Consider the following 57,671-nt stretch of genomic DNA (forward strand, 5'->3'; position numbering starts at 1 on the left):
GCCGGGTAACTCTCGACCTCGAGTTCGCGCGCTGTTACTTCGAGCCTGCGTCGACCCAGCTCGCTGCGCGCGCTGTTAAGTGCGGTGTCGGCGCTCAGGTTCTGTTTTTTAAGCTTGACCAGGCGCTCGACCTCGTCATCCGCCAGGGCTAACAGTTCGCGTTCGGTTGCCAGCGATGACCGGTTGGACTGGTGGCGGATTTTGAGTTCTGCGATCTGGTTATCGATATCGCGCAGATCCGCTTCAGCCTGGAGCAGGGACGCCTCAAAATCCCGTCTATCCATGCGCAGCAGGGATTGCCCCTCGATCACCCGAGCGCCATTGCGCACCGAAACGCTCTCGACGATACCACCACCCGGTGCGGCTGCTTTTAACTGTTCGGGTGACTCGATGCGACCGTATAACGTAACGCTGGGCGAGAGCGTCTGCTGCTCGGCCCTGATTACGTCGATCTGCCAGACTTTTTCGGTAAGCGCGGGTTTGTCACGCTCGGTCTTGCTGGAGACCAGTGAATAGTAAAGGCCGCCGGAGAGAAGGAGTACCAGCAGGGGCAGGATAAACTTGGCCGAAGTCCTAGCTTTCATGGTGGATCCAGAAACCGAAACTGTAAAGCATGTGCAGTATATACCCTTGGTGTGGGATTGTTACGCTAGGAATTAGCTTGCTCGAAGCGATTCAGACTGCGATTCTTGGATACCCTGCGCGGGTCAAATACCTGTCCGTTCATTACCAGGTGTACGCCCAACGGCAATAGCTGAACCGCAGCACTGGCGAATCCCAGGTTAAAGGTTGCATCGCTGTCCCGCATGCGTGCCGGCTGCATTGCACCGAGCAGGACAATGGTTTTATCCCTGATTTCCAGCAGGGCCCGTGCGGTTTCTACCATCGTGTCGGTGCCGTGGGTGATTAAAATTCTTTTCTCTTTTACACTGCTGACCGCATTGCAGATTATTTCTCGATCAGCGTCGTTGATATCGAGACTGTCTTTTTTGAGTAGCGACGTAATCTCGTAATCAAAGCTGACATTAGCTTCCTCGAGCAACTCACCGATGATCGGATCACCAATATGAAATTCGCTTTTGACGTCGAAATAGATCTTGTCAAAAGTGCCGCCAGTGGTGAATATCTTGATCTTCAAGTTCTACTCCTGATTGTGCATGCCAAAGTAAGGCAAATAGCCAATCTGATATTGTAAACTGGACATGACGACTACACTAACCTGTTTAATTTGAATGAGCACCGAACCATTAGTTCAGCATAAAGTCCCTGTTATCGCGCTAGCCTGCGCCTGTTTGATTGCTTTACTGGCGTTCGGCCCGCGTTCCGCAATGGGTTTTTTCCAGCTGCCGATTTTGCAGGACACCGGCTGGGATCGCAGCACGTTCGGCCTGGCGATGGCCCTGCAGAATTTATTCTGGGGTATGGGACAACCCCTGTTTGGTGTGATTGCCGATAAATTCGGCGCCTGGCGAGTTCTCGCGATCGGCGCGGTACTCTATTTTGCTGGCCTCGTGGTGATGGCGATCGCACCAAGCCCGGTGTGGTTGCACATCGGCGGTGGAGTTCTCATTGGTCTAGGCGTTGCGGCCTGTTCCTTCGGCGTCGTGCTGGCCTCGATTGCGCGCATGGTCAGCCCGGAAAAACGTTCGTTTGCGTTCGGTTTGGGCACCGCCTCGGGTTCGGCCGGCATGTTTGTATTTGCGCCGATTTCTCAGGGGCTGATCGATGCGCTGGGTTGGTCTGACAGCCTGGTTGCGATTGCTCTGGTGATGTTGCTGATCCCATTACTGGCAATTCCGTTGCGCGGTAATTCGAGTACCTCGAAATTTGCCGCGGTCGAATTCGAGCAAACTGCCAGGGCTGCCTTACGCGAGGCCTTTGCCACCCGCGGGTACTTGCTGCTGACGTCCGGTTTTTTCGTTTGCGGTTTCCAGGTCGCTTTCATTACCGCCCATTTCCCGGCCTATATCAGTGACCTGGGTATTGCGTCACGCTGGGCGGTGGTTGCCATCAGTTTGATCGGGTTTTTCAATATCATCGGTTCGCTGGCGTCCGGTATTATTGGTCAGCATTACTCGAAACCGATTTTACTGAGCCTGATTTATATTGCCCGGTCTATCGCATTTACCGTGTTTTTATTGACGCCAGCCACCCCGGTTACCGTGGTCGTGTTTGCCGTCGTGATTGGTTTGTTATGGTTGTCGACCGTGGCCCCGACCAACGCGCTGGTCGCGGTCATGTTTGGTACCCGCTACCTGGGAATGCTCGGGGGCATAGTTTTCTTTTCGCACCAGGTAGGATCTTTCCTCGGGGTCTGGATGGGTGGCGTACTTTATGATGCGACCGGGTCCTACGACGTGGTTTGGTGGCTCGGGGTAGCGCTTGGAATTTTCGCCGCGATCGTGCACTGGCCAATCCGCGAAGAACCAGTCCAGCGGCCTGTCCCACAAACCGTCTAATCCTTTAAACTTACTGCTTTTTGACCATCAGGCTTCTAGGTCAAAAGTGCCTCTATCGGTCACCTATCAGAGTTCCAGCTCTCTCGGATTGAAGGCTGCAAAAGGCGCTCCCAACTGGCGCAAGCGCCAGTTGATCCATCCATGGAATCGCTTGGAGCGCGGCGTCCATGCCGCGCTACACTTTTGCAGCCTTCAATCCGAGAGAGCCTGAATAAACATCAGTATAGAATGCTACGGTCGAGAGTCCGGAATGCGCAGTTTAAACCAGCGGTGGTTCGTCGCTTAGCAGTTCGTCAGTATTCGGATCCAGTTCTTCGTGATAGGCATCGATGTTCTCCGCTATTCGATCAACGGCTTCGTAGCTGGCAATATTAAAAAGAGCCTCGCCCGCGAATACCAGCGGCAAATTGGTTTTACCAATAATGATTCCCGAAACTGGACTAACCAGCTCCTCGGTGTTTTCCCCAAGGGGATTATTAATGTAGGCCAGCAGGTCACCGATTTCGACCTTGGCTCCGGTCGCGACCAGGGAGCGCAGGATTCCACTTTGCGCGGCTCGTACCCAGCGAGTGGTATTTGCGACCAAGGCCGCTGATTTACGCTGCTTCTTGCTTTTGGCGCGCATGCCGAGTTCCCGCATCACCTGTAGCACACCCTTGACACCGGCCCTGATCGCGACTTCGTCGAAACGCAGCGCTTCACCTGCTTCGTAAAGTAATACATTGATGCCATGGCCGTGTGCGGCATCGCGGAAGGTTCCTTCTAGCAGCTTAGCATTGAGGATGACCGGAACTCCAAACGCCTGAGCCAGGACTTCCAGGTCCGGGTTGCCACGCAGGTTCGCGCGAATCTGTGGCAGGTTTTCGCGATTGACCGCACCAGTGTGTAAATCGATGATGTGGGTACAGTGAGGAATGATTTGCGTCATTAGCACGTGGGCGAGACGTGCCGCCATCGATCCATTCTCGGAACCGGGAAATGACCGATTTAAATCGCGGCGGTCAGGCAGATAGCGCGATTTGGAAACGAAACCGTAGACATTAACCACGGGGATCGCAATCAATGTACCCTTGATGCGATCGATGAACTTGTGCGACAGCAGGCGCCGAATAATTTCAACGCCATTGATTTCATCGCCATGCAGCGCGGCGCTGACCAGCAATACCGGCCCGGGATTGCGACCGTGTACTACATGTACCGGCATGTTAACGCTACTGTGCGTGTAGAAACTGGGTAACGGAATATCGATTGACTGGCGGCTGCCGGATTTAATGGTAACCCCGGCGATTTCAATGGCAGACTGCATATTATTGTTGACTCTTAGCCCTTGCCACGCGTCCTGGTTTTACCGGGTTTTAACTTTTCCAGGTTGCTGATGATCAAACCGGCGACATCCTTGCCGGTAGCACCTTCGATACCCTCCAGCCCGGGGCTTGAATTGACTTCCATGACTACCGGGCCATGATTGGAGCGCAGCAGATCAACACCGGCAACATTTAAACCCATGATGCGTGCCGCCCTGACTGCAGTTGAACGCTCCTCCGGTGTGATTTTAATCAGGCTCGACGCACCGCCTCGATGCAGGTTGGAGCGGAACTCGCCTTTTGGTGCCTGGCGTTTCATCGCCGCGACTACTTTGCCGTCGATGACAAAGCAGCGGATATCGGAGCCTCCGGCTTCCTTGATGAATTCCTGTACCAGTATATCGGCCTTGATGCCCATGAATCCCTCGATGACGCTTTCGGCCGCTTTTTGCGTTTCCGCGAGAACCACCCCGATGCCCTGGGTTCCCTGGAGTAACTTGACCACCAGGGGGGCACCACCCACCATTTCGATGACGTCCTTGATATCGTCGGGCTTGTTGGCGTATCCGGTCAACGGCATACCGATACCCCTGCGGGATAACAGTTGCAATGAGCGCAGTTTATCCCGCGAGCGGCCGATAGCTACCGATTCGTTCAACGCGACCACGCCCATCATTTCGAACTGTCGTAAAACAGCCAGGCCGTAGGCCGTTACCGATGCACCAATCCGCGGGATAACGGAATCGAAGCCTTCGAGTACCTCGCCACGGTAGTGGATCGAGGGTTTGTGTGCCGCGATATTCATGTAGGCGCGCAGCACGTCAATGACGACTATTTCGTGACCGCGCTCTTCGGCGGCCTCGATAATGCGTCGCGAGGAATACAATTTTCGATTTCTCGAAAGAAGTGCAATTTTCATCTGGATGTTCGCCTATAACCCGTATAGTTTGCGCGGCCTTAGTTTGCCATTAATGTAGGACGCGCCAGGATCAACCACAAATCGATTCTCCATAGCCCGGCGTCCCAGCAGCATACGAAAGCGCATAGTATCACGGTTAGTCAGGGTCATCTCAATAGGCTGTTCGATATTTCCGATCACGAGTCGGCTTTGAATGACGTAACGCATTTCACGGTGACCGCCGGAATCGGTGACCTCGCGAAAATCGAAAACCGGGGCGTGGCACTCGACTTCGAGCCCGTCATTGCGCTGGATCGGATGGATCATAAACCGCAGCATATCAACGCCGTCTTTCTGGTAGGGTTCGATCAAAAATGCATGCAGCGCCGAGGTGCGGGCACCGGTGTCAACCTTGGCCTTGAGTGCAGGCAGATTCAAATCGGGTAACGCGACCCATTCCCGCCACCCGATCGTAGCCTGCGTCGATGTTGAAATCGGAATGGTCATGGCATTCCCCTGTCTATGCCAGCGCTGATGTCTCGCGGCAGCGATGTACCAGGTTTTCGATCATCTGGTCACAGTACTGCAGTTGCTCGCGACCGACAAATTCGTCAGGTTTATGGGCCTGGTCGATACTGCCCGGTCCACATACCAGGCAATTGATGCCGAGGCTATCGAACAATCCGGCCTCGGTACCGAAGCTGACATTGGCGCCGATATTGTCAATCGGGTTGATGGCGCGGGTGTAAGCGATGACCGTTGACGCCGGGTCGGTATGCAAACCCGGGTAGAAAGAAGTTTCGTCGAAGCGGATATCGCTATCGGGATGGCGAGTTTTCATGTCGACGAGCAATACATCGTTGGCGTAATGCCTGATCTCGTGCATCAGTGCGTCGAGATCTTCCTGCGGCAAGTTGCGAATCTCGAACTCGAACTCGCACTGCCGGGGCACGATGTTGAGTGCAGTACCGCCGCTGACTGTGCCAACGTGAAAGGTCGAATGGGGAACCGTGTAACTCTGGTCGGTCAACTGCTGCTGCACGCGGGTGTTCATATTGCGGATAAACGCAATCAGCTCGGCTGCATACTCGACCGCGTTAACGCCGCTGGCAATATAGGCGGAATGACAGGACAGTCCACTGACGGTAACCCGGTAGGAAAGCTTGCCCTTGTGGCCGAGGACCATGCTCATGTCAGTTGGCTCTCCGATCAGGCCGATACGTGGTTTGACTTCGAATCCTGCCATCGCATCCACCAGTTTTTTCGCACCGAGACAACCGATTTCCTCGTCGTAGGAAAACGCCAGGTGTAGCGGCATTTTTAATGACCGGGCAGTCATCTGGGGTAGTCCGGCAAGCACGCAGGCGATAAAGCCTTTCATGTCGCAGGAACCGCGGCCCACCAGCAACTTGTCCTCGGTTTTTAACTGATAGGGATCACTATGCCAGTCCTGGCCGGTGGTCGGCACAACATCGGTGTGTCCGGAAAGCATCACACCACCAATGTCATCAGGACCGATCGTCGCGTAGAGATTGGCACAACTGCGGTCATCTTTGTGTACCAGTTGTGAGACGATGCCGTGGTCGTCGAGCAGGTTGCGCACGAAGTCGATCAGTTCGAGATTCGATTGGTTGCTGGTGGTATTGAAAGCGACCAGGCGGGCAAGAATTTCCTCGCTGTTCACCTATGGATCTCCAGGAACGCCGTAGGATGGGGCGTCGTCCGGATTGTAGGCGCGCGTTATGTAATCGTCGATTTGCGGCTCGTAAACCTCCCAGCCAGCCAGCATTTTGGCGATCGGGTCATCGTCCCAGTCGATGCGTAATTCGGCCAGCGGCCAGGATGGCTCGCCACCGATTAACAGTCCGGCGGAATGTAGCTGCCCGGCTTCGCCGCCAGCCTCGACCCCCGCGACCAGCGAACCCAGGACACGCGCGCCGAAATTTCCGCTTGAGTTTTCGAAAGCATTCACCATCGCCTCGGGCACACCCTCGTTAGCCAGCAGGTTGCCGGCCGCGACGCAGTGCTTGCCCTCGGTCGAGGCAAAACATCCAAGCATTGCATCACCGCTGAACGATCCAGTTCTGCCGTGGTTGTCAATCAGAGCGAGTTGGCGGTATTTGATATAGGGCGTGCTCGTTACCGCGGCATCAATTACCGCGTCAACCTCGACACCATCGTCTAGCAGGGCGAGCATCTGCGGGCCCAGGCGCGGGTCAGTGATATTTTGACTCAGCGCTATACCCACCCCCGATCGCCAATGCAGACAGCGGCTGCTGACACTGATGCTGGACGATGAAATTGCGGCGCCAAGCTGACCCGTAGTTTCGTCCCAGGCGGCGATCGATAGTGTCATTATCTTTCTCATCGTAAAAGTTAGCGAAGCGGTCCCCGGCTATATCGTCGGCTAATGCCGAGGCTGGATTCGGGTCACTGCCATAGTATAGGGGTTTGATCCGATCGATGAAATTTGTCTTTTGTCTATTTGTGTATCGAGATGCGCTGGTTGCCTAAAGCCGTCTCGAATGCGTCGTCATTCGTCGATTACCGCGGTGGCATCGATTTCAACCAGCCATTCCGGCCGCGCAAGGGCGACCACGACCAGGCCGGTACAGGCGGGATGAATTCCTCTGATATATTCGCCCATGGTTCGATAAACAGCTTCCCGGTGCCGAATATCGGTGAGATAAACCACCAGTTTGGTCAGGTGCTCCATCTTGCCGCCGGCCTCTTCGATGAGCAGTTGAATGTTCTGCATGACGCGATGAGTTTGTCCGACAGGGTCACCGATGGCTACGTTTTCCGTTGTGTCCAGGTCCTGGGCCACTTGCCCGCGCAGGAAAATGATATTGGCCGCGACAACGCCTTGCGATAAATCGTTGTCCAGGTTTTGCTCGGGGTAGGTCTCGCGGGTATTAAAAGGCCTGAGCCGTTTATGTGCCATAAATGATTCTCCCAATGTAATGTAAGGCAGCGAACAGATTTCTGCGGTGCACCGCAAGACATTTTGTCCATGGCAGATGACCGGCTGCCGTTATCCGTAGGTTATGCGCTTTCAGACTCACGTTGCTCGGAAGTATTGTATGCCAGATACTTGCGTTGCGTGGCAATATGGTCCGCCACGAACTTGGCGTCGTGCCAGACACCCCAGATGAAGGAAGACGCTCGTCGTGACTGCCACGGCAATCCCAGGAAATAGACGCCGGGCTCAGTCGAAATACCGCGCTGGTGCTTCGGCCTGCCTGCTTCGTCGACCGCGTCAACCTTTAACCAGCTGTAATCGACAGTGAAGCCGGTGGCCCAGAGGATCGAGGTTATTCCAGCCTCCGCCAGGTTCAACTCCAGTATCGGATCGGTCACGCACTGCGGGTCCGATCCGAATTCGCGAGCTTCAGGCTCCTGCGGAAGATCGAGGCCGTTGCGGGCAACATAGGCGTCGGCTTCGTCTAGCACCGACAGGGTGTTCGCATCCCCTTGCGCAAGATTGTCCGCAAGATCCGTTGCGAAGTGCATCACACCGTCTCGGAAAGATTCCGTCCGCCCAACGAGCGTCATCCCTTGCTCGGCAAAACGCCGGAAGTCGACCGTTTGACCGCCATGAGCACCGCTTACCGCGATCGTGACATGTTCCATTCCTGGCTCGAGGGCTGCGGCATCCCACTTGCCGAGCACCCCCAGCCACCAGACGAAGTCGCGCCCACGATAGCTTCGTGGAGGACGGTCATGCGGGCCGACCGAGAGGTAAACACGTTTTCCTGTACCCAGGAGCTCATCTGCAATCTGTGCCCCCGAAGAGCCTGCCCCAACCACCAGCACCGCACCCTCAGGTAACTGGTCGGGATTGCGGTAGGCGTTGGAATGGATCTGCATGATGCCTGAGTCTTCAGGTACCACGGCCGGTATGACAGGGTGTTGGAATGGTCCGGTGGCGGCTACCACGCTGCTAGCTTCGATCACGCCATTCGACGTTTCGATATGGAAGCCGGGTCGTCCAACATTCCTTTGCACTTCCTTGACCTCCACACCACAGCGGATGGGGGCAGCGATTTTTTCAGCGTAAGCAACAAAATAGTCCGCAACCCGCTCCTTGGGGGCAAAGGCATCGGGATCGACATCGGAGAACTCCATGCCCGGGAACCGATCGTGCCAGGCCGGACCATTGGCAACCAGCGAGTCCCATCTTTCCGAGCGCCAGCGTTCCGCAATTCGGTACCGCTCCAGCACGAGGTGAGGCACGCCGCAGTTGCTCAGATGCTCGCTCATGGCCAAACCGGCCTGGCCGCCGCCAACAACGAGCGTGTCTATTTTCTCAGTTGACATATCTGGGTCCTTTTATGGTGATGATCGACACCGCGCAGGCAGTCTGGCTCTTAGCTTCGAGAAATTGATGCTGATCCATCACACCCCCCTGCGTCTAAATCGGCCCAATATTATGAATGCTTGACGTCAAATAAAGTATTCTTTTTTCAACAATTGATTTTATAAAATCAATCCAAATCCAATCAATCATCGGAATTTAATTCAAAATTAATTAAGTCAGATATACGCAAATAATAATTTACATGCACCAGAAATCACCTCACACTTGTTCTCTATCGCTGATACATGTGCGCACGAAAGAAGCAGCGAATTAACCGAAGATTATCATGCCAATCCACAAGCAAACCATTGTCTTCGAAAGTTTTCTGCAATGCCGCAACCAACAAAATTACAACAACAAAATTCTGGGTAGGGGTAATTTGTAGCCACGCCACAGGGGAGGGGGCCAATGAGTAGAGACCCACGTTACGATATTTTGTTTGAGCCGGTCGCCATCGGACCGGTGACTGCCAAGAACCGTTTTTACCAGGTACCGCACTGCAATGGTGGCGGCTACCGGGATCCATCGTCGGCAGCGGCGATGCGCGGGATCAAGGCCGAGGGCGGTTGGGCCGTTATATTTACCGAGCAGACCGAAATGCACCATACCTCGGAAATCGCGCCCTATATCGAGCTACGCCTGTGGGACGATGATGATATACCGGTACTCGCCAGAATGGCCGATGCGATTCACGAACACAATGCCCTGGCCGGCACCCAGTTGACCTATGCGGGTGTCAACGGTCCCAATCTCTATACCAAGGAGATCCCGCTGGCGCCGAGCGCGATGCCGATCCGGACTTACACCGCGGACCCGGTGAGCGCGCGTGCGATGACGAAAAAAGATATTCGCGATCTGCGCCGCTGGCACCGCAACGCCTGCCTGCGTGCAAAAACGGCGGGTATCGATCTGATTTGCCTCTACGCCGCGCACGGGCATGGCGTGTTTCAGCATTTCTTATCGACCGCCACCAATCAGCGCAGCGACGAGTATGGTGGCAGCCTGGAAAATCGAGCACGGCTGATGCGCGAGTTAATCGAGGAATGCAAGGACGCGGTCGGCGACAGTTGTGGTATTACGCTGCGACTGTCGCTCGATGAAACCCTCGGCGAACTCGGCTTTGCCAACAATGAGGTGCGCGAATTGATCGAAATGCACGCCGAGCTACCAGACCTGTGGGATCTCGCGCATGGCACCTGGGCGGATTGTTCCGGACCATCACGTTTCAAGGAAGAAGCGGCACAGCAGTCACTGGTCGAAGGTATCAAGGCTTTGACGCCAAAGCCCGTGGTCGGTGTCGGCCGCTTCACATCACCCGATGTGATGCTCAAGCAGGTCAAGTCCGGAATTCTCGATTTCATTGGCTGTGCACGACCCTCGATCGCCGATCCCTATATTCCGCGTAAAATCGATGAAGGTCGTATCGAAGATATTCGCGAATGCATCGGCTGCAATATCTGCATCGCCGGCGACATGACCATGTCGATTTCACGCTGTACGCAAAACCCGACCTTCATGGAGGAATGGCGCAAGGGCTGGCACCCGGAACGTATCGACGGCAAGGGTGCCAGCGAAACAGTGCTCATTGTCGGCGCAGGGCCCGCGGGTCTCGAAGCTGCGCGCGCCCTCGGCATGCGCGGTTACCAAGTAGTGCTGGCTGAAGCCAAAACTGAATTAGGTGGACGAGTTGCGCGTGAGCGCCATTTGCCCGGCCTGTCGGCCTGGGGGCGAGTTGCCGACTACCGCGAATATCAATTGGGCCAAATGCCCAACGTTGATATTTACCTCGACAATGAACTCGCTGCCGATGACATTCTCGAGTTTGGATTCGAGCACGTGGTGCTGGCAACCGGGTCTCACTGGCGCACCGATGGCGTATCAAGACACCATGTATTGCCGTTGCCAAACGACGGCTCGCTGGCCGTGCATACCCCGGATGATTTAATGGATGGCGAGGTTCTGACCGGAGAGGTGGTTATATTCGACGACGATCACTATTACATGGGGGGTGTGATCGCCGAATTGCTAGTCGAGCAAGGTGCCAGGGTCACGCTGATTTCGCCGGCCGCCTATGTCTCGGCCTGGACCAACAATACGCTGGAACAGGGCGCGATTCATACTCGTCTGGTCGAACTCGGGGTCGATATCATTCTAAATCGGGCAGTCAGCAAGATCGAAGGTGGCCAGGTGTTTAGTGAGTGCGTATATTCGCGAAAAATCGAATCGCATTCGGCGGATCACGTCGCCATGGTCGCGTCGCGCCAGGGAAACGATGTGTTATGGCGGAAACTCAGCAAGCGCGAAGCGGAATGGGAATCGCATGGCATTAAATCGATCAAGTTGATCGGCGATGCCGAATCGCCGGCGCCAATCGCCTGGGCGACTTATGCCGGGCACCGCTATGCGCGTGAACTGGATATGCCCGATATCGGTGATGACCTGCCATTTCGACGCGAAGTTACACAACTGAAAGAATGAAACCTGAGGAGATTTACATGAAACCGGTCAAGCCAGGTGGAGGATAGTAAGTAGAAACGCTATGCCTGGCACGGGGTAGCCGTGACCGTTGCAGGCCTCGCAACGCGAGGCTCGTTTGCGATTGATGAAATGTCGGGGGTATCGAGACCGATCGTCGAATATGGATGCCCCGCCCTCATCGCGACATCATTTCGGGTTTGGCCGATTCACATAAAATCATTAGTCGAATCCGGATCGTAGAAGTTAATCCACTTGATCTGACTGATGAAACCAGGTTCGTTTTTTATAAATTTAATCCCCTGCGTGAATAAGAAAATCCGAATCAAGCGATCGTTAATCAATGCTTTCCATTACTTTTAATCTGCGGTTTAATACCATGCAAACGGTGTGATCACAAACATCGAATATAACCGAAGGTCGAGAGGAGCGTGTCTGAAGTCTGCAAAACCAGCGCCGTCAGAGGGTGCAATATCGCAGTACTATTCAATAGTGCCGGTGACGCGATCGCTGCACCTGGCATAGCTTTAAGCAAATTCGCGGATCGCGAACTCGTGGAATCGGTGACACTATGTCCGCAAGTCATCGGCACCAACGAGGACATGAAGGTATAAAATGACTTCTGCAATTGATATTCACGGCGTTACCAAGATTTATAATCCCGCTTCGAACCAGCCGGTCAAGGCCCTCGACGATGTTTCTCTGACCATCAACGATAACGAGTTTTTCACGCTGCTCGGTCCCTCCGGCTGTGGCAAAACCACCCTGTTACGCCTGATCGCCGGCTTTGAACAGGTATCCGGTGGTGAAATCATGCTGTTCGATGACGAGATCGAAAATCTCGAACCGAATCGTCGACCGGTCAATACGGTTTTCCAGCATTACGCCCTGTTCCCGCACATGACGGTCGCCGAAAATGTCGCTTTCGGTCTCGAGCGCCTGAAGAAACCCAAATCGGAAATCGAGGCCACGGTCGAGCAGGTGTTAACCCTGGTCAAGATGAAGCACCTGAAAGACCGCCGACCCAACCAGCTTTCCGGCGGTCAGCAACAGCGGGTTGCCCTGGCTCGCGCACTGGCGCCAAGCCCGCAAGTATTGCTACTGGACGAGCCGCTCTCGGCCCTCGACCTGAAGCTTCGTCAGGCGATGCGCGAAGAGCTCAAACAGCTACAGAAAGAGACCGGCATAACCTTCGTCTTTGTCACCCACGACCAGGAAGAAGCCCTCGCAATGAGTGACCGGATCGCGGTCATGTCCGATGGTGAGGTTCAGCAGATCGGAGGACCGACCGATATCTACGAGCATCCGGTCAACCGCTTCGTCGCGGATTTCATCGGCGATACTAACTTTCTGGATGGTGTGATTGAGAGTCTTAACGATGATCTGGTGACCTGCAGAATTGGATCGAACAGCATGTTCGAGGCCGAAAACAGCGGTGGTCACAAGGTCGGTGACCAGGTTACGCTATTTCTGCGACCCGAGAAAATCAGCCTGTCGGCACTGGACGATTCCAACGGCTCCAGTACTCGGCCCGGCAAGGTAGCGAACATGGTCTACCTGGGTAACCAGGCAGCCTACACCGTGGACATGGGCGACGGCATCGAACTGACCGCCCAGGCGCGCCCGCGAGAGGACGGTAACCTGCCTTTCGCGATCGGCGACCCGCTCGCCGTTGGATTCTCGGCACGGGCATTGCGGGTATTGGCCCAGTGAGTAACTGGTTACCCAAAAGTGCCGCCGGTAAGCGCTGGCTGGGTCTCGCACCGAGTTATTTCGTGATCGGCATATTTATGCTGGTACCGATGATCATCATGGGCGTGTTTTCCTTTCTGGAACCCAATCCCTATGGCGGCGTCAAGCCGGTAGGGTCGCTGGCCGCCTACATCAAACTCTTTTTCGAATACGACCTGGAAGACCAGCTGGTCTTCAATCCCGGTTATATCAACATCATATTACGCTCCTTCCAGTTATCCTTCGGTGCGACGCTGCTGTGCCTGATTTTCGGTTTCCCGGTGGCTTATTTCATCACGCTGCAGCCCGAAAACCGACGCAATTTTTACATTTACCTCGTCACTATCCCGTTCTGGACCAACCTGCTGATCCGCACCTTTGCCTGGATCATTATCCTCGGCCGCGGCGGCGTGATCGAGACACCCCTGCTCGCGACTGGCATCATCGAGGATTCATTGCGCATGATGTATACGGACGGCGCCATCGCCATCGGCCTGACCTACAGTTACCTGCCGCTAATGGTATTACCCATCTATGCCAGCCTGGAAAAACTCGATTTCCGATTGCTGGAAGCCGCCAGCGATCTGTACGCCAACCGCCTCGAAGTCATGACCAAGGTCGTTATTCCGTTGTGCAAGCCCGGTATTATTGCCGGTTGTATCCTGGTGTTCATCCCTTGTCTCGGCGCGTTCATTGCGCCGAACCTGCTGGGCGGGGGCAAGAAGCTGATGCTCGGCAGCCTGGTCCAGTTTCAGTTTGCATCGGCGCGCAACTGGCCTTTTGGTGCGGCCTTGTCCATGTTGTTGCTGTCCGCCGTGGTTGTCATGCTGATTTTCTACGCCAGGTCGGCCAAAAAAAGAGCAGCCATGGAAGGGGCATGATCATGAGTGAACAAATGCAGCAGTCATCAACCCCACGTGCGCGCAAGAAGATGCTGCCCGTAGGCCACTATCGCGGGCTCGGTGGCTGGACAATTTTTTTCTTCATCTTTCTTTACCTGCCCATCGTCGTACTGATCTTCTATTCGTTCAACGCCAACCGCATGGTGATGAACTGGGGCGGATTTGGACTCGACTGGTACGTGAAGGCGTTTCACAACGCGGATATTCAAAAAGCGGTATGGAACTCCCTTATCGTCGCCACGGTGTCGACGATTTTTGCAACGGCGATCGCTACCATCGGCGCGCTGGTGCTGGCCAGGGGTGGAAATTTCCGCGGCAAGACAGTTTCGCTCGGACTGATTACGCTACCACTGATGGTGCCGGAAATCGTGACCGCCGTGGCGGTACTGATATTCTTTTCTGCGATTGGCCTGAACTGGGGATTGGGCAATGTCATCATTGCCCATGTCACCTTCTGTATTCCATTTGCCTTCATGCCGATTCGAGCGCGACTCGAAGGTATGGATACGTCGCTGGAGCAGGCCGCGCGTGATCTTTACGCTTCGGAATGGGAAACATTCCGTTACGTCACCGTGCCGTTGCTGATGCCGGGCATCGTCGCTGGTGCCATGCTGGCTTTCGTGATTTCCATGGATGACTTTATTATCACGCTGATGGTGGGCGGTGCCGGTTCGACCACCTTGCCGGTCTATATCTATTCGATGATCCGCCGTGGCCTGACCCCGGAGATCAATGCGGTCTCGACTGTATTGCTACTTGTCTCGATCGCCATCGTTACGGCATACTGGGTCGTTTCGAAAAAGACACAGACGAATACTGTGCACTAATCCTGGTTTTATCGCCATAACCAAATGTACCAACTGGAGGAAACTCAAATGAAACGTGTAGTAACCCTTTTCGCCGCGGCCGCTGCGATGCTGATCTCGGGATTGGCACAGGCTTCGGGCGAGCTATTTATCTATAACTGGACGGAATACACCCCGCCCGAACTCATCGCCAAGTTCGAGAAGGAAACCGGTATCAAGGTTTCCGTGGACACTTACGATTCCAACGAAACCCTGCTGGCTAAACTTCAGGCCGGTGCCACCGGATACGACATCGTCGTACCCAGCCAGAACTTTGTTCCGATCATGATCAACGAAGGCCTGATCCAGAAGGTAGGCGTTCATTCGCTACCGAACTATAAAAATTTGGAGGATCGGTGGAAAAAACCGGAATGGGATCCGGAGCAGGAGTATACAGGGCCCTGGCAGTGGGGTACGACGTCGTTCTCGTACAACAGCGAACTGTATTCCGGTAAGGGTGAGTCGCTGAAAGAATTCTTTGAGCCGTCCGGCGAACTCAATGGACGCCTGAGCGTTTTTCAGACTCCGGACGAAGTCATTAGCCTCGCCAACATCTATCTCGGCATACCGTTTTGTTCCGAAGACGCGAAGCAAATGAAAATGGTCCAGGATATGCTGGTCAAGCAGAAGGAATCCGTCGTCGCCTATAACTCTGAAACCATGAGCGACCTGCTCACCAGCGGCGAAGCCATGATGACCAACCACTGGAGCGGTTTCTCGCGGCTGGGTCGCCTGACCGGTGCGCCGATCGTCTATGCCTACCCGAAAGAAGGCGTTGTCGGCTGGTATGACAGCATGGTGGTGCCGACGAGTGCCAAGAACGTCGAAAACGCCAAGAAGTTCATGAATTTCATGATGGATCCGGTCAACATGGCTATGCTGACCGAAAACCAGGGTTATGGTGACGCCGTCAAGGGCACCGCCGCCTACTATTCGGATGAACTGAAATCTGCGCCGGAGATTAACCCGCCGTCCGATTTGAAAGTGTTTTTTGCGCCGACCTGCTCACCCAAGGCCCAGTCACTGATCGACAAGGTTTGGACCAAGGTCATGCAGTAAGCAGTCTCGATACTGTTGATTACACGCCTGGAGCGGCGCTTTTACAAGCGCCGCTCTTTTTTTTCATCGATTTCTCGTAAAGGGCTGCAGCTAGCAATCTATTGCCGATCCGAGATTATTCGATACGATGCACCGGGGAATGTGCAAGTGGCGCAAGGGTGCTTTCCCGATGTCGACCGGAATCGTGGTTGCCGGACCTGGATAACCCGAATCGTTGATGGAGATTGATATTATTGCCGTGATCCCTGAAGATTAAATCCCGTTGTGCAATGAAAAAATAATTAAACGGAGGGATCAATGAAACCGGTAACCGAAGGTGAACGCATCGTTGTCAATCTTGACAAGATGGAATTCGAGCCTTTTATCAATAGTAGTGGTGAGGCCGATGGGCTTGCCTTTCAGCTCGATCGAAGCAAGCGACTCGGTACCGGTTTCCATATCTATAAAATGGAACCGGGTTACACCACGATTCCACACCAACACCGCGGTAATGAAGAATTTTTTATCATCAGCGGCGATTTGACCGATAACGATGGCACGGTCTACCGTGCAGGTGATCTGGTGTTAATGAAAGACGGTACGCAACATTGCTCTCACACCGAGAATGGGTGCGTAATCGTGGTTTATATCGAAGCTCCGGAAGCTAGCGTTTAAGCCTCCTTGATCATGCGATACAGTTCGTCTTTTAAATATAGACGGACCTTCTTGCGCCCCTCGAGATAATCATCGGAGGTGTTTTCTATCCCGGTTTCAATGCGATGGACCTCGTGGTCGACTTCATGATACTCGTCAAATAGCTTGGCAAAATGCTGATTTGTCATTTTCAGATCGTGAATCGTGTCACGGTGCTCGGGTAGCTCATGTACCAGGTCGTGTTTTTCGGTCAACATGGATCTGTTCCCGGTTACCGTTCAATCTTTTCGGCGCAGTTCACGCAGTGCGCGGTAAAAGGCAGCAATTCGAGCCTCGCGGTTGGAATCTCTTCACCGCATTCGTCGCATTGAAAATAGGTGCCGTTTTCAATGCGCAGCAATGCAAACTTGATCATCGCCAGTTCCTGTTCGGAGCTGTTGCCGAGTGATTCCAGCACCTCGTCATTTTCTCGTTCGCTCGCCTGTTCACTCCAGTCGGCCGACATGCCTTCGTGCCGGATGTCCCTGTCGATCGCGTTGATGCGATGGGTCACTTCCTGTTTCAATTCGATTAGTTTTTTCTTGAAGTCTTTCTCGTCCAAGGCAATGCACTCCTGATGTCAGTCTCGAATAACTGTGGAAGTTGTTTTTTACTGATATTTCAAGTATCGATAGATTACCGCTAAAATCCTTGATATGGAACAGGTTAGTAGTCGATCTGGACGTGCTCGGGTGATTTTCGATGTGCGCGGTTTTCGAGTAAAAACACCACCAAACCACTGCAGATTATCAACCCGCTGCCGGTAAAGGATATCCAGTCCGGCCAGTCCCCCCACAGGTAAAAGCCAACCAGCAGCGCAAATGGTAGCGACGCATATTCAAAGGGTGCGACCGCCGGGGCTTCGCCCAGTCGATAAGCCTGTGACATCAGGTAGCCACCGAATGCGACCAGCACACCGCATAACAGCAGTAATTGAAACTGTGGCAGGCTGGGCCAACTCCAGGCGCGCAACAGAAAAGCAGTAGCACCGCCACTGGCGGTGTCGAAGCGGCCGTCACCGATCGCCAGGCCGATAATCGAGCTGATGGCGATGAAGGCGAGCTGGATGTAAAAGGTTAGCGTGCTCGCTTTATCCTGCATGCCGAGCTTGCGCGTCATCATCGTCATCATCGCATAGCACAGGGCTGCCATTACTGGTAACAGGCTGATGAAGCGGAACACTTCGCTGCCCGGACGCAGCATGATAATGACGCCGATCATACCGGCAATGATGACCAGCCAACGCGACAGCCCGACTTTCTCCCCGAGCACGGGTTGGGACAGGATACAAATAAACAGCGGGGCGGTATAAAACAGCGATACGGTTTCGGCAAGCGGCATGGCCGACAACCCGAGGAAGAAGAACATGTTGGCCAGCACCAGCATCGAGCCGCGGATAAAATGCAGTACCGGTCGACGCGTTCTTAAGGTCTTGAGACCACCCTCGAGACGAATAAAAACGCAGACCAGTACCATCGCGAATAGCCCGCGAATCAGCATGATCTGATGTAGAGCAAGGTCTGGACTCAGCCATTTAATAATCGAGTCGCTCAGGGTGAGAAGGGCGATCGCGGCAACCAGGCATAAAATTCCCTGGGTATTTCGATTCAGTGATTCCAGGTAGTTCAATGATGGAAGCTCCGAGGTCCCGGTAGCGGGATCACGAGAATTATAATCCCTCGTATCCCTGTAACACGTTGACCGCGTTGATACCGATCTCCTCAACCGCGTAACCACCCTCCATGACGAATAACGTGGGTAGCCCCAGGTTCGAGATGGTAGCGCCGTAGCGCTTGAAATCATCGCTGGTGAGTTTGAAAAATGAAATCGGATCGTGTTCGAAGGTATCGACCCCGAGCGAAACCACCAGCGCGTCGGGCCCATATTGCCTGATCTTCTGGCAGGCGTCCTCGAGCGCAGCACTCCAGGTTTTGAAATTTGTGCCGGGACCCATCGGGTAGTTATGGTTGAATCCCAGTCCGGCGCCTTGTCCGAGTTCATCGGCAAAGCCCAGGAAATGGGGAAAAGCGTCACGTGGATCGCCGTGTAGCGACAGGAACATGACATCATTGCGATCGTAGAATATTGCCTGGCTGCCATTGCCATGATGGAAATCGACATCGAGGAGCGCTACCCGTGATGCACCCTGGTCGAGAAAGGATTGTGCGGCGACTGCGGCGTTGTTGATGAAACAGTAACCGCCAAACATATCGCTGGCAGCGTGATGACCGGGCGGCCGACACAGTGCAAATGCTTCCCTGGAGCCATCTTGAATTGCGGCCTGGGCTGTTAAAGCCACGTCGACACTGGCGCGCGCGGCCTCCCAGGTGCCGTTTGAAATTGCGGTTTCAGCGGCCATCGCATAATAACCCAGCTTGCCATCGATATGACTGGGAACCCGGTGCTGTTGCATGCCGCGTGCCGGCCAGCAGGTTGCGATCGCTTCTCCGTGGTAGCCTGCCGCCTCCCATTGATCCCAGCAGGTTTCCAGGAAATGGATAAATTCGGCGTCATGGATGCGGGTGACGGCATCGATGTCGAAATTATCCGGGGCGATAACATCGCCAAGGCCAACGTCTTTGACGCGTTCCAGGATGTGCTCGGCGCGTACCGGGCACTCGAACGGTGGCACCAGTTCACCACCGTAGAGTTCGGTTTTCGCGTCGCGCAGGGCGTGTTTGTCGCTGAATACGGTTAGCATCGCTAGTCTCCGGGGGTGATCCGTTGGTCGAGTTTGTAAGACGGTTTTTCGAAGGCCTTTTCGTAGGCCAGGGCAGCGCTGAAGACACGCTGATCATCGTAGGTTCTGGCAACGAACTGGATACCGGTTGGGACTCCGTTGGCGGCGAGCCCGCTCGGCATCGATAGAACCGGGCAGCGGCTCAAGATGTTAAACGGGAAGGTTGCCGACCAGTGCTCCTCACTGATCTCGAGTATCCTGCCATTGATCTCGATTTCATTCTTGGGCCAGGTGCTATTGTTTGGCACACCGGTGGTCATCAGTGTGGGGCAGATAAAAATATCGTAGTTATCCATTAACGGGCCGAAGTGATCATACATGCGCACCGCGGTTTCAATTGCATCGAGGTAATCCCGTGATGTCGACTTGCGTGCGTTTTCGAGAAACCAGACCGAGTAATCGCATAGTTCGTCGCGATTGGTTTCGAGCAAGCTGTCAATGGTGACCGCCCAGCCGTGCGCCCAGTGCTGATGTGCGGCGTCGATGATCGATTGGTCCCAGCCTATTTCAACTTCATCAACGGTTGCGCCCAGTGAGCGTAAAAGTTCCAGCGCGGCCAGCGTGTTGTCACGCACGCCGCTGTCGACCTCCATGAATCCGAGATCCATTGACCATGCAACTTTCCAGCCGTCGAGGCTATTCGGTATCGTGGTATCGATAACCACGTGTTCGCGCAGGCTGGCAATATCCCGGTTGTGAATCCCTGATATCAGATTTTGCATCGCCGCGATATCGTCTAGGCTGCGCGCCATGGGTCCTGAATGGCTGTAAAAATCGAGGTTGAAAACGGGAATTTCGGGGTTTCTGCCGTAAGGGGCCTTGTAGCCGACGACGCCGCATAATGCCGCCGGGATGCGAATAGAGCCGCCAATATCGGTACCCGTGGCAATGGTCGTGGTTCCAGCGGCGAGCGCTGCCCCTGAACCACCCGAGGAGCCGCCCGGGGTGATGTCGAGATTCCACGGATTGTGGGTGATTCCCCACAGGCGCGAATGACAGGATCCCAACAGACAGAATTCCGGCGTGGTGGTTTTTGCATGCGGAATCGCACCCGCGTCGAGTAAACGCTGGATGATGATTTCGCTTTCATCATCGATGCGATCCTTGAAAACCAGCGATGCTGAAGTGCGTCGGGTTCCGGCCAGCCTGAACTCGTCTTTGACGGCGAGCGGAATGCCCTCCAACGGGCGCTGGGTTCCTTTCTGGTAGCGTGCTTCGGCAACTTTGGCCTGTTCCAGCGCGGTATCGAAATAGGTCTCGGTGAAGGCATTGATATGGGGTTCAATCCATTCGCTGCGGTCGATCAGCGCCTGCATCAATTCGACCGGCGACAGGCTGCGATTCTCAAATCGTAACCTTGCCTCTGCGGCCGTCAGATAACAAAGTTCGGCGTCTGACATTGGTTTCAGGGCCTGCCGTCGAGCGTGGCAATGGTTTGGTATAGATCGGGTCTGCGATCGCGGTATACGCCCCAGGCATCGCGAAAGCTGCGAATCATATCCATATCAAACTCGTGTACGAGCACGGTCTCGCTGTGGTCGTCGGCCTGTGCCACTACTTCCCCGGTGTGATCGGCAATAAAAGAATTGCCGTAGAAGGTGAGCTCATAGGTGGAATCCTGCGTGGCGAACTCGGTACCGATACGGTTGGAGGCGATTACCGGTACCATGTTCGCGGCGGCGTGTCCCTGCATGGTGCGCTGCCAGTGGCCGCTGGAATCCAGCGCAATGGCGGGCGGGGGTTCCGAGCCGATAGCGGTCGGGTATAGCAACAATTCTGCCCCCATCAGCGCCATGCTGCGCGCGGCCTCCGGAAACCATTGATCCCAGCAGACGCCGACCCCGATCTTGCCATAACGCGTATCCCAGACCTTGAAGCCGGTATCGCCGGGGTTGAAATAACTCTTTTCCTGGTATCCGGGACCGTTGGGAATATGAGATTTCCGATAGACGCCGAGGATCGCACCGCCGGCGTCGACCATCGCCAGCGAATTGTAGAATGCACGGTTGGCGCGTTCAAACCAGCTGAAGGGGAGTACCACGTCGAGTTCCCGGGCGAGTGACTGGAAGCGCTTCAGCGACTGATTTTCTTCCAGCGTCGTGGCCAGATCGAAATGCTTTGTATCCTGCTCGATGCAAAAATAGGGTGTTTCGAATAATTCCTGAATCAGAATCACCCGGGCATCCCCGGCGGCAGCTTCCCGAATCAGCTTTTCGGCGCGTTCGAGGTTAGCCGGGAGGTCCCAGTTGCAGGCCATCTGTGTGGCCGCGACGCGTAGCATCGACATCGCACTAACTCCATAGGTGTGGCGTGAGACCCAAGATTCTTATCGATTTTCGATAGCTTGGCTAGCATTAAAACCAGGTATGCCGCACAATTTCGGCCAATACGAATGTGATAGCTTCGAATGACTGAATATCCACCACAGGATGCCAATGAAAATTCGCTCTGGAGCGAAGGCGCCGTTTCAGGCCCGGTAATCGAACCCCTGACCGAGTCCCTGAGTGCGGACGTGCTGGTTGTCGGGGGTGGCTACACCGGGCTTTCGAGTGCACTGCACCTGGCCGAAAAAGGCATTTCGGTGGTTTTGCTCGAAGCCAGGAGTATCGGATTCGGAGGCTCGGGACGTAATGCCGGGCTGGTTAATGCCGGTATCTGGAAAACACCGGACGATGTGCAAAAGTTGATAGGAGCGGACGCCGCGAGGCGCTTTAATCTCGCGCTGCGCGATTCGCCCGTGCTGGTTTTCGATCTGGTCGAGCGCTTTGATATGCAGTGCCACGCGAAACGCTGCGGTACCGTTCATATTGCCCACCGCGCAAGCGGTATGGATTATCTTCGGGACCGCTGTCGGCAGCTACAAGATCTGGGCGCTGCGGTTGAGCTAATTGATGGCGATCGCACTCATGCCATTTCGGGATCATCGGTTTACCGTCATGGCGGAATACTCGATCCCGGCGCCGGCACGATCCAGCCGTTGAGTTATGCTCGCTCATTGGCACTAGCCGCGATCGATCAGGGTGCTCGGCTGTTCCAGCAATCCGGTATTAAAAGCCTGGCTCGTCGCGACGATCGCTGGCTGGCAAAAACCGACGGTGGCGAGGTATCTGCCGAGCAGGTGATCATCGCTACCAATGCCTATGCGGATAACAACAGTGAGAAGGTTCGCGAGTCAATCCTGCCGGTATTTATCTTTCATTGCGCAACGCCACCATTACCTGCCGATATTGCGGCATCGATCATTCCCCAGCGTCACGGCCTGTGGGATACCGACAGCTTGCTGACCTCTTCGCGGATTGATCATGATGGACGCCTCGTCATGAGTGCACCGGGTCGTTTACCGGGGTTCCAGCGCACAACGCGGAAGAACTGGTTGATGCGCAAGCGCGATCACCTTTATCCGCAACTTAAAGGCACTCCGTGGGCTTACCAGTGGAGTGGCCAGATCGGGGTAACCTCGACAAAAATTTTGCGCGTACAGCTATTGGCGCCAGGCCTGTTTGCGCCGGCCGGTTACAATGGGCGCGGCATCGGTGTGGGAACCGTAATGGGTAAACAGCTGGCGGAAACTATCGCGAGCGGAAATCGTGATGATTTTCCGTTTCCGATCGAGGCGCTTTATCGCGAAAAATGGTCGAGAATTCGTGCGGGTTACTATGATTATGGAACCCTGGCATTGCAGTTTTTTGGCGGCCGTGGATAAAACCCGGTAGCGGGCATAAATAATCTGGAGATCGATGCATATTGGCTGGAATTATTGGATGGTCCGGATAAAATGTGATCACATTTTACAAGCGAGTGAAACCATGACGCAATCGAAACGAGTAAATTTTGACTGGCAGGACCCGATGTTTCTCGAACAGCAGTTGAGCGAGGAGGAGCGCATGATTCGCGACGCGGCGCGTGAGTATTGCCAGGATGGTCTGATGTCACGCGTGCAGATGGCTAATCGTGACGAAGTGTTTCACCGCGAAATCATGAATGAGTTCGGTGAACTGGGCCTGCTTGGCGCGACCATTCCCGAGGATTATGGCTGTGCCGGTGTTAACTACGTTTCGTATGGTCTCGTGGCGCGTGAGGTCGAGCGTGTCGATAGCGGTTACCGCTCGGCCATGAGCGTGCAATCGTCACTGGTGATGCACCCGATTTATGCTTATGGCAATGAGGCCCAACGCCAGAAATTTCTGCCGCGCCTGGCCACGGGCGAGTGGGTGGGGTGTTTCGGATTAACGGAACCGGATGCGGGTTCTGACCCGGCCAGTTTGAAAACGACGGCGACTGCTGTCGATGGAGGCTACCGGCTTAAAGGTGCAAAAATGTGGATTACCAATTCGCCGATCGCCGATGTTGCCGTGGTATGGGCCAAGCTCGATGGCATTATCCGGGGCTTTATCCTGGAGCGCGGCATGGAGGGATTGTCAACGCCCAAAATCGAAGGCAAGTTTTCTCTGCGTGCTTCATCCACCGGCGAAATCGTGATGCAGGACGTGTTGGTTCCAGAGGAAAACCTGTTGCCGAATGTCGAAGGGCTGAAGGGGCCATTCGGCTGCCTGAACCGGGCGCGCTTCGGTATCGCCTGGGGATCGATGGGTGCGGCCGAATTCTGCTGGCACGCGGCGCGCCAGTACACCCTCGATCGCAGTCAGTTCGGCCGACCACTGGCAGCCACTCAGCTGGTGCAAAAGAAACTCGCCGATATGCAGACTGAAATCGCGCTCGGCCTGCAGGGCTGCCTGCAAATGGGACGCCTGATGGACGCTGATAGTTGCCCGGTTGAACTGGTGTCTCTGATGAAGCGCAACAATTGCGGCAAGGCGCTCGACATCGCGCGTGTCGCCCGCGATATGCACGGCGGTAACGGCGTTTCCGATGAATACCACGTGATTCGGCACGTCATGAACCTCGAGGCCGTAAATACCTATGAAGGCACGCATGATGTGCATGCCCTGATACTTGGCCGTGCGCAAACCGGAATCCAGGCCTTCTCGTAAATGGCCGGACCACTGCAAGGGTTCCGGGTTCTTGATCTGAGCCGTATTCTGGCAGGTCCCTGGGCCAGCCAGATGCTGGCCGACCTCGGTGCCGAGGTGATCAAGATCGAACGCCCCGGCAGCGGTGACGATACGCGCGGCTGGGGCCCTCCCTATATGCCCGACGGGTCCGGGCGGGCTACCACGGAAGCGGCCTATTTTCACAGTACCAACCGTGGCAAACAGTCGGTATGCATTGATATGTCACAGGACGAGGGGCAGGCCCTGATCCGGGACCTGGTTAAAGGTTGCGACGTGCTCATAGAAAATTTCAAGGTGGGTGGGCTGAAAAAATATGGACTGGATTATGAAAGTCTGAAAAATATTAATCCCGGGTTGGTTTGCTGCTCTATCACCGGTTTCGGACAGACCGGGCCCTATGCCGATCGTGCCGGCTACGATTTCATGATCCAGGCGATGGGTGGCATGATGAGCGTTACCGGTGAAGCCGACGGGTCTCCAATGAAAATCGGAGTTGCCTTGGCCGATGTACTGACCGGCCTTTATGCGGCAAATGCGATCCAGGCAGCATTGATTCACCAGCGGAAGACCGGGGTAGGGCAGTATATCGATATGGCGCTGCTCGACGTGCAGGTGGCAACACTGGCCAACCAGGCGATGAACTACTTGGCCACGGGCAACAGCCCCGGCAGGTTGGGCAATGCCCATCCGAATATCGTGCCCTACCAGGCGTTTCAGACTGCCGATAGTTATATCATTCTTGCGATCGGTAATGACGCCCAGTTCGAAAGATTTTGCGATCTGGCAGGCTGTACGGAGCTGGCGGCCGACGCTCGATTTCGCAGCAACAGCAGCCGTGTTCAATACCGTGACATCCTGGTTCCGCAGATCGCGCAAATCATGCTGCAAAAAACGAGTACGGCGTGGCTCGAGGCATTGAATGATCGTGGCATTCCCTGTGGTCCGATCAATAGCATTGAGCAGGTATTCGCCGACCCGCAGGTTCGGCACCGTGGAATGCAGCTCGAACTCGATCACCCGGTTGCAGGCAGGGTTGCCAGTGTCGCCAATCCGATCCGGCTACCGCAAACACCCATCGAGTATCAGCAGTCACCTCCGGTACTCGGAGAGCATACCGACTACGTGTTAAGCAGAATGCTGAAGCTGGATGCTTCCACAATCGGCGAACTCCGTGACAAAGGTATTATTGCCTGAGGGGCCAGGTATCACTGAGACGATAACCGCGAGGCCATGGGTCGTCCGGATCGAGCATGATCTGGTGAGTGCCGGTGATCCAGGCGCGTCCCCGGATCGATGGAATGATCGCCTTTTTTTCTCCCACCCGGGTTTCCTCGACGATGCCGCAGTCAAAGCGGGAATCAATAATCGATCTGCCAATTAACCGGTCTCCCGACTGCATCAAGCCACGGGCATGCAGTACCGCCATGCGTGCCGAGCATCCAGTACCGCAGGGAGATCGATCGAGTTTGCCGGGGTCGATGGCGACTGTGTTTCGACTGACTTTGACCCCGTTTTCTTCATCGAGTGGCAGGCCGAATTCGCAAAATGAAATATGTGCCCAGTCCGGATTGTCCGGGTGTCTGAATTTAAACTGCTCGTTCGCGGCAGCGCTGATTTTTGTTCCGAGCTGTGCCAGGTCACGCGCCTCGTCCGGTTTTATTTCAAAGCCGAGTGCGGCCGCGTCGACGAGCACGAAACTGTCACCGCCGTAAGCGGTATCGACACTTAGCGTTCCCAGTCCCTCGACCTCCAGGCTTGCATCCAGCTGGTCGGCGAAAGAGGCCACGTTATGTACCTCGATACTTTGTGCCTTGCCGTCCTGGCAGTAGGCTTTAACCGGGACCAGGCCGCCGGGTGCCTCGAGGATAAATTCTGTGACCGGTTCCTGCATCTCGATCAATCCACTGTCGAGTAATACCGTGGCGACGCAAATCGAGTTGGAACCCGACATTGGCGGAGTGTGTTCCGGTTCCATGATGATGAATCCAAACTGCGCTTCGGCTTGCCTTGGTGGAACCAGCAGGTTGATATGTTTAAACACCCCGCCACGGGGTTCGTTGAGCAGCAAACTTCTGAGACCCTGGTCGTCGTCAATCCAGCGCGCCTGTTGCCACAGCGTCTCGCCCGGGGGCGGGCTAACCCCACCGATGATCACGTTACCGACCTCACCCTCGGCGTGGCAGGAAACTACGTGAACGATATTTTTACTTCTCATGGATTTCTGAAGTGCAAAAAGAAATGAATAAGCCACGCGATAAGGATCAGGAAATACAATCCCAGCGCCCAGTATATGCTGTCGTGCAGACGCGGCTGCTCGTCAAAATTCGCTACAATCGCAAGTTGAGTAACACATATCGCCAGCAGGAGATGTACGATACCCATCAGCATCATCTGGTGCCGAAAAAATCGCCGGGTTTCTGCTATCCGCTCGGGAGCGAGCCAGTGCTCGGCGTGGGGAATTTTCAATCCGAAGTTCGCGCGTTTTTCGGACCAGGCCGGAACCCAAACAAACACGCCGACCAGCATGAGCACTATGGCCAGGTACAATCCAAAAAATCCATTTTTGCCGGACCAAGCGTTTGCTGCGCCGAGTCCGTCGAAATGCGACGCGACGGTGACCGGCATCTGCGGGTAGTAGTAGCCGACCTGGATAATGGCCAGCATTACCAGCGCAAAGAAAACTCGCGTTAACCAGGTCATGATGAAGATAAGGTTGTCAAAGATACAACCCTAAGTGAGCAGTGGTGCTGTGTCCAGTGGCTTCGATCTGGTGGCACCGGCGGGATCAGGTTCAAACCCCGCGCCATTGCGGGGTTTGACAGAACTGCTAACGCGGGTTACTGGTATTCGAAAGAATTGCTGGCCAGGACCGAGCGATCGTCGTCAAGCACGTTGACGGTCCAGGTACCGGTCCATGAAGGAATCAGGGTTTTACTGGTCCAGACACGCCAGCGGGAACCATTTACCTCGAAGGTTTTCTCAAACATAACCTTGTCATTAAAGGTCCACTGGTGTGTTACGTTATGACCCGACAATTCGTTTAATTCGGTGAAAAAAGAAATCGACTTATAGGCACTACTGTCGATGCTATCCACCATGATCACCGGTTCGTGATCGTCAACGCCGATGGTAAATAATGCACGACTGACTTCACCGGCCAGGCTGTTGCTACCGAGGGACAGGCCCACGAGCAGTACCAGAAATTTCAGTGTTGGATGCATGGAGATCTCCTACAGTGTACTCGCATTGACTATAGCAATAAAATTGGGTGATTGCAGACCTGCCAAACCCCGGCGAGGTCGTCACCGAGGCAGATTGCTGCGGTTTTTACGCAACAGATCGATCATGGCACTTGAACTCAGCGACAGGGTTCGATGCTTGCGCTTTACAATACCGAGCGGGCGATGCACATCGAGCCCTTTCAACCGGCTACTGACCAGGTTGCTGTCGACCATATTCTGCGGCAGGATGCTCCAGCCCAGGTTGGCGGATACCATAACTTTAATGGTCTCCAGGTAATTGGTTTCCAGAACGATTTTGAGTCGATCCTTGTCGGCCGCAAACAGGTTGTTGATAATCTTGCGGGTAAAGGTTCCGGGCGAAGGCAAAATTGCGACATGATCCAGCAGAAGTTCGGGATTGATTTCCTCGTTACCGGCGAGGTCGTGATCACCCGCCATGACGACAACCAGCTGGTCTATCCAGATCGGTTCGCATTCGAGCTTTTCATCGGCGATTTCGGGCAGCGTTACGATGGCGAGCTCCAGTTCATTGTTGGCGATCGCGATACAGGCATCTTCCGAGTCCATGAAGTGCAGGTCCAGGTCAACCTGCGGATACCTGATCTTGAATTCCCGTAACGTTTGCGGCAGGCGGTGCAGACCAATATGATGGCTGGTAGCAAAACTGAGGCTCCCGGACGGCGTGCCTTGCTGCTGGCTCAGGCCGGAACGATAGGTTTTCAGTTCCTGCAGGATGCGCTCCGCGTGCGGTTTAAATGCGGTTCCGTTGGGGGTCAGAATGCTGCGTTTGCCGATACGGTCAAATAGCTCGGCATTCAGACTGCTTTCCAGCTGTCGTATGCGTTTGCTGACCGCCGGTTGCGTAATATGGAGTTTCTCGGCCGCCAGCGAAAACGATTCGAACTCGGCGACCGCAAGGAAAGCGTTGATTTGGCTGATTTGCATCGATATTCCTAAATGGAATTAAATTTATGAAAATTATGAATTAGAGTTATTTTAAATGCGAGCGTAAAATCGGGCAAGTTTTTTACCGGTAGATCAAAATGGCTGGAAAGACCCTTTACGACAAGATCTGGGAAATGCACGAAGTGCGTCGTGATGACGATGGCACTGCACTGCTTTATATCGATCGCCACCTGGTGCACGAGGTCACTTCGCCACAGGCATTCGAGGGCCTCGAACTGGCAGGGCGCTCATTGTGGCGCAAGCGCTCTATTCTTGCGGTACCTGATCACAATGTGCCGACCACGGGCCTTGAGCAGGGCATTACCGACCCGGTAGCTCGCTTGCAGGTCGATACGCTCAATCAGAATTGTGACAAGTATGGGCTTACCGAATTCAAGATGGGAGACCTGCGACAGGGTATTGTGCACGTCATTGGACCGGAGCAGGGTGCAACCTTGCCGGGCATGACCGTTGTCTGCGGTGATTCACATACCTCGACTCACGGTGCTTTCGCCGCGCTCGCATTTGGTATCGGTACTTCCGAGGTCGAGCACGTCATGGCAACGCAATGCCTGATCCAGAAAAAATCAAAAAACATGCGTGTCACGGTTGCAGGTTCGGTCGCGGAGGGAATCACCGCAAAAGACATCGTGCTGCATATCATCGGGGTAATCGGCACCGCGGGCGGCACTGGCTGCACCATCGAGTTTGCTGGCGAAGCGATCACGAGTCTTTCCATGGAGGGACGAATGACCGTGTGTAATATGACGATCGAGGCCGGCGCACGCGCCGGGCTGATCGCCTGTGACCAGACGACACTGGATTACGTCAAGGGACGTCCGTTTGCGCCGCAGGGTGAAGTCTGGGAGCAGGCCGTCGCCTGCTGGAGTGATTTGCATTCTGATGCCGATGCTGTTTTCGATCGTGAGGTAGTCATTGACGCCCGCGAAATTGCACCTCAGGTCACCTGGGGAACGTCACCGGAAATGGTTTGTGCCATCAATGAGTGTATACCTGACCCGGCCAGCGAACCCGACCCGATAAAGGCCGGGGGCATGCAGACCGCACTCGATTACATGGGGTTGAAAGCCAATACGCCGTTCGACCAGGTTTTCATCGACAAGATTTTTATCGGTTCGTGCACCAATTCCCGGATCGAGGATTTACGCGCGGCCGCCACCGTAGTCAAGGGTCGAAAAGTGGCTGATAACGTCAAGTTGGCGATGGTCGTACCCGGATCCGGCCTGATCAAGCAGCAGGCCGAAGACGAAGGGCTTGACCGGATCTTTGTCGAGGCCGGATTTGAATGGCGCGAGCCGGGTTGTTCGATGTGCCTCGGTATGAATGCCGACCAGCTGCAGGCGGGTGAACGCTGTGCTTCAACCTCCAATCGTAACTTTGAGGGACGCCAGGGCCAGGGTGGACGAACTCACCTGGTATCGCCGGCGATGGCAGCGGCAGCGGCAGTAAAAGGCCATTTTATCGATGTGCGCAAGCTGTAGGAGAGACCATGGACAAGTTTGAAAAGTTTACCGGGATTGTTGCCGGTATCGACCGGCCAAACATCGATACTGATGCGATAATTCCCAAGCAATATCTCAAATCGATCAAGCGCTCGGGTTTCGGTGTGAACCTGTTCGATACCTGGCGCTACCTTGATCCAGGTGAGCCAGGGCAGGATCACTCCGAGCGTCGTGTCAATCCGGAATTCGTACTCAACCAAAATCGCTATAAGCGAGCGCAAATTTTACTGGCGCGCGAAAACTTTGCCTGCGGTTCTTCACGTGAACACGCAGTATGGGCGCTAATGGATTTTGGAATTAAAGTTGTTATTGCGCCGAGCTTTGCCGACATTTTTTATAACAATTCTTTCAAGAACGGGCTGTTACCGATCGCGCTGCGGGCTGAACTGGTAGACCAGTTGTTCAATGAGCTTGAGAGCGAGACGGACTATCGGCTGACGATAGATCTTGAGAATCAGTTGGTATGCAATGCAAGTGGAATCGAAATGGCGTTTGAAATCGAAGAGTTTCGCAAGCATTGCCTGTCGAATGGACTCGACGATATCGGGCTGACTATGCAACATGCTGAGTCAATAAAAGCATTTGAGCAGGAATACCACGAAAGGCAGCCCTGGTTGAAATAGGAAACAATCCGATGAGTAACAAAATAGCGGTCCTGGCAGGTGACGGAATCGGCCCTGAAATCATTGCCGAGGCGGTCAAGACGATTCACTGCCTGCAACAGGATTTCGGTTTCGAAGCGGAACTGGAGTACGCCGCAATCGGCGGTGCCGGTTACGACCAGTCGGGTCAGCCATTGCCAGCCGAAACCCTCGAGATTTGCGAGCAGTCGGATGCGGTACTGTTTGGTGCCATCGGCGGACCTCAATATGATGAGCTGCCACGCGAGTTGCGCCCCGAAAAAGGCCTGCTGAACTTGCGTTCGTCACTGGCGCTTTTTTCGAACCTGCGCCCGGCGATACTCTATCCCCAGCTCGCCGATGCCTCCAGCCTGAAGGCCGAGCTGGTAGCGGGCCTCGATATCATGATTGTGCGTGAGCTAACCGGTGGCATTTACTTCGGACAGCCTCGTGGGATACGTGAACTCGAAAATGGCGAGCGCCAGGGTTTTAATACCCTCGTATACGCCGAGCACGAAGTTGAACGCATTGCCCGTTCAGCCTTCGATATTGCAATGTTACGCGATCGCAGGCTTTGCTCGGTCGACAAGGCCAACGTGCTCGAGGTATCCGAGCTCTGGCGCGAGGTCGTGAACCGGGTCGCCGGCGAATTTCCCGAGGTCGAGGTAACCCACATGTACGTTGATAATGCCTCGATGCAACTGGTGCGTGCCCCCAAACAGTTTGATGTCATCGTCACGACTAACCTGTTTGGCGATATCCTATCCGATACGGCCGCGATGTTGACGGGTTCGATTGGCATGCTGCCGTCGGCATCACTCGATAAAAATGGCAAGGGCCTGTATGAGCCGGTTCATGGTTCGGCCCCGGATATCGCCGGCAAGGGCCTGGCCAATCCCCTGGCGACCATTCTTTCGCTGGCGATGATGTTGCGTTACAGCTTGCAGCAACCAATTCTCGCAAACCAGATAGAGGCCGCTGTTGGTAACGTACTCGACCAGGGAATGAGAACCGCTGATATTGCCGATACTTCGGCTAGTGTAGGCACCTCGGAGATGGGTGATGCGGTGGTGACCGCCTTGCGAGCGCTCGCCTGAGAAGGGTTTTATGGAACAAGCAATGAACAGGGTAGGATTTATCGGTTGGCGTGGAATGGTGGGCTCGGTGCTGATGCAGCGTATGCTCGCCGAACGGGATTTTGAGTGGATCGAAGAGCCCGTATTTTTTACCACTTCGCAAGCCGGCCAGGACGGCCCGGAGATCGGCAGAGCGGTACCATCGTTGCAGGATGCGACGGATCTCGAGCAGCTGAAATCGATGGATGTCGTCGTCACCTGCCAGGGCGGTGACTATACAAAGCAGGTACACGGCGAACTTCGGGCCGGTGGCTGGAAAGGTTACTGGATCGATGCGGCCTCGACACTGCGCATGGATGAGCAAAGCGTGATTATTCTCGATCCTGTCAATCGACAGGTTATCGATGCGGCACTCGCTGCGGGTTGCCGGGATTTCATCGGTGGCAATTGCACGGTAAGCCTGATGATGATGGCCATGGCCGGTTTGTTTGAAAATGACATGGTCGACTGGATGAGCGTCATGACATACCAGGCCGCCTCGGGCGGCGGCGCTCGCCACATGCGTGAGCTAATTGCAGGTATGGGTTGCCTGCACCAGAGCGTGGCTGAATTGCTCGACGATCCCGCCTCGGCAATCCTGGAAATCGATCAACGCGTGACTGAACAATTACGTTCCTCGAGTTACTTATGCAAGGAGTTTGGTGTACCTTTGGCCGGTAGCCTGATCCCGTGGATCGATGCACAACTCGATAATGGTCAGAGCCGGGAGGAATGGAAGGCCGGCGTCGAGGCCAACAAGATCCTCGGGCGCAGTCAAGACCTGATTCCGATCGATGGATTGTGCGTACGTGTGGGCGCGATGCGATGCCATTCCCAGGCGCTTACCGTAAAGCTTAAACAGAATATACCACTGGACGAAATTCACGAGATGCTTGCCGCGTCGAACGACTGGGTGCGAGTTTTAGCAAATGACCGGCAGGTATCCATGCAGGCTCTATCCCCGGCTGCCGTGACCGGCACGCTGGAAATCCCGGTTGGCAGATTGCGAAAACTCAACATGGGTGAAGAATACCTGGCTGCTTTTACCGTCGGTGATCAATTGCTTTGGGGTGCTGCAGAACCGCTGCGGCGCATGTTGCATATTTTGCGCGACCACTAGTTATGAATCATCGCATCGCACTATCTCATGCCAGCGGAATAGCGGCCGAGGCAATTCTCGAGAAACTTTCGGAATCCGGTGTAAAGTCGGATTCATTGATTTTACTCGACCGGGAATCGAACCTGGGCGGACGATTACCTTTTGCCGGTGGCTACCTTAGGTGTGCAGGACCAGGACGGCTTTGATCTTTCTGAATGTGCCCTGTTGTTGATGCCGGAAACCGATACCGACCTGGCGACCGCGGCAATGGCCCAGGGTTGCTTGCTGGTCAGTCATGCGATCACTTCTGACACTGCACCGATCTTTATGCCGGATGTCCATTCTCCACCGGCGCTTTCATATAACCAGACCAGTCTAAGGCTTGCCGGACCAGAGCTTTCCAGCCTGCTGCCGGTTCTGCTCGAGCTCAACCGTGAACATGCGATTGTGCGACTGAATGCGACCCTGCTGCGAAGTGCAGAATTTAGCGGTAAAGCCGGGCTGGACGAGCTGGCAACACAAACCGTTAACCTGTTTAACTCGAAGGACGTCGAGTCCAGAATATATCCCCAGCAGATTGCCTTTAACCTGCTGCCAGAAACCCCAGATCCCGTTTTAGTAACCGATCTCAGGGGTATTTTGGGAAATAATTCATATTCTGAAACCCTGTCGGTGACTCTACAATCCGTCAATGTGCCGGTATTCCATGGCCTGATGGTGGCGGTGCAGATTTATTTCGATGCCAAGATCAGTTTTGAAGACTGTAAGAATCGCTTATCGAGGCTGGATAAAGTCACCATTAAAGATGGACTGGTAAGCCCGATTTCTGATTGTAATCAATCATTTAGCTGTATTATAAGCCTTCTGGAACAGACCCCTGATCAACCCTCGGAACTTCATTTCTGGATGATCACGGACCCCATGAGATATGGATTAGCAAATAATTACGTGAATGTTACTGACTTTTTGCTAGAATCTTTTTTGTAATCTATAGTTACATCTGCTTGTGAAAGTGTTTTCTTTAAAGTAAATTCTCTGGCTGTAATCATAGGTGCATGGATTAAAGGCACTTTTTATAAGAAATTATTGGGGAGCTGGGAGACTAAACGTGCGTAATCTAGGACTAATTGTAGCATTATGGTTGGCAGCTTTATTGCCGACGAGCAGTCTTGCCCTAGGACTTGGCGAGATCCAGGTCAATTCATTTCTGAACCAGCCGCTTAATGCGGAGATCGAAGTCATTTCTGCTCGCCCCGGTGAGATCGACGATCTGCTGGTCAGTCTTGCCTCGAGTGAAGCTTTTGCGCGTGCCGGTCTGGCACGCCCGCGCCATCTCTCCGATCTCAGATTCTCGGTAAGAAAGAACGAGGAAGGTGACCAGGCCGTCATCATTGTTTCGACGAAGGCGGGTGTTAAAGAACCCTTCCTCAACTTCCTGATTGAAGCCGACTGGTCAAAGGGCCGGGTGCTGCGTGAATTTACAATCCTGCTCGATCCGCCATTTTACGCAGATCAACCCGCGCCGGTTGAAAGCGTAACGGAACCCGTTGAGCAAGCGGCAAGCGACGAAGCCAGTGTCAGCGAGATTGTTGAACAATCCGGATTGACGAGCTCGGTCGATACCAGCGAGCCTGCCGAACCCGTTGCAGGCGTCACCGAACCGATTGCGCTTTCGGAGGATACGTCCCAGCCTGCCATTCCCGAACCCGAACCCGAGCCCGTTAGTGGCGGGTATGTCGACGAAACTACAAACGTCACCCAGGGTGACGTTTTGGTCGTTAAGGGAGACACATTATGGAGTATCGCGTCTCGCTACAAGGATGCTGATCATACGATGTCACAGGTAATGCTCGCTTTTCAGCGCGCTAACCCGGATGCCTTCAACGACGGCAACATCAATAACATGAAAGCTGGTGCGATCTTGCGCATACCCGGTGCCGATGAACTGGAGGCAGTGGGTCAGCAGGAGGCGTACGCAGAGGTACTGGTGCAAAATGGACTCTGGGACGAGTACGTAACCCGCGTAACCGGGGTAACACCGGCGGTTGTAAGCGAGGATACAGGCTCTGAAGCAGTGGTCCAGGAAGACACTGCCGAAGCGGCAGGTGGTGAACTCAGTTTGTTGATGCCTGGAGAAGACGATAGTGAATCGACGGGCACAGGGGACGCGGCCGATGTCGATGCATTGCGCACCAAACTCGCCCTGGCAGAGGAAGAACTCGAAGCGTCACGCATCGAAAATCAGGAACTGGAGTCTCGTATAACCGAACTCCAGGCGAGACTCTCCAAACTTGAAGAACTGCAGAAAATGGTCGAGATCGAAGACGACAGTCTCGCCCAGTTACAGGCCGATCAAACCGAGTCGGCACTCGAAGGTGAAAGTGAAGAAGCTGTCATTGAACAGATGGTGACCGATGATGTTGTTTCCGAAACCATCGCGGCCGATGAAGAAGCACTGCTGGAAGAGTTGCTGGCAGAAGAGGCAGCAGCGCAAGCCGAAGAGCAGGCCGTACTGCAACCGACTGATGCGCTTGAAGGCGAAATCGACGAGATCGTCTCCGAAGATACGATGACTGACGACCAGGTCGCAGACACTGGCACCGACGAAATGGTCGATGACGAAGTGCAAGAAGAGGCTGTGGTTCCGCCGCCTGCACCGGTAGCAGTAACCGAACCCGCGACCACCCGCGCGCCTTCAATTTTCGATGGACTGTTGCCACCAGAAGTGATCGACATGATCCCGTCGATGGACAGTATTATCGGGGATCCAATCATTCTTGCTGCGATCGGCGGTTTGATCCTGCTGTTGATAATTCTGTATTTTCTAAAAAAAAGAAAAGGCTCAGTTGACGAAGAAACGTCAATAATCGCAGGTGACGACGACGATCTGTTCGCTGGAGACGAAGAAGACGAACTCACCCCGATTCACCTCGTTGATGGCGCCGAGCCCGAAGAAACTGACATTCATCCCCCTGCGGCGGAAGATTTTGTCCCGGCTGAACCGGCGGAGGAACCCGTCGCCGAAATCGAGGCACCCGTCGCTGCCGGGCCTCAGGATGACCTTGGCATTGCCGCTGAATCTGCCGATACCGAAATGCTTGAGCCAGAAGCACCGGCGGCGGCCACTGCCGAGCAGGATGACGTATTGAACGAGGTCGACGTATACCTGGCCTATGGACTTTATGACAACGCTGAAGAATTGTTAAACACTAGTTTGAGCGAGAATCCGGAACGCGCCGATTACCGTTCGAAGCTGCTGGATACTTATTTCGCGACCAAGAATACGGATGCTTTCGTCAAGGAAGCCCAAAACCTCAAGTCCATGGGCGAAGCAGCAAACAGTTACTGGGATCGTGTCCAGATTATGGGCTATGAACTTGCGCCTGATAATGCCTTGTTCTCCGATGCCAAGGATAGTGGCCTCAGTGCTGCAGATCTGGAAATTTCGAAACCCCAGGAAGCAGATTTTGACCTCGGTTCGGCTGACGACACTACCAATTTCTCGACCACGGACTTCAATCTGGGTGAAGACGATACGGGTGGCGATTTCAGCGATTCAGGGTCCATGGGTGAGGCAGGACAGATTGCCGCTACCCAGGTTCTCGAGCAAGTTGGTGAATTGCCCTCGCTCGATGACGCGGATGATACCAATTTACGAGGCGAAGCCGAGCCCGAAAGCGACGAGCTGGAACTTCCCGAAGACATCGGTGATGAACTCGAGTTTTCAATAGACGAAGCGGCAGCTGATAGCGGCGCTGAATCTGAACAGTCGGCCGCAACAGCCGATGCTGATCTTGATGACATTTCCATGGACTTCGATGTCGAAGAGGATGCGGCAGCAGAGGTTGAAGATAATTCGGAAATCGATTTCGAGACCGAATTTGACGCAGGCCTGGATGAGGGTGATGTTCTGGACCTGGATGAGGCTGCGGCCGGGGCTGATGAACTTGAGCTGGATACCTCGGAAGAAGGCGAGGAGGGTTATACCGAAACTGCAATTATCACGCCGAACTATGAAGACACCGAAGTCGTACCAGACCTCAGGAGCGCGGCAGCGGACGAGGATGGGCTGGATCTTGGCTCGCATGACACCGCGGTTATCGACCTCGATGAAACTTCCCTGGAAACTGCGGAGTTGAATCTCGATACGGGGGAAGTGAATCTTGAAACCGCGGAGTTGAATCTCGATACGAGTGAACTCGAATTAGGCGGTGAAAGTGAGGAAGACGACGATGATGAGGATATATCGATCATTGATTTTGGCGGAGAGGATTTTGTCGAACCTACCGACATCGTCGAATCTATAGGGGAACAGGACGAAGATGAATCTGAAGACGTAAAAACCGGTACTTTCGCGCCGGGTGACTTCGAGGAAGCGACGGCTGCTGTCGACTCGATTTCGGATATCGATGATATCAGTGATCTGATGTTACCTGACGATGTTGACGAAGTATCGACCAAGCTTGACCTGGCGCGTGCATTTATCGATATGGGCGATACCGAGGGTGCTCGTGGCAGCCTCGAAGAGGTCATTGCCGAGGGCAATGATGATCAGAAGACAGAAGCACAAACATTACTCGAGCGGATTTAGCCTTAATAATCAGAACTGCTATTAGAATGCGAAAAGGCCTGCCGCGCAATCGGCAGGCCTTTTTACTTTACCACTTCAAAATTTAGATATTAGCCGGTTAGCAACGAACAAGGCTGGCGCCGGTTCCCGATCGCTGATGACCTTGTATTTCTGCACTGCTAAAACAACCGTTCAAGCCACAGCGTCGCGATTAGTGCCATATACCTGGACAAGCGATATGATTGGCAGCTCATCGATAATATCGGGATATTGAGTGAAATACGCGCTGGGTATTGAGTATTCGGGAACGGCATATTGCGGTTGGCAACGCCAGCCGCACTGTGAGTCCGTGCAGCAGCATCTCGAGGCTGCACTTGGCTTTGTCGCGGATCATCCCGTCGACCTGGTTTGCGCCGGGCGCACCGACAGCGGCGTCCATGCAATCGAACAGGTGGCACATTTTTCTAGCAACGAGGACCGCAGCGAGCGAGCCTGGACACTGGGAGCAAACTGCCGATTGCCGCGTGATATAAGAATAAAATGGGTGTTACCCGTGAGTAATGACTTCCATGCCCGTTACAGTGCCAGGTCGCGTGCTTACCGCTATATTATTCTGAACGCGGAAATTCCAAGTGCAATTTTCCATGATCGCACATGCTGGGAGTTTCGACCCCTGGACCACGATTTAATGCACGACTGTGCGCAGATGTTTGTCGGGGAACACGACTTCAGCAGTTTTCGCGCGGTCGGCTGCCAGTCTAAATCAGCGAGTCGGAATGTTCATGAAGTCTCAGTCACCCGTCGCGGCCAATTGCTGTATCTGGACATCAGGGCGAATGCTTTTCTGTATCACATGGTGCGTAATATCGCGGGCACCCTGATCTCGGTCGGCAAGGGGGAACGGGATAAGGTCTGGTGTGCCGAGATTTTTCAGGCGCGAAATCGTGATCTGGCGGAGGTGACTGCCTCGGCCGCAGGGCTGTATTTCCTGCAGGCATTTTATGAGAAAAAATTTAAGCTCCCCAACCTTACACAAAAACCCGTATTATTCTGATATGAAACACCGAACCCGAGTGAAAATTTGTGGAATAACCCGAATCGAGGATGCACTCCACGCGGCCGACAGGGGCGCCGACTCGATCGGGCTGGTGTTCCATAAACCCAGTTCGCGATCGATTGAAATCGAGCAAGCCCTCGAAATTCGCCGGGTGCTACCAGCATTTGTGACCGTAACAGCCGTGTTCCTGGACGAAACCGAAGACTGGATTGCCCAGGTGGTGCACAGGCTATGCCCTGATTGCCTGCAATTTCATGGCAATGAATCCCGCGAGATTTGCGAAACCTGGGGTACCCCCTATATCAAATCGATTCCGATGGGTAGTATTGAGGAACCGCAGGCCTATGCGCAACAATATGAATCTGCGCAGGGGTTTTTGCTCGATAGCAACGTTGCTGGACGGCTGGGCGGCTCAGGTGATACATTTGACTGGTCTAAAATCCCTGCCCCGTTTGGGTATCCTTTGCTGTTAGCTGGCGGCATTAATGCATCAAACGTTGTCGATGCCATCGCTCAGCTAAGACCGTGGGGGATCGATGTCAGCAGTGGCGTGGAGGTTTCCAGGGGTGTTAAAAGCGCCGATCTGATGGACCAGTTGTTTGATGAGGTTAAACGTGGCGATTCGTATGACGAGACACAAAAACGTAATGATTGACCAGGTTAATCGGGGTGTAGCATGAACTGGTTTGAGAATCTATTACCATCCAAAATCAGGACCTCGGGCGGCAATGACAAGAAAAATGTGCCCGAGGGATTATGGGCGAAATGCGATAATTGTGATTCGATTATTTACCGTGCCGAGCTCGAGCGTAACCAGGAAGTGTGTACCAAGTGCGATTATCACATGCGTATTGGAGCACGCCATCGTCTGGAGTCTTTTTTTGACGAGGAAGGGCGCCTGGAAATAGCTGCTGAACTCGAGGCCGACGATGTCCTAAAGTTTCGGGACGACAAGAAGTACCGGGACCGTTTAAATCAGGCACAGAAACAAACGGGTGAGAAGGACGCGTTGGTGGCAATGCGCGGTACCGTGATGGGTGTCGAAATGGTGGCCGTCGCATTCGAGTTCCAGTTTATGGGTGGATCCATGGGCTCTGTTGTTGGCGAAAAATTCGTGCGCTCGGTTAATTTCTGTATCGAACACAAAATCCCACTGATTTGTTTCACCGCAAGCGGTGGTGCTCGCATGCAGGAAGCCTTGTTCGCGTTATTGCAAATGGCTAAAACCAGCGCCGCGCTGACCCAGCTCGCCAGGAGAAAATTGCCCTATATCTGTGTCCTTACCGATCCTACCATGGGTGGGGTTTCGGCAAGCTTTGCGATGCTTGGTGATATTCATATAGGTGAACCTGGTGCCCTGATCGGATTTGCCGGGCCGCGAGTGATCGAGCAAACCGTGCGCGAAACACTGCCGGAGGGCTTTCAACGCAGCGAGTTTCTGCTGGAACATGGTGCGATCGACATGATTGTCGATCGCCGTGAGCTACGCCATAAAATAAGCTCACTTTGTGCCATGATGATGGGGCGATCCGCTCCCTAGATTCGATCTGTTTCAACTTCATTGAACCCCTATGCGTTTTGAATCGCTTGACCAGTGGTTGGAATGGCAAATGGATCTGCATGACAAGGCGATCGAACTGGGCCTGGATCGTGTCGGCCGGGTTGCCGAGCGCCTCGGACTGGACAGAATTGCGCAACAGGTAATTACCGTTGCCGGGACCAATGGCAAGGGCTCCAGCGTCGCCGCCTATGAAAACTGGTTGTATCGAGCCGGCTACAGGGTCGCAAGCTACACCTCGCCGCATCTTTTAGAGTACAACGAGCGCGTAAAACACAACCTGGAACCGGTCAGCGATGCTGATCTGTGTGCGGCATTCGACGCCGTCGAGTCGGTGCGCGACGATACGGCTTTAACCTATTTTGAGTATGGAACCCTGGCGGCACTTTACCTGATTCAGCAGTGGCAGCCGGATTTTGCGATCCTGGAAGTTGGACTCGGCGGGCGGCTTGACGCGGTCAATATTATCGATGCGGATCTTGTGCATCTAACCCTGATCGGGCTCGATCATCAGGCCTGGTTGGGGAATGACCGAGAGAAAATAGGTTATGAAAAGGCAGGTGTGCTTCGTGCCGGTATAGCGGTCGTGCTTAACGACCCTGATCCGCCTCGATCGGTACTCGAGGAAATCGAACGACTAAATTGCAAGTGCCTGCAATACGGTCGTGATTATAACATGACGCTACAAAGTGATGGCGGGCTGCTGTGGCGCTACCGGGACCTCGAATTACAACTTGATAGCGTTCTGCCAGGCTCGCATCAGGTTCACAATCTTGCCGGGGTCGTCGCGGGCCTGTCGTTGTTATCGATCCTCGACAATTACGACGCCGGGCAGGTACGAGCCTTTTTCCACGGCACTCAGCTGGCGGGCCGTTTACAACTGCTTGAATGCCCGCTGGCCTGTCGTTTATACATCGACGTCGGGCACAACCAGGATGCAGCCCGGGCTTTGGCGAGTAATCTCGCTGCCATCAAGCGACCAGGCGAAAGACTCGTGGTACTGCTTGGCATGCTTGTTGACAAACAGCCCGACCTGTTCGTCGAGGCCATGAAACATGAGGTGGATGGCTGGTGGTTAACGACGCTCGATTCGGACCGGGGACTTAGTGCTGCACAACTGGCGTCACGCATCGAGTCGATGGTGACACCCGAATATCTTTTTGATAGCGTTGCGGATGCGCTTGATCATGCGCTGTCATCTTTGGGTAATCAGGATATAATGCTGGTAACCGGATCATTCATAACCGTCGAATTTCTGCTACGCGCGCTTTGCGATTCAGGCCCCCAAAACTAGTATGGATCAAAACATAAAAAATCGTCTGGTTGGCATCAGTGTTGTTTTCGCCCTTGCCGTTATTTTCCTGCCCATGGTCCTCGACGGTTCGGGGGTGCGCAAAGATAAGTTCGAAGTCGTGATTCCACCGCAGCCCCTGGTTAGTGCAAATCCAGAATTCGAACCCAAGATAATCGATATGCAGGCCAAGGTTGAGGCTTTACCAGATCTAGAATCCCGGTTAGTCGATGAAAATTCGTCGCCAACCAGGATCAAGCCTGCAGATACGGGCAAGGTCGATTTAAAATCCGAGAAGACAACCCAACCGGAACCTGAGACCAGGCAGGCGCTTGCAAAGGATGAAAAAGTAACGGCGGCCAAGGAGGGTGGTGACAGCTGGGTACTGCAGGTGGGCAGCTTCCAGGATCGTGACAAGGCACTCTCGCAGCGGGATAAATTACGTAAGTCTAATATCTCCGCGGTATTTATCGAACAGTTCGAAGTCGACAACAAGCCCAGTTTTCGCGTACGCCTGGGCCCGTTTATCAATCGCGATCAAACGCAAGTGGCGCAGAACAAGATTAAAGCCAAGCATAACATTGATGGCATAATCATGAAGTATGAAAGATAATTGCGCTTCCAGAGCACAAATTGACGCCGCCACGGTAAGCGGCTATACCTGTTACCTGACGGCATCCATGCAGACTATAAGAGGACTGCCATGAGTTGGCTCGATATTATAATTATCGGCGTAATTGCATTATCGGCACTCATCAGTCTGATTCGTGGTTTCGTCAAGGAATCGATTTCCCTGATAAGCTGGATCGTAGCGGGCATTATTGCTTTTCGATATTTTTCACCGATGGCAGGTTTGCTCGAACCATATGTGACGTCGCCCACGGTTCGCGGGATTGCCGGTTTTGCGATCCTGTTTATCAGTACCCTGGTAATCGGTGCTATCGTCAATTTCATCATGAGCCAGCTGGTCTCGAAAACTGGCCTCAGTGGGACTGACAAGGCGCTTGGTGTGGTATTCGGGGGCGCCCGAGGCGTCCTCATCGTTACCATGATTGTATTACTGGCGAGTCTAACCCCGATGCCCGAGGCACAGTGGTGGCAGGACTCGGCAATGGTTGGGTTTTTTCAGCCGCTGGCGGAATGGTTAAAAGGAATTATCCCGGCGGATGCGGTGGAAAGTTTCAGTTTTTAATCTTACAGCGAGTGGCATAGGCAACGAAGTATGTGTGGGATAGTCGGGATAGTCAGTCACCAGCCGGTTGCGCAGGTGATATACGATGCATTACTGGTGTTACAGCATCGTGGGCAGGATTCGGCCGGAATAGTGGTCAGCGATAAAAACAAACTGAACCTGCGCAAGGGTAATGGCCAGGTCAGCGACGTTTTCCACACTCGTCACATGCTGGAACTCACCGGTACGATGGGTATAGGCCACGTGCGCTATCCCACGGCGGGTTGTTCTTCCTCCGCCGAAGCCCAGCCTTTCTATGTCAATTCACCGTATGGAATCACCCTGGCACACAACGGTAATTTGACCAATGTCGAGAAACTGAAAGCGGAACTGTATCAGTCTGATTTACGCCATATCAATACCGAGTCGGACTCCGAGGTTTTACTCAACGTGTTTGCGCACGAGCTGCAACTTTGCGGTAGCCTCAATATTACCGCTGATGAAATCTTCAAGGCGGTAATCGAAACCCATAAGCGTATCGAAGGTGCTTATGCCGTGGTTGCGATGCTGACGGGTAAAGGCATTATTGGTTTTCGTGATCCACACGGTATCCGGCCCGTGGTCTACGGGAAACGTGAGACCGATGACGGATGCGAATACATGATCGCTTCCGAAAGCGTTGCCTTGCAGACTTCGGGTTTTGAGCTGGTAGCCGATTTAAGGCCTGGCGAAGCAGTGTTTATAGACATTACGGGAACCATTCATCATCGGCAGTGTGCGGACTCACCCAAGCTCATGCCGTGTATCTTTGAATATGTCTATCTCGCCCGTCCTGACTCGATAATCGATGATATTTACGTGTACAAGGCGCGTTTGCGCATGGGTGTTAAACTGGCGCGCAAAATTTTAAAGCAGATGCCAGAGCATGATATCGACGTGGTGATACCGATTCCCGATACCAGTCGCCCGGCCGCAATCGAACTTGCCTATCACCTTGGAGTCAAGTTTCGGGAAGGCTTTATCAAGAACCGCTACATTGGTCGAACTTTTATCATGCCGGGACAGCAAATGCGAAAAAAATCCGTACGTCGCAAACTGAATCCTATCGACATTGAGTTCAAGGGTAAAAATGTTTTACTGGTCGACGATTCGATTGTGAGGGGGACCACTTCCAAGCAGATAATTCAAATGGCCCGTGAAGCGGGTGCAAAAAAAGTCTACATTGCATCTGCCGCACCCCCGGTGCGCTTTCCCAACGTGTATGGGATCGATATGCCTGCGGCAAATGAACTGGTTGCGCACGAACGTGACGAAGATGAAATTGCGGATTACATCGGCGCGGACTGGCTTATTTACCAGGACCTCGATGATTTGATCGACGCGGTGCAAAAAGGTAACCGCAGCATCAAAAAGTTCGATTGTTCCTGTTTTGATGGAAAGTATGTCACCAATACAGTGGATCTAGACTACCTCGATAAGGTCAGATCCCTGCGCAACGATTCAGCCAAGGAAGCAATCGAAGAAAGACTTAACGTGGTCGGCATGGAATTACACAACAAAGCCTGATGCTCTGGCAAGATATAAAGGACGAGGTGATTGCCAAACTGAGCGGAGATCCGGCGCTGGCGGACGAGCGTCCATTTATTTATATCGATTCACGGCAGCAACAGCTGCACTGGATCGATATAGATGAGAGCAACTGTCGTACTTACCCCATTTCCACAGCCCAGAACGGTATTGGCAATCGCCTCGAATCCTACATGACACCTTTCGGGATTCACCGGATTCGTCAAAAATTAGGGGGCGGTCAACCCAGTGGGATGGTTTTTGAGTCGCGCGAACCTACCGGCAGAATCGCGAAAGATCTCGATAACCGAGAACATGACGAGATCACCTCTCGCATATTGTGGCTGGATGGACTCGAAAATGGCGTTAATCGTAACGGTGTTTACGATACCTTTACGCGCTACATCTACATTCATGGTACCTCGGATGAAAAACGTATCGGGGAACCGGTTTCGGCCGGCTGTATTCGGATGAAGAATGACGATGTTATCGAGCTGTTCGACGAGGTCATGGTTAACGACATTGTTTTAATTGTATAAATCACGCCCTGTTGTCCGGCAATTGCGGTCAAGCTGATGCTCCCGTTGCAGACACGAGTGCAGCCGTTCAACGCGTAAACGGAGTGCAAACAAGGTGCGTCGAAATCCTGGAAGGCCCCCGTAACCGGATCTTGACAATCGACTATCGTCGTCATATGGTGCGCTCCTGGCGCTAATTTGTAACTCGGCTTGCAGGCGCCCGCGGATCCGGCATTCATCCGCATATAAATTTGCTAAAGAGGGTGGTCCCGATTTATTTCCGAAACCTTCCCCTCCCGAGTTTTTTCTATTTTGGAGAAACTCCGTGAAACATGACAGTTATGGTTTTGACACGCTTGCCATAAGAAGCGGCCAACAGCGCTCTTCCGAACTTGAACATAGCGAAGCGATATTCGTAACTTCCAGCTTCGTTTTTGAAAATGCAGCCCAGGCAGCCGCACGTTTTGCCGGAGATGAGCCGGGGAATATTTATTCGAGGTTCACCAATCCCACCACGCAGGCCTTCGAACGACGCCTGGCGGCGATGGAAGGAGGCGATGCCTGCATCGCAACCGCATCGGGCATGGCGGCGATCACAAGTCTGTGCATAGGGACGTTAAGCGCAGGGGATCATATCGTCAGCTCACGCTCGATTTTTGGCACCACAACGACCCTGTTTGAAAAGTACTTGCCACGCTTTGGTATTGAAACCAGCTTTGTCGATCTGACCGATCTGAGTGCGTGGAAAGAATCGATTCGCGACAACACGCGCATGCTGTTCCTGGAGACGCCGTCGAACCCGCTGTGCGAAATTGCCGACATCAGGTCACTGGCTGACCTGGCACATGAAAACAATTGCAGCCTGGTGGTTGATAATTGTTTTTGCACGCCTGCGTTGCAGCGGCCGCTTGAACTGGGTGCTGACATTATCGTGCATTCGGCAACCAAGTACCTGGATGGACAAGGGCGTATCGTCGGTGGCGCGGTTATTGGACCCAAAACGCTTGTTGAGGAGGATTTATTCGGCGTGATACGTACCACTGGCCCCAGTATGAGTCCGTTCAACGCCTGGGTCGCTTTGAAGGGACTCGAGACACTCAATTTGCGTATGAATGCGCACTCGCAAAACGCCATGCATCTGGCGAGATTTCTGCAACAGCATCCAAGGGTCGAAAAAGTCTATCACCCGGGGCTCGAAACCCATCCCCAACACAACCTTGCAAAAATCCAACAGCACGGATTCGGGGGCGTGGTGTCATTTGTGGTTGCAGGTGGGCGTGAAGCCGCCTGGCAGATAATTGATTCAACCGAGTTACTCTCGATTACGGCCAATCTTGGTGATGTCAAAACTACGATAACGCATCCCGCAACAACCACCCACGGACGTGTGAGTGACGAAGTAAAAACCAGGACCGGTATCAGTGAAGGCCTGATCCGGATCGCGGTCGGACTGGAGAGCGTGGATGATATTATTGGCGATCTGGCGCGCGGTCTGGATGGCTGAACTGTTTCAGCGGCTCGAGGCTGCTATTCTCGAACCGGATTTTAAAGTCAAATGTGAGCTGACGGCCCGGCTTAATACGGCATGGTGTCAGGGTGAACTGGCTCTCGATGCCGGATCGATAATCCTGCCGATTGATGATCCTGGGCGACCGCCGAAACCGCTGCTGGTAGATCCCAGGAAACTGCAACGCCGTGGCGTCTCTTCCTCGGAAGGACGAATACGTCTGCTGCACGCCTTTGCGCATATCGAATTTAACGCGATCAATATCGCGCTCGATGCAGCTTACCGGTTTCGAGAAATGCCGCGGCAGTTTATCAGTGACTGGTTAGGGGTTGCGGCCGACGAGGCCAGACACTTTCAACTGCTCGAGCAGGAACTCAGGCAACGCGGGAGTTACTATGGTGCCTGCGATGCCCATCGTGGGCTGTGGGACATGGTTTGTAAAACCAGGGGTAACGTGTTGCATCGAATGGCGCTGGTGCCACGCGTGATGGAAGCAAGGGGCCTCGATGTTACGCCGGGAATGATCGCGAAGTTCAAGCAGGTCGACGATGCTGCCGCCGTTGAAATACTGGAAGTTATTTACCGCGATGAAATCGATCATGTCCGTATCGGGAATCTCTGGTACCGAAGGCTCTGTGAGCAACGGGGTGTCGATGCGGAAATAACATTTCGCGATCTGGTCCGGCAATACATGGACGGCAGGTTGCGCGGGCCATTCAACTGGCCGGCTCGAATCGAGGCTGGTTTTCAGGTCAGCGAACTTCGCGCACTTGAGCGGGGTGACTAGAGCCTGGGATCGTGGAGGTCGAAACCCTGTTCGGGGGTCCAGCTCAGGTAACTGGGTTCCCGGCCCCAGTCACCGAGGACGATCCGCGACAATTCGAAATCGTAATGATGGATGGCAGGTCGATGGGTATGTCCATGAATGATAGTGTTCACCCCGTTGCGAACGAAGCAGTCCTGAACCGCGGCCTGATTGACATCCATGATTTGGTAGGATTTCTGAGCCATTGCATCAACGCTGTCAACGCGCAACTGGGCTGCAATCTGCTGACGCTCTTCGAGAGGTTTACCCAGGAAGTCGGATTGCCATTTTTCGGTTCGCACCATGGAACGAAATTGCTGGTAATCCCGATCATCTGTGCACAAGGTGTCGCCATGAATTAAAACGACGCTGTCCTGGCCGAGTTGCAGAATATGCGGCTCATCCAGCAGCCTTAGATTAACGTTCTGTGCGAATGCCTGTCCCAGCAGGAAATCCCGATTTCCAGCCATAAAGAAAACATCGACCCTCGACGCCAGTTGTCGCAGTGACTCGATCACGTCCAGGTGCTCCGGTGCGGGATCATCATCGCCCAGCCACACTTCGAACAGGTCGCCCAGGATATAGAGGCAACGCGCACTGGCTGCCCGGATATCGAGAAAACCGGTCAGTGCAGCGTTAACCTCTGGCCGCCTCGCATCAAGATGACAATCCGAAATGAACAGGTATTCGTGGTTCATGCCGGTGAGCCGCGTTTATTGGCGACTGACACCAGTGATGGTAATGGTTTCGAGCGGCACATTCTGGTGACCACCCTTGTTGCCGGTGGGGACCTCGGCAATTGCATCGACGACGTCCATGCCTTCGGTGACTTTGCCGAATACCGCGTAACCCCAGCCCTGCATCGACTCGCTGGTGAAATTCAAAAATGCATTGTCGGCATGGTTTATGAAAAACTGCGAGGTGGCCGAGTGCGGCTCGCCGGTACGTGCCATTGCCAAGGTGCCACGATCATTCTTCAGACCATTGTTGGCTTCATTTTGAATCGGTGCTCGCTTGCTGGATTTATCCTGCATATCGGCCGTTATTCCGCCGCCCTGGATCATAAAGCCGGGAATGACCCGGTGAAAGGTAGTATCGATGTAGTAGCCATCATCCACGTGGGCAAGAAAATTCTCGCTGCTATCGGGTGCATTTTGCATATCGAGTTCGATCGTGATATTCCCCACGGTGGTCTCAATTAAGACGATGGGATTGCCGGCAGTAGTTTCATTCATTGGTTTGTCACCTTTGCTGTTGGGATAAAATACCAGAGATAGAATGGCTGCAAGCACGACCGCGATGGGAAGTAATGTCTTTTTCATCAGCATTCCATTTGTTTTGAGCAAGCGGATTCTACTGATTTGCATGCGCTTAGGGAAGCCGGGCGGCAATTAACGGTTTCGCTCGAAGAGTGCTTCTTTTAAACTCTAGGACCTGTTTTAACCACTCCGAATCTGTACCACATGCTGACCATATACAATAGCCTTAGCAATAAAAAGGAAGTCTTTGAACCAATCGTCCCGGGGCAAGTTCGTATGTATGTGTGTGGCATGACGGTCTACGATTATTGCCATATCGGGCATGCGCGCGTGCTGGTGGTATTCGACCTGGTTTATCGATTTTTAAAACACCTGGGTTACGAAGTGACTTACGTGCGCAATATTACCGATATCGATGACAAGATTATAATTCGAGCCCAGGAAAACGTGGAGGAATACAGTCATTTGACCGAACGCTTTATCCAGGCAATGCACCAAGATGCCGATGCACTGGGCGTATTGCGTCCCGATATAGAACCGCGCGCCACCGATACGATTGCGCCGATGCTGGCGATGATCGAAAGTCTGCAGCAGCAGGGATACGCCTACCAGGCAGATAATGGTGACGTTTATTTTTCAGTTTCGAAATTCAAGGACTACGGAAAATTGTCGGGCAAGAAAATTGACGAACTGCGCGCCGGCGAACGCGTCGACGTTGATGAGGGCAAGAGAGATCCGCTCGATTTCGTGCTGTGGAAAACTGCCAAGCCCGGGGAACCCAGCTGGCCTTCCCAGTTCGGCGACGGGCGCCCCGGTTGGCACATTGAATGCTCGGCGATGTCCAACACCCTGCTTGGAAACCATTTCGATATACACGGCGGTGGTCAGGATTTGCAATTTCCGCATCACGAAAACGAAATCGCGCAAAGCGAGGCCTGTAATGGCGAAAAATTTGTTAACTACTGGATGCATAACGGGTTTGTGCGGGTCAATGAAGAGAAGATGTCTAAATCGCTCGGTAACTTCTTCGTGCTACGGGAAGTATTGCAGAGCTATCGTGCGGAAGAAATCCGATATTTCATTACCAGCAGTCACTACCGTAGCCAGCTTAATTACTCGGAAGACCAGTTAAACAATGGCAGGGCGGCGCTGCAGCGACTGTATGCCGCACTGCAGGATACACAAGCGGTTGATCCGCCTGAGAACAGTGAATATCAGCAACGCTTTGAGGCAGCGTTGTGCGATGATTTTAATACTGCCAACGCGATGGCAGTATTGTTTGATCTGGCGCGCGATATCAACCGTGCCAAGCATGAACCGGGGCAAGATCAACATGGTCTGGCAAGTCTGTTGCGTTTTCTTGGCGGTATCGTTGGCTTACTGCAAGCAGATCCCGAGGATTTTCTGAAATCGAGTCCCGGACAGGGTAAGGGTCTCAGCGATGCCGCTATCGATGAATTGATTGCGCAGCGCCTGCAGGCGCGAGCTGACAAAGACTGGGCTAGCGCCGATCGTATCCGTGATGAGTTAGCAGCCGCAGGCATCATAATTGAGGATGGTCCCGATGGAACCCGTTGGCGACGCCGGTAAATTTGCTGCCGGGCCTGGAAGATGCCACTCAATGATTGAATATTAATGGCTATTTAATTGACGATTATTTTTGATCAGCGTATTATTCCGCGCCTTGCTTACCTGGCACCATTGGCACCAGGGTGGCGCAAAATGCGCCTGAGAGCATATTTCGGGGTGTAGCGCAGCCTGGTAGCGCAACTGCTTTGGGAGCAGTGGGTCGGGAGTTCGAATCTCTCCACCCCGACCAAATTTATCATTCTAGTCTGATATAATTATGTACCGATTATCAGGCTATAAACCCGGCAGAATGGGATTTAAAGAGTAAATCTGAACCCAGGATGCCTTTAATACGGCCTATATTTCGCTAGTGCAAGGCGGCAGCGCGCGCAGGACCGCAATGTATATAGCCATACATGAGGATCCGAGCACGCGGCCAACGCCGCAATCGCGAAATATAGGCCGTATTAAAGGCATCCTGAGCGCCCGTAGCTCATTTGGATAGAGCATCGGCCTTCTAAGCCGAGGGTAGCAGGTTCGAATCCTGCCGGGCGTGCCAATTTATGGTGGGCGTAGCTCAGTTGGTAGAGTGCAAGATTGTGATTCTTGTTGTCGTGGGTTCGATCCCCATCGTCCACCCCATATTCGGGGCGCCTGGCGACAGGCGCCCGGATAAGCGGCCGACAAGGCACTGCTAAGATCAGCCGGTGGCCTCTAGTTCAGGGAATGCAAACTTCTGCGAAAGTGGCGGAATTGGTAGACGCGCCAGATTTAGGTTCTGGTATCTTATGATGTGAGAGTTCGAGTCTCTCCTTTCGCACCATTTTAGTGAGGCTGCATTGCCAGCTTTATCGTGTTAAATGCCCGGTCGAGTAAAAGACCGGGTTTTTTTCGCCCGTTTTTGAGATCCTGAAACCGGCGTTGTTTCCAGGTCCCGTATCGCCTTACCCTCTGCGGAAGACCCTTGCGTGCTGGTCCGGGCTGCGGGTTGATACGACACTGATCCATGACCGACCTGAACCGCTGAAACAAAGGCTTTGAGCATGGTATCCCGGCCACGCGGGAGTGTAAAAATTGGCTGACAATTCCCGTCTACGTGGGTATAATCCGCGCCACTTTGGGACCTCGCTCACGCCAGGTGTGGCGGTACTTTCCTCAGAACCGGCGCACTTTTTTCAACCAGCCGTAGACTATTACTGTTTCCCACCAGAAAATCACGAGATTTTAACATGCAAGTATCAATCGAAACCCTCGAGGGCCTGGAACGCAGAATGACGGTACAAATACCGTCCGAGAGGGTCAGCGAAGCCGTTGAAAAGAAACTCAAGGACCTGAGTAAAACGGTCCGAATCGATGGCTTTCGTCCCGGTAAAGTGCCACTCAAGGTGATACAGCAGAAATATGGTGGACACGTCCGCCAGGAAGTCATCGGTGATGTCATCGAATCCAGTTACCAGGAGGCTCTGATACAGGAAAAAGTGCGGCCTGCCGGTATGCCAAGTATCGATGCGGTCAGCACCGAGGAAAAAGAAGACATGTCCTACACCGCGACGTTCGAGGTGTATCCTGAAATCGAGAAGCTCGAACTGGAAGCCATCGAGATCGAAAAGCCCCGGGTCGAAATTACCGATGAGGACTTTGATGCGATGCTGCAAAAACTGCGCGAACAACGCAAGACCTGGAAAGAAACAAAGGCCGCGGCGAAGACAGGGTACCAGGTAATGGTCGACTTTGAAGGTCGCATTGACGGCGAGTTGTTCGAAGGAGGCGCCGGTAAGGATATGGCCATTGAAATTGGCGCCGGCCAGATGCTGGCAGAATTTGAGGCCGGGCTCGAAGGCATCAAGGAGACCGAGCAGAGAACCGTCGAAGTTAATTTTCCCGAGGACTACCATGGCGCAGATGTTGCGGGAAAGAAAGCCGAATTTACGCTGAAGGCGACCAGGGTATCGAAGCCGGATTTGCCTGAAATTGATGAAGAATTTGCCAAGGGATTTGGTGTTGAGGACGGTGATCTTGAAAAAATGCGCACTGATATTAGGGCTAACATGGAGAAAGAGAAAAACGACCGCTTGAAGCAGAATATCAAAAACAACGTGATGGCTGGTCTGCTGGAACACAATACAATTATTGCGCCCAGTGCCATGGTTACCGAAGAAATAAAAAGTCTGCGGTCCCAGGCCGCACAGCGCATGGGCAAAGATCCGGAGTCGATTGACGAAGCGAGTTTTCCCAACGAGTTGTTCGAAACGGAAGCGACCCGCAGGGTGCAACTCGGACTGCTTCTCGCAGAAGTTATTCGAATTGAAAAAATTGAATTAAATCAAGAGCTTGTCGATTCAGCGATTGACGAAATGGCGGTTGCCTACGAGCAGCCGGACCAGGTACGCGATTATTACCGTCATAACCAGCAGGCGCGTTCCGGGCTCGAGGGAACTGTGCTTGAGGATCAGGTAGTCGCCCATATTCTGGATAAAGCCAGGGTCTCTGAAAAGGATGCCAGCTTCGACGATTTGATGAACGGTAATCTCTGAATAAACTATAATCCGGAACTTAAATGAAAGATAAAGTTAACAGTGCCCGCATAACCTCGATAATGCCCGATTACCTGGATACACAGGCTAACCTGGTGCCAATGGTCGTAGAGCAATCCGCGCGCGGTGAACGGGCCTATGACATTTACTCCCGGCTACTCAAGGAGCGGGTTATTTTTGTGGTTGGTCCAATCGAGGACCATATGGCAAACCTGATTGTCGCTCAGCTACTGTTTCTGGAATCCGAAAATCCGGACAAGGACATTTCGCTTTATATCAACAGCCCTGGCGGTTCGGTAACCGCCGGTCTTGCAATTTACGATACAATGCAATTCATCAAACCTGACGTGAGCACGCTATGCACCGGACAGGCAGCCAGTATGGGAGCGATCCTGTTGGCCGGCGGATGTGCCGGTAAACGTTACGGTTTACCGCATTCGCGGGTCATGATTCATCAGCCGCTGGGCGGATTCCAGGGACAGGCAACGGATTTCGAGATTCATGCGAAGGAAATTCTAGCGGTCAGATCACGACTGAACAAGCTGCTAGCCCACCATACCGGCAAGAAGGAAAGCAGCATTGACCGCGACACCGAGCGCGACAACTTCATGAGCGCAGATGAGTCAGTTGATTACGGTATTATCGATCAAGTTTTGGCATCTCGTGCCGAACCAGATGAGAAGGGTGCCACAGAATAGATAATCTATTGTGCCTGATCTGTGAAACGCCGATCAAAAAACCTTTTTTTCGGTTGTGCTCGGCGGTTCGGTCTAATATTATCGAGTCGATTGGACACAATATTTCGGTAGTTTTAGTATGAGTGACGAAAGATCCAAGAATAAGGACGAAAAGCTGCTTTATTGCTCGTTTTGCGGTAAAAGCCAACACGAAGTCAGAAAATTGATAGCAGGTCCGTCAGTTTTCATCTGCGACGAATGCGTAGACCTCTGCAACGATATCATCCGTGAAGAGATTCATGAAAGTGGTGAAGATGCGGAAAGCAAACTTCCCATACCCCATGAAATATTTAAAGTCCTCGACGAGTACGTTATTGGCCAGAGTCGGGCCAAGAAAGTGCTTTCGGTGGCGGTATATAACCATTACAAACGTCTTGAAGTCGGTCACATCAAGGATGAGATCGAGCTGTCGAAAAGCAATATCCTGTTAATCGGTCCAACCGGGTCGGGCAAGACCCTGCTTGCCGAGACCCTCGCACGATTGCTGAACGTTCCGTTTGCGATAGCTGATGCTACCACGCTGACCGAGGCTGGTTATGTCGGTGAAGACGTCGAAAACATTATTCAGAAACTGCTGCAAAAATGCGATTACGACGTCGAAAAGGCGCAAACCGGGATCGTCTATATCGATGAAATCGATAAGATCTCGCGCAAGTCGGATAATCCGTCGATCACCCGGGATGTTTCGGGAGAGGGCGTGCAGCAGGCCTTGCTGAAGCTGATCGAGGGAACCGTTGCGTCGGTACCGCCACAAGGTGGCAGAAAGCATCCTCAGCAGGAATTCCTGCAGGTCGATACCGGCAAAATACTGTTCATCTGCGGCGGCGCTTTTGCCGGGCTGGACAAGGTTATTTTAAACCGGTCAGAAAAGGGCGGCATCGGCTTTGGTGCCGATGTCAAAAGCAAGGACAAGAAAGACCTGTTCGGCGAGGTCATCGCCAAGGTCGAGCCCGAGGATTTAATTAAATATGGCCTGATCCCCGAATTTGTCGGTCGCCTGCCGGTGGTTGCCACACTTGAAGAGCTTGATGAAGACGCATTGGTGAAAATCCTGACCGAGCCCAAAAATGCGATCACCAAGCAATACCAGAAAATGTTCGAGATCGAAGGTTGCGAGATCGAATTTCGACCGGATTCACTCAACGCGGTTGCGAAAAAGGCCATGGCGCGCAAGACTGGTGCCCGGGGATTACGCACGATACTCGAAAATACCCTGCTGGAAATTATGTACGATCTGCCCGCAATGGATAACGTCAGCAAAGTCGTGGTCGATGCGGCAGTAATCGAAGGTCATGCCCAGCCCTACGTAATTTACGAGGGTGGAGAAATGCAGCGCGTGGCTTCTGACGAGTAGCTCCCATCCCAGGCATGAAGCCGGGTTGAAAAAGGACAATGGGCACACATATAGTTCCAAGATTCTTGCTTCGAGGCGATCATGTCAGATTATCAAAATAATTTACTCGCAGAACAACAGGACAGGCAATTGATTCCGGTCCTGCCGCTACGCGATGTTGTGGTATACCCGCACATGGTGATCCCGCTGTTCGTGGGCCGCGAAAAATCAATTCTCGCGCTCGAAGCCGCGATGGCCGACAACAAGAAAATTCTGCTGTTGGCGCAGAAAAATGCAGAAGTCGATGATCCTGGACAGGCCGATTTGTACGAGATCGGAACGCTGTCGACTATCCTGCAAATGCTGAAGTTGCCCGATGGCACCATCAAGGTGCTGGTTGAGGGTGGCGAGAGAGCGTCGGTTGAGAGCTTGCTTGAAACCAACGAGTACTATTCGGCGGCAACGAAAATAATCGAAAAACCGAGCCTGGTGGATGATCGCGAAGCCGAGGTATTGCTGCGCTCAGTGTTGAATCTATTCGACCAGTACGTGAAATTGAACAAGAAAGTGCCGCCGGAAATTCTGACCTCACTGTCTGGTATTGACGATCCCAGCCGCCTGGCCGATACCATCGCCGCACATATGTCCTTGAAGCTTGACGAGAAGCAGGAAATTCTCGAGATCCAGGATCCGCGGGAACGCATCGAGCACATTATGAGCAAGATCGAAGGCGAAATCGATTTAATGCAAATCGAGAAGCGGATTCGCGGACGAGTCAAACAGCAAATGGAGAAAAGCCAGCGCGAGTATTATCTGAATGAACAGATGAAGGCTATTCAAAAGGAACTTGGTGACATGGACGACGCACCCAACGAGGTGGAAGACCTGCAGCGCAAGATAGAAGAATCGGGAATGCCGAAAGAAGCGCGTGAAAAAGCAGACTCGGAACTCAACAAGCTGAAGATGATGTCACCAATGTCCGCCGAGGCCACGGTGGTGCGCAACTACATCGACTGGCTGGTCAGCGTTCCGTGGAAAAAGAAATCGAAAATAAGACGCGACCTGGCGCAGGCCGAAAAGGTCCTCGAAGAGGATCATTATGGTCTGGAAAAAGTCAAGGAGCGGATTCTCGAGTATCTCGCAGTGCAGCAACGGGTACGCAAGCTGAAGGGCCCGATCCTGTGCCTGGTAGGTCCCCCGGGCGTCGGTAAAACCTCCATCGGCCGCTCCATTGCGAGGGCAACCAATCGCAAATTTTCGCGCATGTCCCTGGGTGGTGTCCGCGACGAGTCTGAAATCAGGGGTCATCGGCGTACCTATATCGGTTCGATGCCGGGAAAAATTATTCAGAATCTTGCTCGCGTGAAGGTGAGAAACCCCCTGTTTCTGCTCGATGAAATTGACAAGATGGCAATGGATTTTAGAGGCGATCCGGCTTCGGCTTTGCTCGAGGTACTTGACCCGGAGCAGAATAATACCTTTGCCGATCATTACATGGAGGTTGAATTCGACCTCTCGGACACAATGTTTGTTGCGACCTCAAATAGCATGAACATTCCTGGTCCCTTGCTCGATCGAATGGAAGTAATTCGTATTCCGGGCTATACCGAAGACGAGAAACTGAATATCGCACTCAAGTACCTGGTCCCGAAACAAATCAAGGAAAATGGTCTGAAACCCGAAGAAATCGTGTTTCAGCAAAGCTCGGTTCGAGAGATTATTCAACGCTACACGCGGGAAGCCGGGGTGCGAAATCTCGAGCGTGAAATTTCCAAAATTTGTCGCAAGGCAGTTAAGGCCATGCTGTTAAAACCGAGTACCCGGAAACTGACCATAACCGCTAAGAATATCGAAAAATATCTTGGCGTTAAGCGTTTCCGTTTCGGCTCGGCAGACGAAAAGGATCAGGTTGGTCAGGTAACAGGACTGGCCTGGACCGAGGTGGGTGGTGAACTATTAACCATTGAATCCGCCGTGGTCGATGGCAAGGGTAAATTTGTTCAAACCGGGCAGCTTGGCGATGTCATGAAGGAATCTATCCAGGCTGCCATGACCGTGGTTCGCAGTCGTGCCGAAATTCTCGGCGTTAATCCCGAATTCAACGAAAACAAGGATATTCACATCCACGTGCCCGAAGGCGCAACCCCCAAAGATGGACCAAGCGCCGGTGTTGGCATGTGTACGGCGCTGGTTTCAGCGCTTACGGATATACCGGTAAAAGCAGAAGTCGCCATGACGGGTGAAATAACGCTGCGAGGCGAAGTTTTGCCAATTGGAGGATTGAAGGAAAAATTACTTGCCGCTCACCGGGGGGGCATCACCAAGGTTCTAATACCGGAAGAGAACGAAAAAGACCTTGCGGAAATTCCGGACAATATCAAGTCCAAGCTGGAGATTATTCCAGTGCAATGGATTGACCAGGTGCTCGAGGTTGCGCTGGTTCATCAACCGACTCCGCTACCCAAAGGTTCAGAGACGGCAGGTGACGCCGACAAGTCCAAAGTGAAGGATAAAAAGTCGTCGGGAGTCAGAGCGCATTAGCTGTTTGCGTAAATAATGCTACTTATTTTAAGTTTTTGGCCTTTTAAGGTTGACCGTAAAGGCTGCTGTTGGTTTAATTCGTCGCTCTGGACGGGGGATTCAACGATCTTAAAAAAGATCGGATATCAGCAACGAGAACAAGCAATATTTAGACTTGTGTTGCCGTCCGCCCTTCGGGCTAAAAATATTTAAACTTAACCAAATGGAAAAATCTAATGAATAAATCCGAATTAATTGATGGTGTCGCTAGTGCTGCGAATTTAAGTAAAGCTGAAGCTGCACGTGCGGTCGATGGGGCAATTGCTACCGTTACACAAGCGCTGAAATCTGGAGACCAGGTAACAATCGTTGGTTTTGGAACTTTCCTCGTTCGTCATCGTGACGCACGTGCTGGACGCAATCCTCGCACCGGGGAAACTATCCAGATCAAAGCATCAAAAGTACCCGCATTTAAGGCTGGCAAAGCTCTAAAAGACGCAGTAAACTAGCGCCCCTTTTTTGGCTACACCGGGTGCTTAGCTCAGCTGGGAGAGCATCGCCCTTACAAGGCGAGGGTCGGCGGTTCGATCCCGTCAGCACCCACCACCTAATCAGGAGTGGTAGTTCAGTTGGTTAGAATACCGGCCTGTCACGCCGGGGGTCGCGGGTTCGAGT

At 53.4% G+C, this 57,671-nt stretch carries 54 protein-coding genes and 6 tRNA genes (1 of these 60 running past the window's edge); 39 read left to right on the forward strand and 21 right to left on the reverse strand.

Annotation, left to right across the window (positions count from 1 at the left end; genetic code table 11):
• Positions 1–584: HlyD family secretion protein (locus OES20_11990; protein MDH3635413.1), on the reverse strand; the 584-nt coding region annotated here is incomplete at its 3' end.
• 65 nt (positions 585–649) lie between these two features.
• Entirely contained in the window at positions 650–1,138 is a 489-nt protein-coding gene (locus tag OES20_11995; protein MDH3635414.1) for an asparaginase domain-containing protein, read from the reverse strand.
• 94 nt (positions 1,139–1,232) lie between these two features.
• Between OES20_11995 and OES20_12000 the strand changes: the two genes are divergently transcribed.
• On the forward strand, positions 1,233–2,459 hold the full coding sequence (locus OES20_12000) for an MFS transporter (protein MDH3635415.1): 1,227 nt from the start codon (positions 1,233–1,235) through the stop codon (positions 2,457–2,459).
• 259 nt (positions 2,460–2,718) lie between these two features.
• Here OES20_12000 and OES20_12005 read toward each other — a convergent pair whose 3' ends face one another.
• From OES20_12005 to OES20_12035, 7 genes are all read right to left on the reverse strand, one after another.
• Positions 2,719–3,765 (reverse strand): succinylglutamate desuccinylase/aspartoacylase family protein, encoded by a 1,047-nt coding sequence (locus OES20_12005; GenBank protein ID MDH3635416.1) that lies wholly within the window; start codon positions 3,763–3,765, stop codon positions 2,719–2,721.
• Positions 3,766–3,779: 14 nt separating this feature from the next.
• Positions 3,780–4,682: a 30S ribosomal protein S6--L-glutamate ligase gene (rimK, locus tag OES20_12010; protein MDH3635417.1), complete on the reverse strand. Its 903-nt coding sequence runs from the start codon at positions 4,680–4,682 to the stop codon at positions 3,780–3,782.
• 12 nt (positions 4,683–4,694) lie between these two features.
• Positions 4,695–5,168, reverse strand: a complete 474-nt coding sequence (locus OES20_12015) for an ATP-dependent zinc protease (GenBank protein MDH3635418.1) — start codon at positions 5,166–5,168, stop codon at positions 4,695–4,697.
• Positions 5,169–5,181: 13 nt separating this feature from the next.
• Positions 5,182–6,345 carry an acetylornithine deacetylase gene (gene argE / locus OES20_12020; GenBank protein ID MDH3635419.1) on the reverse strand — a complete coding sequence of 388 codons (1,164 nt, stop codon included), beginning with the start codon at positions 6,343–6,345 and terminating at the stop codon, positions 5,182–5,184.
• On the reverse strand, positions 6,346–7,017 hold the full coding sequence (locus tag OES20_12025; GenBank protein ID MDH3635420.1) for a DUF1028 domain-containing protein: 672 nt from the start codon (positions 7,015–7,017) through the stop codon (positions 6,346–6,348).
• Positions 7,018–7,194: 177 nt separating this feature from the next.
• Complete coding sequence (locus tag OES20_12030; GenBank protein MDH3635421.1) at positions 7,195–7,605, reverse strand: RidA family protein; 411 nt, start codon at positions 7,603–7,605, stop codon at positions 7,195–7,197.
• 101 nt (positions 7,606–7,706) lie between these two features.
• A complete protein-coding gene (locus OES20_12035; GenBank protein ID MDH3635422.1) occupies positions 7,707–8,981 on the reverse strand; it encodes an NAD(P)/FAD-dependent oxidoreductase in 1,275 nt (424 codons plus the stop codon).
• A gap of 448 nt (positions 8,982–9,429) precedes the next feature.
• On the opposite strand from OES20_12035, the gene OES20_12040 reads away from it, so the two are divergent.
• The 7 genes from OES20_12040 to OES20_12070 all read left to right on the forward strand — a co-directional run bounded on the left by OES20_12040 (position 9,430) and on the right by OES20_12070 (position 16,687).
• The gene (locus OES20_12040) at positions 9,430–11,499 is read left to right on the forward strand and encodes an FAD-dependent oxidoreductase (GenBank protein MDH3635423.1); all 2,070 of its coding nucleotides are present in this window, start codon (positions 9,430–9,432) and stop codon (positions 11,497–11,499) included.
• A gap of 428 nt (positions 11,500–11,927) precedes the next feature.
• Positions 11,928–12,110, forward strand: a complete 183-nt coding sequence (locus OES20_12045) for a hypothetical protein (GenBank protein ID MDH3635424.1) — start codon at positions 11,928–11,930, stop codon at positions 12,108–12,110.
• A gap of 1 nt (position 12,111) precedes the next feature.
• Complete coding sequence (locus OES20_12050; GenBank protein MDH3635425.1) at positions 12,112–13,209, forward strand: ABC transporter ATP-binding protein; 1,098 nt, start codon at positions 12,112–12,114, stop codon at positions 13,207–13,209.
• Positions 13,206–14,108, forward strand: coding sequence for an ABC transporter permease (locus OES20_12055; GenBank protein MDH3635426.1), 903 nt, complete (start codon positions 13,206–13,208; stop codon positions 14,106–14,108). The genes OES20_12050 and OES20_12055 overlap by 4 nt, the downstream gene beginning before the upstream one ends.
• A 2-nt stretch (positions 14,109–14,110) precedes the next feature.
• Complete coding sequence (locus OES20_12060; GenBank protein MDH3635427.1) at positions 14,111–14,956, forward strand: ABC transporter permease; 846 nt, start codon at positions 14,111–14,113, stop codon at positions 14,954–14,956.
• 48 nt (positions 14,957–15,004) lie between these two features.
• Complete coding sequence (locus OES20_12065) at positions 15,005–16,033, forward strand: extracellular solute-binding protein (GenBank protein MDH3635428.1); 1,029 nt, start codon at positions 15,005–15,007, stop codon at positions 16,031–16,033.
• Between the two features lie 297 nt (positions 16,034–16,330).
• Positions 16,331–16,687 carry a cupin domain-containing protein gene (locus OES20_12070; GenBank protein MDH3635429.1) on the forward strand — a complete coding sequence of 119 codons (357 nt, stop codon included), beginning with the start codon at positions 16,331–16,333 and terminating at the stop codon, positions 16,685–16,687.
• On the opposite strand, the gene OES20_12075 is transcribed toward OES20_12070, so the two are convergent.
• From OES20_12075 to aguB, 6 genes are all read right to left on the reverse strand, one after another.
• Positions 16,684–16,923 carry a YdcH family protein gene (locus OES20_12075; protein MDH3635430.1) on the reverse strand — a complete coding sequence of 80 codons (240 nt, stop codon included), beginning with the start codon at positions 16,921–16,923 and terminating at the stop codon, positions 16,684–16,686. The two genes, OES20_12070 and OES20_12075, sit on opposite strands and share 4 nt — an antisense overlap.
• Positions 16,924–16,937: 14 nt before the next feature.
• The gene (locus OES20_12080) at positions 16,938–17,267 is read right to left on the reverse strand and encodes a TraR/DksA family transcriptional regulator (GenBank protein MDH3635431.1); all 330 of its coding nucleotides are present in this window, start codon (positions 17,265–17,267) and stop codon (positions 16,938–16,940) included.
• Positions 17,268–17,371: 104 nt separating this feature from the next.
• Positions 17,372–18,334 carry a DMT family transporter gene (locus tag OES20_12085; GenBank protein ID MDH3635432.1) on the reverse strand — a complete coding sequence of 321 codons (963 nt, stop codon included), beginning with the start codon at positions 18,332–18,334 and terminating at the stop codon, positions 17,372–17,374.
• Positions 18,335–18,374: 40 nt separating this feature from the next.
• A complete protein-coding gene (locus OES20_12090) occupies positions 18,375–19,406 on the reverse strand; it encodes a histone deacetylase family protein (GenBank protein MDH3635433.1) in 1,032 nt (343 codons plus the stop codon).
• Between the two features lie 2 nt (positions 19,407–19,408).
• Complete coding sequence (locus OES20_12095) at positions 19,409–20,845, reverse strand: amidase (protein ID MDH3635434.1); 1,437 nt, start codon at positions 20,843–20,845, stop codon at positions 19,409–19,411.
• Between the two features lie 5 nt (positions 20,846–20,850).
• Complete coding sequence (aguB, locus tag OES20_12100; protein MDH3635435.1) at positions 20,851–21,732, reverse strand: N-carbamoylputrescine amidase; 882 nt, start codon at positions 21,730–21,732, stop codon at positions 20,851–20,853.
• A gap of 120 nt (positions 21,733–21,852) precedes the next feature.
• On the opposite strand from aguB, the gene OES20_12105 reads away from it, so the two are divergent.
• The 3 genes from OES20_12105 (at position 21,853) to OES20_12115 (ending at position 25,651) form a co-directional block, all read left to right on the forward strand.
• The gene (locus OES20_12105) at positions 21,853–23,148 is read left to right on the forward strand and encodes an FAD-binding oxidoreductase (GenBank protein MDH3635436.1); all 1,296 of its coding nucleotides are present in this window, start codon (positions 21,853–21,855) and stop codon (positions 23,146–23,148) included.
• A gap of 103 nt (positions 23,149–23,251) precedes the next feature.
• Complete coding sequence (locus OES20_12110) at positions 23,252–24,436, forward strand: acyl-CoA dehydrogenase (GenBank protein ID MDH3635437.1); 1,185 nt, start codon at positions 23,252–23,254, stop codon at positions 24,434–24,436.
• Entirely contained in the window at positions 24,437–25,651 is a 1,215-nt protein-coding gene (locus tag OES20_12115) for a CoA transferase (GenBank protein MDH3635438.1), read from the forward strand.
• On the opposite strand, the gene OES20_12120 is transcribed toward OES20_12115, so the two are convergent.
• The 4 genes from OES20_12120 to OES20_12135 all read right to left on the reverse strand — a co-directional run bounded on the left by OES20_12120 (position 25,641) and on the right by OES20_12135 (position 28,644).
• Positions 25,641–26,672, reverse strand: a complete 1,032-nt coding sequence (locus OES20_12120) for a proline racemase family protein (GenBank protein ID MDH3635439.1) — start codon at positions 26,670–26,672, stop codon at positions 25,641–25,643. The two genes, OES20_12115 and OES20_12120, sit on opposite strands and share 11 nt — an antisense overlap.
• Positions 26,669–27,157, reverse strand: a complete 489-nt coding sequence (locus OES20_12125; protein ID MDH3635440.1) for a DUF1648 domain-containing protein — start codon at positions 27,155–27,157, stop codon at positions 26,669–26,671. The genes OES20_12120 and OES20_12125 overlap by 4 nt, the downstream gene beginning before the upstream one ends.
• A gap of 137 nt (positions 27,158–27,294) precedes the next feature.
• Positions 27,295–27,678: a DUF2914 domain-containing protein gene (locus OES20_12130; GenBank protein ID MDH3635441.1), complete on the reverse strand. Its 384-nt coding sequence runs from the start codon at positions 27,676–27,678 to the stop codon at positions 27,295–27,297.
• A gap of 81 nt (positions 27,679–27,759) precedes the next feature.
• Positions 27,760–28,644, reverse strand: coding sequence for a LysR family transcriptional regulator (locus OES20_12135; GenBank protein ID MDH3635442.1), 885 nt, complete (start codon positions 28,642–28,644; stop codon positions 27,760–27,762).
• Between the two features lie 98 nt (positions 28,645–28,742).
• Between OES20_12135 and leuC the strand changes: the two genes are divergently transcribed.
• The 16 genes from leuC (at position 28,743) to OES20_12215 (ending at position 47,026) form a co-directional block, all read left to right on the forward strand.
• Entirely contained in the window at positions 28,743–30,146 is a 1,404-nt protein-coding gene (gene leuC, locus OES20_12140; GenBank protein MDH3635443.1) for a 3-isopropylmalate dehydratase large subunit, read from the forward strand.
• A gap of 8 nt (positions 30,147–30,154) precedes the next feature.
• On the forward strand, positions 30,155–30,790 hold the full coding sequence (gene leuD / locus OES20_12145) for a 3-isopropylmalate dehydratase small subunit (GenBank protein ID MDH3635444.1): 636 nt from the start codon (positions 30,155–30,157) through the stop codon (positions 30,788–30,790).
• A gap of 11 nt (positions 30,791–30,801) precedes the next feature.
• Positions 30,802–31,884 carry a 3-isopropylmalate dehydrogenase gene (gene leuB, locus OES20_12150; GenBank protein ID MDH3635445.1) on the forward strand — a complete coding sequence of 361 codons (1,083 nt, stop codon included), beginning with the start codon at positions 30,802–30,804 and terminating at the stop codon, positions 31,882–31,884.
• 22 nt (positions 31,885–31,906) lie between these two features.
• On the forward strand, positions 31,907–33,022 hold the full coding sequence (gene asd, locus OES20_12155; protein ID MDH3635446.1) for an aspartate-semialdehyde dehydrogenase: 1,116 nt from the start codon (positions 31,907–31,909) through the stop codon (positions 33,020–33,022).
• Positions 33,023–33,169: 147 nt separating this feature from the next.
• Positions 33,170–33,988 carry an Asd/ArgC dimerization domain-containing protein gene (locus OES20_12160; GenBank protein MDH3635447.1) on the forward strand — a complete coding sequence of 273 codons (819 nt, stop codon included), beginning with the start codon at positions 33,170–33,172 and terminating at the stop codon, positions 33,986–33,988.
• Between the two features lie 166 nt (positions 33,989–34,154).
• Positions 34,155–37,592 (forward strand): LysM peptidoglycan-binding domain-containing protein, encoded by a 3,438-nt coding sequence (locus OES20_12165; protein ID MDH3635448.1) that lies wholly within the window; start codon positions 34,155–34,157, stop codon positions 37,590–37,592.
• Between the two features lie 253 nt (positions 37,593–37,845).
• Complete coding sequence (gene truA / locus OES20_12170; protein ID MDH3635449.1) at positions 37,846–38,625, forward strand: tRNA pseudouridine(38-40) synthase TruA; 780 nt, start codon at positions 37,846–37,848, stop codon at positions 38,623–38,625.
• A 1-nt stretch (position 38,626) separates the two neighbouring features.
• Positions 38,627–39,283 (forward strand): phosphoribosylanthranilate isomerase, encoded by a 657-nt coding sequence (locus OES20_12175; GenBank protein MDH3635450.1) that lies wholly within the window; start codon positions 38,627–38,629, stop codon positions 39,281–39,283.
• A gap of 21 nt (positions 39,284–39,304) precedes the next feature.
• Positions 39,305–40,168: an acetyl-CoA carboxylase, carboxyltransferase subunit beta gene (gene accD, locus OES20_12180; GenBank protein MDH3635451.1), complete on the forward strand. Its 864-nt coding sequence runs from the start codon at positions 39,305–39,307 to the stop codon at positions 40,166–40,168.
• 70 nt (positions 40,169–40,238) lie between these two features.
• The gene (locus OES20_12185) at positions 40,239–41,480 is read left to right on the forward strand and encodes a bifunctional folylpolyglutamate synthase/dihydrofolate synthase (protein MDH3635452.1); all 1,242 of its coding nucleotides are present in this window, start codon (positions 40,239–40,241) and stop codon (positions 41,478–41,480) included.
• 1 nt (position 41,481) lies between these two features.
• Positions 41,482–42,090, forward strand: coding sequence for an SPOR domain-containing protein (locus OES20_12190; GenBank protein ID MDH3635453.1), 609 nt, complete (start codon positions 41,482–41,484; stop codon positions 42,088–42,090).
• A gap of 90 nt (positions 42,091–42,180) precedes the next feature.
• Positions 42,181–42,669, forward strand: a complete 489-nt coding sequence (locus OES20_12195; protein ID MDH3635454.1) for a CvpA family protein — start codon at positions 42,181–42,183, stop codon at positions 42,667–42,669.
• A 30-nt stretch (positions 42,670–42,699) separates the two neighbouring features.
• Positions 42,700–44,214 carry an amidophosphoribosyltransferase gene (gene purF / locus OES20_12200; GenBank protein MDH3635455.1) on the forward strand — a complete coding sequence of 505 codons (1,515 nt, stop codon included), beginning with the start codon at positions 42,700–42,702 and terminating at the stop codon, positions 44,212–44,214.
• Positions 44,214–44,753, forward strand: a complete 540-nt coding sequence (locus tag OES20_12205) for a L,D-transpeptidase (protein ID MDH3635456.1) — start codon at positions 44,214–44,216, stop codon at positions 44,751–44,753. Before purF ends, OES20_12205 begins: the two co-directional genes overlap by 1 nt.
• Before the next feature lie 304 nt (positions 44,754–45,057).
• On the forward strand, positions 45,058–46,236 hold the full coding sequence (locus OES20_12210; GenBank protein MDH3635457.1) for an O-succinylhomoserine sulfhydrylase: 1,179 nt from the start codon (positions 45,058–45,060) through the stop codon (positions 46,234–46,236).
• Positions 46,229–47,026 (forward strand): ferritin-like domain-containing protein, encoded by a 798-nt coding sequence (locus OES20_12215; protein ID MDH3635458.1) that lies wholly within the window; start codon positions 46,229–46,231, stop codon positions 47,024–47,026. Before OES20_12210 ends, OES20_12215 begins: the two co-directional genes overlap by 8 nt.
• On the opposite strand, the gene OES20_12220 is transcribed toward OES20_12215, so the two are convergent.
• Together OES20_12220 and OES20_12225 are read right to left on the reverse strand one after the other, a co-directional pair.
• Entirely contained in the window at positions 47,023–47,742 is a 720-nt protein-coding gene (locus OES20_12220; GenBank protein MDH3635459.1) for a UDP-2,3-diacylglucosamine diphosphatase, read from the reverse strand. The two genes, OES20_12215 and OES20_12220, sit on opposite strands and share 4 nt — an antisense overlap.
• Positions 47,743–47,757: 15 nt before the next feature.
• The gene (locus tag OES20_12225; protein ID MDH3635460.1) at positions 47,758–48,279 is read right to left on the reverse strand and encodes a peptidylprolyl isomerase; all 522 of its coding nucleotides are present in this window, start codon (positions 48,277–48,279) and stop codon (positions 47,758–47,760) included.
• A gap of 228 nt (positions 48,280–48,507) precedes the next feature.
• Here OES20_12225 and cysS point away from each other — a divergent pair, with 228 nt between their 5' ends.
• The 12 genes from cysS to OES20_12285 all read left to right on the forward strand — a co-directional run.
• On the forward strand, positions 48,508–49,893 hold the full coding sequence (cysS, locus tag OES20_12230) for a cysteine--tRNA ligase (GenBank protein ID MDH3635461.1): 1,386 nt from the start codon (positions 48,508–48,510) through the stop codon (positions 49,891–49,893).
• A gap of 152 nt (positions 49,894–50,045) precedes the next feature.
• Positions 50,046–50,122: transfer RNA gene (locus OES20_12235), tRNA-Pro, on the forward strand.
• 232 nt (positions 50,123–50,354) lie between these two features.
• Positions 50,355–50,431, forward strand: a tRNA-Arg gene (locus tag OES20_12240).
• Positions 50,432–50,438: 7 nt separating this feature from the next.
• Positions 50,439–50,514, forward strand: a tRNA-His gene (locus tag OES20_12245).
• Between the two features lie 96 nt (positions 50,515–50,610).
• A tRNA-Leu gene (locus OES20_12250) sits at positions 50,611–50,695 on the forward strand.
• A 406-nt stretch (positions 50,696–51,101) separates the two neighbouring features.
• The gene (gene tig / locus OES20_12255) at positions 51,102–52,406 is read left to right on the forward strand and encodes a trigger factor (GenBank protein ID MDH3635462.1); all 1,305 of its coding nucleotides are present in this window, start codon (positions 51,102–51,104) and stop codon (positions 52,404–52,406) included.
• A 62-nt stretch (positions 52,407–52,468) separates the two neighbouring features.
• On the forward strand, positions 52,469–53,104 hold the full coding sequence (gene clpP, locus OES20_12260; GenBank protein MDH3635463.1) for an ATP-dependent Clp endopeptidase proteolytic subunit ClpP: 636 nt from the start codon (positions 52,469–52,471) through the stop codon (positions 53,102–53,104).
• A gap of 118 nt (positions 53,105–53,222) precedes the next feature.
• Positions 53,223–54,497, forward strand: a complete 1,275-nt coding sequence (gene clpX / locus OES20_12265) for an ATP-dependent Clp protease ATP-binding subunit ClpX (protein MDH3635464.1) — start codon at positions 53,223–53,225, stop codon at positions 54,495–54,497.
• A gap of 81 nt (positions 54,498–54,578) precedes the next feature.
• Entirely contained in the window at positions 54,579–57,017 is a 2,439-nt protein-coding gene (gene lon, locus OES20_12270) for an endopeptidase La (GenBank protein MDH3635465.1), read from the forward strand.
• 215 nt (positions 57,018–57,232) lie between these two features.
• Positions 57,233–57,505, forward strand: coding sequence for an HU family DNA-binding protein (locus tag OES20_12275; protein MDH3635466.1), 273 nt, complete (start codon positions 57,233–57,235; stop codon positions 57,503–57,505).
• Between the two features lie 21 nt (positions 57,506–57,526).
• A tRNA-Val gene (locus OES20_12280) sits at positions 57,527–57,602 on the forward strand.
• Positions 57,603–57,610: 8 nt separating this feature from the next.
• Positions 57,611–57,671 (forward strand) — tRNA-Asp (locus OES20_12285); it runs 16 nt beyond the window's last position.

This window comes from Gammaproteobacteria bacterium (genome assembly GCA_029862005.1).
In the GTDB taxonomy this organism is placed as follows: domain Bacteria; phylum Pseudomonadota; class Gammaproteobacteria.

Bases quoted from the DNA above. Each gene is read 5' to 3' on its own strand.
- OES20_12000 (MDH3635415.1), top strand. From the start codon at position 1,233: ATGAGCACCGAACCATTAGTTCAGCATAAAGTCCCTGTTATCGCGCTA.
- OES20_12005 (MDH3635416.1), bottom strand. From the start codon at position 3,765: ATGCAGTCTGCCATTGAAATCGCCGGGGTTACCATTAAATCCGGCAGC.
- rimK (MDH3635417.1), bottom strand. From the start codon at position 4,682: ATGAAAATTGCACTTCTTTCGAGAAATCGAAAATTGTATTCCTCGCGA.
- OES20_12015 (MDH3635418.1), bottom strand. From the start codon at position 5,168: ATGACCATTCCGATTTCAACATCGACGCAGGCTACGATCGGGTGGCGG.
- OES20_12025 (MDH3635420.1), bottom strand. From the start codon at position 7,017: ATGACACTATCGATCGCCGCCTGGGACGAAACTACGGGTCAGCTTGGC.
- OES20_12030 (MDH3635421.1), bottom strand. From the start codon at position 7,605: ATGGCACATAAACGGCTCAGGCCTTTTAATACCCGCGAGACCTACCCC.
- OES20_12035 (MDH3635422.1), bottom strand. From the start codon at position 8,981: ATGTCAACTGAGAAAATAGACACGCTCGTTGTTGGCGGCGGCCAGGCC.
- OES20_12040 (MDH3635423.1), top strand. From the start codon at position 9,430: ATGAGTAGAGACCCACGTTACGATATTTTGTTTGAGCCGGTCGCCATC.
- OES20_12050 (MDH3635425.1), top strand. From the start codon at position 12,112: ATGACTTCTGCAATTGATATTCACGGCGTTACCAAGATTTATAATCCC.
- OES20_12060 (MDH3635427.1), top strand. From the start codon at position 14,111: ATGAGTGAACAAATGCAGCAGTCATCAACCCCACGTGCGCGCAAGAAG.
- OES20_12065 (MDH3635428.1), top strand. From the start codon at position 15,005: ATGAAACGTGTAGTAACCCTTTTCGCCGCGGCCGCTGCGATGCTGATC.
- OES20_12070 (MDH3635429.1), top strand. From the start codon at position 16,331: ATGAAACCGGTAACCGAAGGTGAACGCATCGTTGTCAATCTTGACAAG.
- OES20_12075 (MDH3635430.1), bottom strand. From the start codon at position 16,923: ATGTTGACCGAAAAACACGACCTGGTACATGAGCTACCCGAGCACCGT.
- OES20_12090 (MDH3635433.1), bottom strand. From the start codon at position 19,406: ATGCTAACCGTATTCAGCGACAAACACGCCCTGCGCGACGCGAAAACC.
- OES20_12095 (MDH3635434.1), bottom strand. From the start codon at position 20,845: ATGTCAGACGCCGAACTTTGTTATCTGACGGCCGCAGAGGCAAGGTTA.
- aguB (MDH3635435.1), bottom strand. From the start codon at position 21,732: ATGTCGATGCTACGCGTCGCGGCCACACAGATGGCCTGCAACTGGGAC.
- OES20_12105 (MDH3635436.1), top strand. From the start codon at position 21,853: ATGACTGAATATCCACCACAGGATGCCAATGAAAATTCGCTCTGGAGC.
- OES20_12110 (MDH3635437.1), top strand. From the start codon at position 23,252: ATGACGCAATCGAAACGAGTAAATTTTGACTGGCAGGACCCGATGTTT.
- OES20_12115 (MDH3635438.1), top strand. From the start codon at position 24,437: ATGGCCGGACCACTGCAAGGGTTCCGGGTTCTTGATCTGAGCCGTATT.
- OES20_12120 (MDH3635439.1), bottom strand. From the start codon at position 26,672: ATGAGAAGTAAAAATATCGTTCACGTAGTTTCCTGCCACGCCGAGGGT.
- OES20_12125 (MDH3635440.1), bottom strand. From the start codon at position 27,157: ATGACCTGGTTAACGCGAGTTTTCTTTGCGCTGGTAATGCTGGCCATT.
- OES20_12130 (MDH3635441.1), bottom strand. From the start codon at position 27,678: ATGCATCCAACACTGAAATTTCTGGTACTGCTCGTGGGCCTGTCCCTC.
- OES20_12135 (MDH3635442.1), bottom strand. From the start codon at position 28,644: ATGCAAATCAGCCAAATCAACGCTTTCCTTGCGGTCGCCGAGTTCGAA.
- leuC (MDH3635443.1), top strand. From the start codon at position 28,743: ATGGCTGGAAAGACCCTTTACGACAAGATCTGGGAAATGCACGAAGTG.
- leuD (MDH3635444.1), top strand. From the start codon at position 30,155: ATGGACAAGTTTGAAAAGTTTACCGGGATTGTTGCCGGTATCGACCGG.
- leuB (MDH3635445.1), top strand. From the start codon at position 30,802: ATGAGTAACAAAATAGCGGTCCTGGCAGGTGACGGAATCGGCCCTGAA.
- asd (MDH3635446.1), top strand. From the start codon at position 31,907: ATGAACAGGGTAGGATTTATCGGTTGGCGTGGAATGGTGGGCTCGGTG.
- OES20_12175 (MDH3635450.1), top strand. From the start codon at position 38,627: ATGAAACACCGAACCCGAGTGAAAATTTGTGGAATAACCCGAATCGAG.
- accD (MDH3635451.1), top strand. From the start codon at position 39,305: ATGAACTGGTTTGAGAATCTATTACCATCCAAAATCAGGACCTCGGGC.
- OES20_12185 (MDH3635452.1), top strand. From the start codon at position 40,239: ATGGATCTGCATGACAAGGCGATCGAACTGGGCCTGGATCGTGTCGGC.
- OES20_12190 (MDH3635453.1), top strand. From the start codon at position 41,482: ATGGATCAAAACATAAAAAATCGTCTGGTTGGCATCAGTGTTGTTTTC.
- OES20_12195 (MDH3635454.1), top strand. From the start codon at position 42,181: ATGAGTTGGCTCGATATTATAATTATCGGCGTAATTGCATTATCGGCA.
- purF (MDH3635455.1), top strand. From the start codon at position 42,700: ATGTGTGGGATAGTCGGGATAGTCAGTCACCAGCCGGTTGCGCAGGTG.
- OES20_12205 (MDH3635456.1), top strand. From the start codon at position 44,214: ATGCTCTGGCAAGATATAAAGGACGAGGTGATTGCCAAACTGAGCGGA.
- OES20_12215 (MDH3635458.1), top strand. From the start codon at position 46,229: ATGGCTGAACTGTTTCAGCGGCTCGAGGCTGCTATTCTCGAACCGGAT.
- OES20_12220 (MDH3635459.1), bottom strand. From the start codon at position 47,742: ATGAACCACGAATACCTGTTCATTTCGGATTGTCATCTTGATGCGAGG.
- OES20_12225 (MDH3635460.1), bottom strand. From the start codon at position 48,279: ATGAATGAAACTACTGCCGGCAATCCCATCGTCTTAATTGAGACCACC.
- cysS (MDH3635461.1), top strand. From the start codon at position 48,508: ATGCTGACCATATACAATAGCCTTAGCAATAAAAAGGAAGTCTTTGAA.
- tig (MDH3635462.1), top strand. From the start codon at position 51,102: ATGCAAGTATCAATCGAAACCCTCGAGGGCCTGGAACGCAGAATGACG.
- clpP (MDH3635463.1), top strand. From the start codon at position 52,469: ATGCCCGATTACCTGGATACACAGGCTAACCTGGTGCCAATGGTCGTA.
- clpX (MDH3635464.1), top strand. From the start codon at position 53,223: ATGAGTGACGAAAGATCCAAGAATAAGGACGAAAAGCTGCTTTATTGC.
- lon (MDH3635465.1), top strand. From the start codon at position 54,579: ATGTCAGATTATCAAAATAATTTACTCGCAGAACAACAGGACAGGCAA.
- OES20_12275 (MDH3635466.1), top strand. From the start codon at position 57,233: ATGAATAAATCCGAATTAATTGATGGTGTCGCTAGTGCTGCGAATTTA.